Origin of the sequence: Pseudolactococcus chungangensis CAU 28 = DSM 22330 (assembly GCF_002441885.1) — a bacterium.
In the GTDB taxonomy this organism is placed as follows: domain Bacteria; phylum Bacillota; class Bacilli; order Lactobacillales; family Streptococcaceae; genus Pseudolactococcus; species Pseudolactococcus chungangensis.
On sequence record NZ_JXJT01000005.1, the window covers coordinates 1 to 57,671 of the forward strand.

At 38.8% G+C, this 57,671-nt stretch carries 55 protein-coding genes (1 of these 55 running past the window's edge); 43 read left to right on the forward strand and 12 right to left on the reverse strand.

All coding sequences use genetic code 11. The features are described from left to right. Window positions 1–310: 310 nt before the first annotated feature. A complete protein-coding gene (locus RR45_RS03370) occupies window positions 311–502 on the reverse strand; it encodes a YjzD family protein (protein WP_031365945.1) in 192 nt (63 codons plus the stop codon). Window positions 503–727: 225 nt separating this feature from the next. On the opposite strand from RR45_RS03370, the gene RR45_RS03375 reads away from it, so the two are divergent. Then, window positions 728–3,850 (forward strand): DNA polymerase III subunit alpha, encoded by a 3,123-nt coding sequence (locus RR45_RS03375; RefSeq protein WP_031365944.1) that lies wholly within the window; start codon window positions 728–730, stop codon window positions 3,848–3,850. A gap of 76 nt (window positions 3,851–3,926) precedes the next feature. Here RR45_RS03375 and trhA read toward each other — a convergent pair whose 3' ends face one another. Further along, window positions 3,927–4,568 (reverse strand): PAQR family membrane homeostasis protein TrhA, encoded by a 642-nt coding sequence (gene trhA, locus RR45_RS03380; protein WP_096823150.1) that lies wholly within the window; start codon window positions 4,566–4,568, stop codon window positions 3,927–3,929. Window positions 4,569–4,797: 229 nt separating this feature from the next. Between trhA and RR45_RS03385 the strand changes: the two genes are divergently transcribed. From RR45_RS03385 to RR45_RS03400, 4 genes are all read left to right on the forward strand, one after another. Beyond that, window positions 4,798–5,628 carry a DegV family protein gene (locus RR45_RS03385; RefSeq protein WP_031365942.1) on the forward strand — a complete coding sequence of 277 codons (831 nt, stop codon included), beginning with the start codon at window positions 4,798–4,800 and terminating at the stop codon, window positions 5,626–5,628. Between the two features lie 67 nt (window positions 5,629–5,695). Then, on the forward strand, window positions 5,696–6,559 hold the full coding sequence (locus RR45_RS03390) for an SGNH/GDSL hydrolase family protein (RefSeq protein ID WP_072353569.1): 864 nt from the start codon (window positions 5,696–5,698) through the stop codon (window positions 6,557–6,559). After that, window positions 6,549–7,121 carry a YpmS family protein gene (locus RR45_RS03395; protein ID WP_031365940.1) on the forward strand — a complete coding sequence of 191 codons (573 nt, stop codon included), beginning with the start codon at window positions 6,549–6,551 and terminating at the stop codon, window positions 7,119–7,121. The genes RR45_RS03390 and RR45_RS03395 overlap by 11 nt, the downstream gene beginning before the upstream one ends. A 134-nt stretch (window positions 7,122–7,255) precedes the next feature. Continuing rightward, window positions 7,256–7,531 carry an HU family DNA-binding protein gene (locus RR45_RS03400; RefSeq protein WP_003139300.1) on the forward strand — a complete coding sequence of 92 codons (276 nt, stop codon included), beginning with the start codon at window positions 7,256–7,258 and terminating at the stop codon, window positions 7,529–7,531. Window positions 7,532–7,982: 451 nt separating this feature from the next. On the opposite strand, the gene RR45_RS03405 is transcribed toward RR45_RS03400, so the two are convergent. The 3 genes from RR45_RS03405 to RR45_RS03410 all read right to left on the reverse strand — a co-directional run bounded on the left by RR45_RS03405 (window position 7,983) and on the right by RR45_RS03410 (window position 9,142). After that, on the reverse strand, window positions 7,983–8,126 hold the full coding sequence (locus RR45_RS03405) for a hypothetical protein (protein ID WP_179295322.1): 144 nt from the start codon (window positions 8,124–8,126) through the stop codon (window positions 7,983–7,985). A gap of 210 nt (window positions 8,127–8,336) precedes the next feature. Next, window positions 8,337–8,459, reverse strand: a complete 123-nt coding sequence (locus tag RR45_RS11510; protein ID WP_279625293.1) for a hypothetical protein — start codon at window positions 8,457–8,459, stop codon at window positions 8,337–8,339. 485 nt (window positions 8,460–8,944) lie between these two features. Continuing rightward, window positions 8,945–9,142: a hypothetical protein gene (locus RR45_RS03410; protein ID WP_031365939.1), complete on the reverse strand. Its 198-nt coding sequence runs from the start codon at window positions 9,140–9,142 to the stop codon at window positions 8,945–8,947. Window positions 9,143–9,210: 68 nt separating this feature from the next. On the opposite strand from RR45_RS03410, the gene RR45_RS11160 reads away from it, so the two are divergent. Both RR45_RS11160 and RR45_RS03425 read left to right on the forward strand, forming a co-directional pair. Further along, entirely contained in the window at window positions 9,211–9,369 is a 159-nt protein-coding gene (locus RR45_RS11160) for a hypothetical protein (RefSeq protein WP_167362584.1), read from the forward strand. Window positions 9,370–10,721: 1,352 nt separating this feature from the next. After that, complete coding sequence (locus RR45_RS03425) at window positions 10,722–11,150, forward strand: universal stress protein (protein WP_031365937.1); 429 nt, start codon at window positions 10,722–10,724, stop codon at window positions 11,148–11,150. Window positions 11,151–11,289: 139 nt separating this feature from the next. Here the strand turns inward: RR45_RS03425 and RR45_RS11600 are convergent, their stop codons facing one another. Beyond that, on the reverse strand, window positions 11,290–11,502 hold the full coding sequence (locus tag RR45_RS11600) for a helix-turn-helix domain-containing protein (RefSeq protein WP_072353571.1): 213 nt from the start codon (window positions 11,500–11,502) through the stop codon (window positions 11,290–11,292). Window positions 11,503–12,067: 565 nt separating this feature from the next. Beyond that, a complete protein-coding gene (locus tag RR45_RS11605) occupies window positions 12,068–12,265 on the reverse strand; it encodes a DUF4865 family protein (protein ID WP_143188733.1) in 198 nt (65 codons plus the stop codon). A 743-nt stretch (window positions 12,266–13,008) separates the two neighbouring features. On the opposite strand from RR45_RS11605, the gene RR45_RS03435 reads away from it, so the two are divergent. From RR45_RS03435 to alaS, 14 genes are all read left to right on the forward strand, one after another. Then, a complete protein-coding gene (locus RR45_RS03435) occupies window positions 13,009–13,665 on the forward strand; it encodes a hypothetical protein (RefSeq protein WP_072353572.1) in 657 nt (218 codons plus the stop codon). Between the two features lie 80 nt (window positions 13,666–13,745). Continuing rightward, a complete protein-coding gene (locus RR45_RS03440; protein ID WP_279625295.1) occupies window positions 13,746–14,027 on the forward strand; it encodes a MepB family protein in 282 nt (93 codons plus the stop codon). Between the two features lies 1 nt (window position 14,028). Next, window positions 14,029–14,163, forward strand: a complete 135-nt coding sequence (locus RR45_RS11515; protein WP_273101243.1) for a MepB family protein — start codon at window positions 14,029–14,031, stop codon at window positions 14,161–14,163. A 181-nt stretch (window positions 14,164–14,344) separates the two neighbouring features. After that, window positions 14,345–16,015, forward strand: a complete 1,671-nt coding sequence (locus tag RR45_RS03445; RefSeq protein WP_031365936.1) for a formate--tetrahydrofolate ligase — start codon at window positions 14,345–14,347, stop codon at window positions 16,013–16,015. 113 nt (window positions 16,016–16,128) lie between these two features. Then, window positions 16,129–16,749 carry a C40 family peptidase gene (locus RR45_RS03450; protein ID WP_031365935.1) on the forward strand — a complete coding sequence of 207 codons (621 nt, stop codon included), beginning with the start codon at window positions 16,129–16,131 and terminating at the stop codon, window positions 16,747–16,749. Window positions 16,750–16,893: 144 nt separating this feature from the next. Then, entirely contained in the window at window positions 16,894–17,853 is a 960-nt protein-coding gene (locus RR45_RS03455; protein ID WP_031365934.1) for a Gfo/Idh/MocA family protein, read from the forward strand. An 84-nt stretch (window positions 17,854–17,937) separates the two neighbouring features. After that, window positions 17,938–18,909: a competence protein CoiA gene (locus tag RR45_RS03460; protein ID WP_031365933.1), complete on the forward strand. Its 972-nt coding sequence runs from the start codon at window positions 17,938–17,940 to the stop codon at window positions 18,907–18,909. Between the two features lie 215 nt (window positions 18,910–19,124). Next, window positions 19,125–20,516, forward strand: coding sequence for an amino acid permease (locus RR45_RS03465; RefSeq protein ID WP_031365932.1), 1,392 nt, complete (start codon window positions 19,125–19,127; stop codon window positions 20,514–20,516). Continuing rightward, entirely contained in the window at window positions 20,494–21,411 is a 918-nt protein-coding gene (mmuM, locus tag RR45_RS03470) for a homocysteine S-methyltransferase (protein WP_031365931.1), read from the forward strand. The genes RR45_RS03465 and mmuM overlap by 23 nt, the downstream gene beginning before the upstream one ends. Before the next feature lie 148 nt (window positions 21,412–21,559). Next, on the forward strand, window positions 21,560–23,356 hold the full coding sequence (pepF, locus tag RR45_RS03475; RefSeq protein WP_031365930.1) for an oligoendopeptidase F: 1,797 nt from the start codon (window positions 21,560–21,562) through the stop codon (window positions 23,354–23,356). Further along, on the forward strand, window positions 23,349–24,053 hold the full coding sequence (locus RR45_RS03480) for an O-methyltransferase (RefSeq protein WP_031365929.1): 705 nt from the start codon (window positions 23,349–23,351) through the stop codon (window positions 24,051–24,053). Before pepF ends, RR45_RS03480 begins: the two co-directional genes overlap by 8 nt. 104 nt (window positions 24,054–24,157) lie before the next feature. Further along, window positions 24,158–25,075: a peptidylprolyl isomerase PrsA gene (locus tag RR45_RS03485; RefSeq protein WP_167362586.1), complete on the forward strand. Its 918-nt coding sequence runs from the start codon at window positions 24,158–24,160 to the stop codon at window positions 25,073–25,075. Window positions 25,076–25,308: 233 nt separating this feature from the next. Then, window positions 25,309–25,809 carry an LURP-one-related/scramblase family protein gene (locus RR45_RS03490; RefSeq protein WP_031365927.1) on the forward strand — a complete coding sequence of 167 codons (501 nt, stop codon included), beginning with the start codon at window positions 25,309–25,311 and terminating at the stop codon, window positions 25,807–25,809. A 25-nt stretch (window positions 25,810–25,834) separates the two neighbouring features. Continuing rightward, window positions 25,835–28,450: an alanine--tRNA ligase gene (alaS, locus tag RR45_RS03495; RefSeq protein ID WP_031365926.1), complete on the forward strand. Its 2,616-nt coding sequence runs from the start codon at window positions 25,835–25,837 to the stop codon at window positions 28,448–28,450. Window positions 28,451–29,171: 721 nt separating this feature from the next. Here the strand turns inward: alaS and RR45_RS03500 are convergent. Continuing rightward, window positions 29,172–29,957, reverse strand: coding sequence for an alpha/beta fold hydrolase (locus tag RR45_RS03500; protein ID WP_031365925.1), 786 nt, complete (start codon window positions 29,955–29,957; stop codon window positions 29,172–29,174). Between the two features lie 244 nt (window positions 29,958–30,201). Between RR45_RS03500 and lplA the strand changes: the two genes are divergently transcribed. The 5 genes from lplA (at window position 30,202) to lpdA (ending at window position 36,441) form a co-directional block, all read left to right on the forward strand. Next, the gene (gene lplA / locus RR45_RS03505; protein ID WP_031365924.1) at window positions 30,202–31,185 is read left to right on the forward strand and encodes a lipoate--protein ligase; all 984 of its coding nucleotides are present in this window, start codon (window positions 30,202–30,204) and stop codon (window positions 31,183–31,185) included. 197 nt (window positions 31,186–31,382) lie between these two features. Further along, window positions 31,383–32,495, forward strand: a complete 1,113-nt coding sequence (locus tag RR45_RS03510; protein WP_031365923.1) for a thiamine pyrophosphate-dependent enzyme — start codon at window positions 31,383–31,385, stop codon at window positions 32,493–32,495. Beyond that, window positions 32,496–33,476, forward strand: coding sequence for an alpha-ketoacid dehydrogenase subunit beta (locus RR45_RS03515; protein WP_031365922.1), 981 nt, complete (start codon window positions 32,496–32,498; stop codon window positions 33,474–33,476). 216 nt (window positions 33,477–33,692) lie between these two features. Further along, window positions 33,693–35,024, forward strand: a complete 1,332-nt coding sequence (locus RR45_RS03520; protein ID WP_031365921.1) for a dihydrolipoamide acetyltransferase family protein — start codon at window positions 33,693–33,695, stop codon at window positions 35,022–35,024. A gap of 4 nt (window positions 35,025–35,028) precedes the next feature. After that, window positions 35,029–36,441, forward strand: a complete 1,413-nt coding sequence (lpdA, locus tag RR45_RS03525) for a dihydrolipoyl dehydrogenase (protein WP_031365920.1) — start codon at window positions 35,029–35,031, stop codon at window positions 36,439–36,441. Window positions 36,442–36,556: 115 nt separating this feature from the next. On the opposite strand, the gene RR45_RS03530 is transcribed toward lpdA, so the two are convergent. Both RR45_RS03530 and RR45_RS03535 read right to left on the reverse strand, forming a co-directional pair. Continuing rightward, window positions 36,557–37,501, reverse strand: coding sequence for a dihydroorotate oxidase (locus RR45_RS03530; protein WP_031365919.1), 945 nt, complete (start codon window positions 37,499–37,501; stop codon window positions 36,557–36,559). 244 nt (window positions 37,502–37,745) lie between these two features. Next, window positions 37,746–38,843 carry an NAD(P)H-dependent flavin oxidoreductase gene (locus RR45_RS03535; RefSeq protein WP_031365918.1) on the reverse strand — a complete coding sequence of 366 codons (1,098 nt, stop codon included), beginning with the start codon at window positions 38,841–38,843 and terminating at the stop codon, window positions 37,746–37,748. A gap of 228 nt (window positions 38,844–39,071) precedes the next feature. Here RR45_RS03535 and fabT point away from each other — a divergent pair, with 228 nt between their 5' ends. The 16 genes from fabT to RR45_RS03615 all read left to right on the forward strand — a co-directional run bounded on the left by fabT (window position 39,072) and on the right by RR45_RS03615 (window position 55,476). Then, window positions 39,072–39,512: a fatty acid biosynthesis transcriptional regulator FabT gene (gene fabT / locus RR45_RS03540; protein ID WP_031365917.1), complete on the forward strand. Its 441-nt coding sequence runs from the start codon at window positions 39,072–39,074 to the stop codon at window positions 39,510–39,512. Continuing rightward, window positions 39,509–40,489 (forward strand): beta-ketoacyl-ACP synthase III, encoded by a 981-nt coding sequence (locus RR45_RS03545; RefSeq protein WP_031365916.1) that lies wholly within the window; start codon window positions 39,509–39,511, stop codon window positions 40,487–40,489. The genes fabT and RR45_RS03545 overlap by 4 nt, the downstream gene beginning before the upstream one ends. A 79-nt stretch (window positions 40,490–40,568) precedes the next feature. After that, the gene (locus RR45_RS03550) at window positions 40,569–40,796 is read left to right on the forward strand and encodes an acyl carrier protein (protein ID WP_004260973.1); all 228 of its coding nucleotides are present in this window, start codon (window positions 40,569–40,571) and stop codon (window positions 40,794–40,796) included. 98 nt (window positions 40,797–40,894) lie between these two features. Then, window positions 40,895–41,851 (forward strand): enoyl-[acyl-carrier-protein] reductase FabK, encoded by a 957-nt coding sequence (gene fabK / locus RR45_RS03555; RefSeq protein ID WP_031365915.1) that lies wholly within the window; start codon window positions 40,895–40,897, stop codon window positions 41,849–41,851. 84 nt (window positions 41,852–41,935) lie between these two features. Beyond that, window positions 41,936–42,856 (forward strand): ACP S-malonyltransferase, encoded by a 921-nt coding sequence (fabD, locus tag RR45_RS03560; RefSeq protein WP_031365914.1) that lies wholly within the window; start codon window positions 41,936–41,938, stop codon window positions 42,854–42,856. A 341-nt stretch (window positions 42,857–43,197) separates the two neighbouring features. Continuing rightward, window positions 43,198–43,932, forward strand: coding sequence for a 3-oxoacyl-[acyl-carrier-protein] reductase (gene fabG, locus RR45_RS03565; RefSeq protein WP_031365913.1), 735 nt, complete (start codon window positions 43,198–43,200; stop codon window positions 43,930–43,932). 87 nt (window positions 43,933–44,019) lie between these two features. Further along, on the forward strand, window positions 44,020–45,267 hold the full coding sequence (gene fabF, locus RR45_RS03570) for a beta-ketoacyl-ACP synthase II (protein ID WP_031365912.1): 1,248 nt from the start codon (window positions 44,020–44,022) through the stop codon (window positions 45,265–45,267). Between the two features lie 11 nt (window positions 45,268–45,278). Beyond that, window positions 45,279–45,746 carry an acetyl-CoA carboxylase biotin carboxyl carrier protein gene (accB, locus tag RR45_RS03575; RefSeq protein ID WP_031365911.1) on the forward strand — a complete coding sequence of 156 codons (468 nt, stop codon included), beginning with the start codon at window positions 45,279–45,281 and terminating at the stop codon, window positions 45,744–45,746. Beyond that, window positions 45,743–46,165: a 3-hydroxyacyl-ACP dehydratase FabZ gene (gene fabZ / locus RR45_RS03580; RefSeq protein WP_031365910.1), complete on the forward strand. Its 423-nt coding sequence runs from the start codon at window positions 45,743–45,745 to the stop codon at window positions 46,163–46,165. Before accB ends, fabZ begins: the two co-directional genes overlap by 4 nt. Before the next feature lie 63 nt (window positions 46,166–46,228). After that, window positions 46,229–47,599, forward strand: coding sequence for an acetyl-CoA carboxylase biotin carboxylase subunit (accC, locus tag RR45_RS03585; RefSeq protein ID WP_031365909.1), 1,371 nt, complete (start codon window positions 46,229–46,231; stop codon window positions 47,597–47,599). A gap of 9 nt (window positions 47,600–47,608) precedes the next feature. After that, window positions 47,609–48,490 (forward strand): acetyl-CoA carboxylase, carboxyltransferase subunit beta, encoded by an 882-nt coding sequence (gene accD / locus RR45_RS03590; RefSeq protein ID WP_031365908.1) that lies wholly within the window; start codon window positions 47,609–47,611, stop codon window positions 48,488–48,490. Further along, window positions 48,483–49,241: an acetyl-CoA carboxylase carboxyl transferase subunit alpha gene (locus RR45_RS03595; RefSeq protein ID WP_031365907.1), complete on the forward strand. Its 759-nt coding sequence runs from the start codon at window positions 48,483–48,485 to the stop codon at window positions 49,239–49,241. Before accD ends, RR45_RS03595 begins: the two co-directional genes overlap by 8 nt. Window positions 49,242–49,331: 90 nt before the next feature. Beyond that, window positions 49,332–50,360 carry an endonuclease/exonuclease/phosphatase family protein gene (locus tag RR45_RS03600; RefSeq protein ID WP_096823151.1) on the forward strand — a complete coding sequence of 343 codons (1,029 nt, stop codon included), beginning with the start codon at window positions 49,332–49,334 and terminating at the stop codon, window positions 50,358–50,360. A gap of 13 nt (window positions 50,361–50,373) precedes the next feature. Continuing rightward, complete coding sequence (locus RR45_RS03605) at window positions 50,374–51,972, forward strand: NAD(P)/FAD-dependent oxidoreductase (protein WP_031365905.1); 1,599 nt, start codon at window positions 50,374–50,376, stop codon at window positions 51,970–51,972. Window positions 51,973–52,184: 212 nt separating this feature from the next. Further along, entirely contained in the window at window positions 52,185–52,586 is a 402-nt protein-coding gene (locus RR45_RS03610; RefSeq protein ID WP_031365904.1) for a (deoxy)nucleoside triphosphate pyrophosphohydrolase, read from the forward strand. Window positions 52,587–52,602: 16 nt separating this feature from the next. Continuing rightward, entirely contained in the window at window positions 52,603–55,476 is a 2,874-nt protein-coding gene (locus RR45_RS03615) for a DEAD/DEAH box helicase (RefSeq protein WP_031365903.1), read from the forward strand. Between the two features lie 82 nt (window positions 55,477–55,558). Here RR45_RS03615 and RR45_RS11415 read toward each other — a convergent pair whose 3' ends face one another. Both RR45_RS11415 and RR45_RS03625 read right to left on the reverse strand, forming a co-directional pair. Continuing rightward, on the reverse strand, window positions 55,559–55,753 hold the full coding sequence (locus RR45_RS11415; protein WP_072353573.1) for a hypothetical protein: 195 nt from the start codon (window positions 55,751–55,753) through the stop codon (window positions 55,559–55,561). Between the two features lie 671 nt (window positions 55,754–56,424). Next, window positions 56,425–57,366, reverse strand: a complete 942-nt coding sequence (locus tag RR45_RS03625; RefSeq protein ID WP_031365901.1) for a UbiA family prenyltransferase — start codon at window positions 57,364–57,366, stop codon at window positions 56,425–56,427. A 238-nt stretch (window positions 57,367–57,604) separates the two neighbouring features. Between RR45_RS03625 and RR45_RS03630 the strand changes: the two genes are divergently transcribed. Beyond that, window positions 57,605–57,671, forward strand: the start of a protein-coding gene (locus tag RR45_RS03630; protein ID WP_031365900.1) for an ACT domain-containing protein. It continues 200 nt past the right edge of the window; the window shows 67 of its 267 coding nt (coding positions 1–67); its start codon is at window positions 57,605–57,607; its stop codon lies beyond the right edge, outside the window.

The window sequence follows — 57,671 nt, forward strand, 5'->3', positions numbered from 1 at the left end:
AGATGTGGGAGGCTGAGAGAATTGCCAATAAGTTGGACGATATTCCGATTGGGTCGAATGCGGCAAATCATTACCTTAATGAACAAATCCGTTTGGAGAACGAAGAAAAAGATAGAAATAGTTTTGGATTTTAAATTGTTTAAATTATTAGTCTCTGAGAAAAAAACAGGCTATGATAAAAATCAATCATAGCCTGTTTTTTGTTCACTTTTTTGAAAAAGTGTCAATAACTCTGCTTAATCGTCAGGAACGATACTAAGTTGTTGACATGTTTGAAATGCTAGAAATTACAAAAAAATAAACCCAAGGTTTATTTTGATACTTTAGCTTGTGGATCTTTTGGAATTGCGATTTTGTCTAAAATGAAAATGAATATTGCGAAGGTAACGGCAATGATAGCAACCAGATTAGGTTGGAAACTTGTATCATTGAGTCTGCCGATAACAAAGCCAGCAATTTCACTTAAAATTAATGACCAAAATAGAACAACGAAGAATTTCATAACACCATCTGCTTTCTAAAGGGCTATCTAAAATAGAGAATGATAATTTTAGATATGCCCCGATATGTTTCTTCTCTCAAAATAAAGTATAATAGAAATAAGGAAATTTTGCAAGAAAAAATATCAAAAATAATTGGCTAGGTGTAACTCATGAGAGTATCTAACTTATCAAGCCACCGAATCAAGTTGGTTATATAGAAATAAAAGACCATGAAAGGAGCTCAGATGTACGCCCAACTTAATACGAAAACCGTTTTTAGCTTTATGGATGCGACAGTCAAACTCACCGACTATATCACAGCAGCAAAAGCACTCGGCTATCAATCGCTCGGCATTTCGGATAGCGATAATCTGCATGCTGCCCACCATTTCATCATGCAAGCTCAAGCAGCAGACATTCAGCCAGTCATTGGCTATGAAACGACACTTTTGTTGAATAGTCTTGCTATCAATTTCACTTTCATTGCCAAAACAAATACCGGGCTTAAAAATCTTTACAGTATTTCGAGTAAGAAAAATTTTGGCTTTAACGATTTTTCAGACATGCAAAGTCACTTGAGTGATGTTGCCCTCATCATTCCCGCTGACTCAGCCATTGATAGTATCCTTTCCCAATTGCCCCAAAATGATGTTTATGTTGGTTTGGCGCAGCCAATGACACAAGGCTTTTTGCGACCGAAAATTCCATTTTTAACGGTAAGATATCTAAACGCCGGGGATGCAGAGACGCTAGCAATTTTACATCACATCAAAAATGGCACCAAGTATGATGATAGCTTGACCAGCAACCACTTCGAAAATTTACGGGCAGAAAGTGATGTTCGCGCTTTATTTGATGCGGAGAGTTTAAAAAATCTAAACCGGCTGGTTTCAGAAATCAGCTATGATATCGCGCTTGACACACTCGCCCTACCACGCTTTAATCCTGAAAAACCAGCAGCAGATGAATTGCGTGAAATTGCTGAAAACTTCTTAAAGGCTAGACAGTTAACTTCAGCTAATTATCAACAGCGACTCGATCATGAACTAGGTGTCATTCATGAAATGGGCTTTGATGATTACTTCTTGATTGTCGCAGATGTCATTCGCTATGCACGGTCACAACATATTTATACAGGGATGGGGCGTGGGTCTGCGTTAGGGTCTCTCGTGGCTTATGCGTTGCAAATTACTGGTGTAGATCCTGTTGCGAATAACTTGCTCTTTGAGCGTTTCCTCAATCCTGAGCGAGCTAGTCTTCCCGATATTGATATCGACATGCCGGATAATCAGCGTGCTGAAATTCTGACCTATGTCAAAAATCGTTACGGTAGTAGTCATGTTGCGCAGATTATGACCTTCTCAACTTTTGGTATGAAACAGAGTTTTCGTGATGTTGCCAAGGTCTTTGGCATGACAGAAGTTGAAATTTCACACGTTTCAAGTATGATTGGTCGCTCGGATAATCTCGCCCAAGAATATGAGAAAAATAACCGGTTTAGAGCTGAAATCATTAACGATTCACGCCTACAAAAAATCTTTGCCTATGCACAAAAAATAGAAGGGATGCCACGTCAGAAATCAGTTCATGCTTCAGGTGTTGTTCTTGCGGCTCATGATTTGACAGATTACCTGCCTTTAGCACCCGGTGAAATCTTACCCATTACTCAGTTTGAGGCACATGATGTTGAAGCAATTGGTCTGATTAAGTTTGACTTTCTAAGTATCAAAAATCTGACTTTCATCAATGACATGCGGGATTTAGTTGCGAAAAGGTATGAAAAACAAATCGACATCAGTCAAATCGATCTCAATGATGATGCAACGTTAGAAATATTCAGAAAAGGACAGACTTTGGGGATTTTCCAGTTTGAAAACCCTCAGATGATGAATTTTTTGCGTCAATTAAAGCCGACAGAATTTGCGGATGTTGTCGCAGCAACCTCAATTTTCAGACCGGGACCATCAGCCTTTATTCCTGAATTTATCAGACGGCGTCATGGTGAGGAGACGGTTATTTATCCGGATGATTCAATTGCTGATATTTTATCACCAACCTATGGGATTATGATTTATCAGGAACAAATCATGCAGGTTGCCCAGATTTTTGCAGGTTTTTCACTAGGTCGTGCAGATCTACTCAGACGTGCTATTTCTAAAAAACAAGGTAGTGAATTTGAGCAGTTAAAAGCTGAATTTATTGCAGGTAGTTTGAAAAAAGGACATACGACAGAAAAAGCGACTGAGATTTATGAACTGATTGAACGATTTGCAAACTATGGTTTTAATAGGTCTCACGCCTTTGGTTATGGTGCTCTAGCAGTTCAGATGACCTACTTCAAAGCACACTATCCAGATGTTTTTTATGAAATTATGTTGCGGGATAGTAAGCGTATCGCTCTACTTAATGATGCACAAAATCTAGGCTTTAAACTGGGACAACCGACAATTAATCGCATGCCATACTATGATAAATTATCTAAAGGTGAAATTTTCTTAGGCATGCGCGCGATTAAGAGTTTGCCGCGCGATTTAGCGCTTTGGATCATTGAACATCGGGAATTTTCAAGTTTACAGGATTTCATTCAAAAATTACCAGAAAATTATCGTAAGGAAACTGTCATCAGACCCTTGATTGAAGTTGGTGCATTTGATAACTTTGATCCGAATCGTCGAAAGTTAGTTGAAAATCTCAAGAAACTACTGGACTTTAATTCAGTATTTCAAACAGACCTCTTTTCCGAAACGTCGACAAATTTAAAATTTGCCTATGATGATTATGAAGATTATAGCAATGCTGAAAAATATCAGATGGAATTTGATTTGATGGGTGTTGCAGTGACTGAACATCCTCTAATGCGTATTGCAAGAACACGCCATGGTAATTTTACTGAGGTGAGTCAGCTCACGGCGGGTCAAAAAGCAACGATTTTGGTTCAATTGACACATTTGAAGACACATCGAACGAAGAATGGTGCGACGATGGCTTTCTTGAATGTGACGGATACTAAGGATGAGCTTGATGTGACCATGTTTCCGGAAAGTTATCATCATTTTCTGCCAGAGATTGAGGTGAATGATTTTTATCTGATTACGGGCAAGGTTTCAGAGCGTAATGACCGCTTACAGTTGGTAGCTGAAGGCTTGGTTAAGGTTGTGGAAACGGATAAAAAACTTTGGTTAGCGATTTTGGAGACGAGTAAAAATTCGCGCATTGCTCAAATTTTAAAAGAATTCCCAGGCAATTCACCTGTGATTTTGTATAATGAAACCACAAAGACGACGCAAATGACTGGCATTTACGTGGACGAGTCTGAAATTTTATTGAAACGCTTGACGGGATATGTGGATAAAGCGGTCTATAGGTGATTTTTTCTCAATTTATCATTGCTAAAATAAAGTCAAAAAAATACGCCTTTTGTCAGACGACTTGAGGCGTATCTTTTTAGATAAATTTATAAACTGAAACCCACATGAGGACAGCGGCTGCCATGACAAATAAATGCCAAACAACGTGTGCATAAGGAAATTTTAAGGAGTAGAAGTAGGCGCCACAAGTATAAAGCACCCCGCCAACAAAGAGGAGCCAGACACCAGTATGTGGTAAGGCATGCCAGAGTGGTTTTAAGGCAAAGACAATCAACCAACCCATGATGATATACAAGACTGTTGATAGCCGTGGGACATGGTCCCACTTGGGTAGAAAGACAGATTTAAGCACAACACCTGTGATAGCACATGCCCAAACAATCGCAAACAAGGTCCAACCTAACCAACCGTTGAGTGTAATCAAACAATAAGGGGTATAGGTACCCGCAATCAATAGATAAATTGAGGAGTGGTCAAAAACTTGGAAAACTTGATTGGCCTTGGTGAAAATGAGGCTATGAAATAAGGTAGAGAAGAGAAAGAGTAGGACGAGGGTTGAGCCATAGATGGTATAGCTGACGACTTGTAGTGTGGCATGATGTGCAACACCTTTTAGGATAAGTAGAATCAGCCCTGCAACTGCAAAGCCAAACCCAATGCCATGTGTAACGGCATTAAAGACTTCGTTAGTAATGATATAAGCTTTAGAATTTTTCAAAAGAGACCTTTTTTCTATTTTTCTCGCTAATCAGAGACTAGCACTTAAAATGCTACATGATGAATTGAGAAATTTCATTCAAAATTTGATATAATAATTTAGAAAGCAATTCAAAATTCACTATCTAGTTTTGATAACTACTTCATCTCAAGTATAACATAAATTTTGAGATTACTAGAGAATAATTTTTTATTTTTTAGTCATTTCCGACAGAAAAGAGTTTTTTAGCATGACGATTAAAATTGTGACGGATTCGACAATTACAGTTGAACCAGAACTGATTGAAAAATATGGGATTACAATTGTCCCTTTATCGATATTGATTGACGGTGTCCTTTATCAAGATACGGATTTATCAGCTGACCAATTTATGACAAAAATGAAGGTCAGCAAGAATCTGCCTAAGACTTCTCAACCACCAGTTGGGGTGTTCTCGGAAACTTACGATAAATTAGCAGAAGACGGTAGCCAAATCATCAGCATCCATTTGACCAAGGCTTTATCAGGTACAGTAGAGGCTGCGCATCAAGGTGCTATGCTATCAAATGCAGATGTGACAGTTATTGATAGTGATTTCATTGACCAAGGTTTGAAGTTTCAAGTTCTTGAGGCAGCGAAATTGGCAGCGAGTGGTGCGACAAAAGAAGAAATTTTAGCAGCAATTAAAAAAACTAAAGAGAATACGGCGCTTTTTATCGGAATTTCTAACCTTGATAATTTGGTTAAAGGAGGTCGTGTCAATCGTGTAACGGGTGTTCTGAGTGGTCTTTTGAACATTAAAGTGGTCATGTCCTTAGTTGATACATCACTAGACCCAATCTTAAAAGGTCGTGGTAATAAGACCTTCCAAAAATGGTTAGATGAGTTTGTAGACAAAATCAAAAATCGGAAAATCAAAGAGATTGGGATTTCTCATGCAGAAAACATGACTTTCTCTGAGCAGATGAGAGAGACATTGCAACCTTTTGTCGATAAAAAAATTTCAATCCTAGATACCAATTCAACGGTTGCGACTCATACTGGTCCAGGTGCTTGGGCGCTCATGATTGAGTTTGAATAAGGTGGTCGTTTGTTATTTGAAAGTCTCAGTTAACAACTAATGCATGAACGATGTAATAGGAAAGATTATGAAAAAAAATAAATACAAAGGGCGTGTGCGCCGTTGGCTGATTGAAATTGTCGTCTTTGTGGTGGCAATTTTTGCGATATTTACCGTCATCGGCCATTTTTTAATTCGACCTGCAGGTTCAGAGCTTTCTAACAAGAATTTGAAAGCGGCTCTGACTCAGAAACGCTTGGATTATATGGCAATTGGAGATTCATTGACAGAGGGCATTGGTGACCAAACCAACCAAGGAGGCTTTGTCCCTCTGTTAGCCAACACCATCGGTGATATCTCAGATGTGAATGTTGTGTCTCAAAATTTCGGCGTTGCCGGCAATACTTCGACACAAATTTACAAACGCATGACCAAAGAGAAGAAAATTCAGACAGCGATAAAAAAGGCTGATGTCATCACAATTACTGTTGGCGGAAATGATGTCATGAAAGTGATTAGAACACAGCTCATGAATTTGACGGAGCGATCATTTGATAAACCCGCGCAAGCCTATCAGAAACAACTGACTGAAATCTTTGATTTTATCCGAAAGTATAATCCAGATGCACAGGTCTATGTTCTGGGAATCTATAATCCCTTTTATCTCAACTTCCCTGATATCACGGAGATGCAAGATGTCATTGACCATTGGAACCAAGCGACACAGGAGATGGTTATGGAGCAAAAGAAGATGTACTTTGTACCAATCAATGATTTGCTCTACCAAGGGGTGGATGGTAATCGTGGCGTGACAAGTAGTAATGGTGACATTCAAACAATTACGAATGATGCGCTATTTGAAGAAGATCATTTTCATCCCAATAATATTGGCTATCAAATCATGAGTGATGCAGTAGCCGTGGCTTATAAGGAGCATTATAATGAAAAATAGTTACTGGAAATATCTCTTCTTGCTAATACTAGCAATTAATATCTCACTTGCTGCTGTTGTCGGATTTCAAGTGACCAAACATCGCGATCAAGAAGTTCTGAATCAAGTGAGCACTATTAAGGGCGTGAATAAAGTTGCAGAAATCTCAACCAATACTGAGCAATTGAATACAGCTATCAACAAATACTTAGGAGACTTTCAGGATAACAAAATGAACTATAAGTTCTACCTATCAGATAAGGCAGTACTTGAAGGAGCCTATAAAATATTTGGAAAAGATATTCCTTTGTATGTTTATTTTGAACCCTACGCTTTAAATGATGGTTCGGTGAATTTAAAAGTGACGAGTATTTCAATTGGTACTTTGAGCTTACCTGCTAAAACAGTTTTGAATTATATCAAAGGCGCATACGATTTACCTAAATTTGTCACGATTAAATCTGAAAAGCAAGAAGTTGTCATTGATTTACCGCAAATTGCTATCACCAAGGATACTTTCTTACAGGCTAATAAACTTGATATGAAAAATTATAAATTTGTCTTTAACCTCATGCAAAAATAGGTAAAAGGTAATTTTTATGTAAAAAAACCTTTAAAAAGCGCTAGAAGTAGCGTTTTTACTTGCTTTAATAGCCGTTACTTGCTATAATAAAGTTTGCCTAAGGGTAAAAATAATTATTGGAGGACATTTTTAAAATGGCTAACAAACAAGAATTGATCGCAAAAGTTGCAGAATCTGCTGATTTGACTAAAAAAGACGCTGAAAAAGCAGTAAACGCTGTTTTCGCATCAGTTTCTGAATTCCTTGCAAAAGGTGAAAAAGTTCAACTTATCGGTTTCGGTACTTTCGAAACTCGTGAACGTGCAGCTCGTGAAGGTCGTAACCCACAAACTGGAGACTCAATCAAAATCGCAGCAACAACTGTTCCTGCATTCAAAGCTGGTAAAGCTTTGAAAGACGCTGTTAAATAATTTAAGCGCCAGAATATGACAACCACAGGCTTCTGAGGTTGTTTTTGTTTTTAAAAAATACAAAAGGGGCACAGAAGGGGCATAGATATAAAAAACGACTTTAAAGTTTAAAGTCGTTTAGTACATCTGTGATATTAGTCTTCATTTGTTCGGTTACGTGGGTATAAATTGATTCTGTTGTTTTACTTCAATGGTCGTGCCCTACTCTTTCTTTTATTGCTTTAAAAGATACATTGTTTTCTGCAGCATAATCAAATGCTAGATTTAACACGGATTTGATACGTCCGATTTTATTTCTGCTCGATTCCTTATTTGAAATTAGTCTATCCTGTATACTTTTCGTGGTTATGTTTCTAACCTAAGTTTCTTTAGGAGACATAGTTATAATATAGTTGGGCTCGTCAGGGTACTGATAGAACTCTGTTTGATGGAATGCGTATAAAAATACCCATCAGTCTGTCATAAACGTTGGAAACAGCATGTCTGACGTTGTATGAGCTGAAAGTGCATTGACAATCTTCTCTGATAATTCAGTTTGTGCAACTTTTTGAGTCCGTGGTATTTTTTGTCTAGTGTGCCAGATTCTCTTTTCCATTTTTTTGTTGATGGACTTTTATATCTTTCGAAATATTTGAATCCCCCATTCGATAAATCTTCGATCCACATTGGCATTTATCCTTTTCTGTGGTAAAATAAACAGAGTAGTATCCTCTTATTTGGGTATTTGATTCTATAGCGTTGCTCACAAACTTTTTGCGGAGGGAGTGAGTGGCGCTTTTTTGTTTTACAGTTTTATTGATTGTTGCTATTCAAAGGCATCGACATTTTCAGTTAATTCAACAGCAAGTTCATCATGTTCTTCAAGTATATTTTTAATGACTGAGAACGGTGCTTTGAAATATTCTTTTCGACTATTGACCTTGCTCATTCTGTATTTAAACAGCTTGGTGTGAAGTTCTGTTTCAATACTTTAAGTCAATAGAAAATATAAAAAAACGATAACTTTTCCTTATACAAAATCTTAATAAAATAATATAGCTATTTCTTGGACATGATAATGACTACTCAATACGAGATGCCAAGAGGTTGACAATAGCCGTGAAAGTGTTCACACCTAGCAAAGTTGAGAAATAAAAAAGCCCTGATGGGCTGGAAATGAGGCATATTATGACAGTAGATGAGCATGGTTTGACCTTAGTTAATAAGTTCATCCCCATGAATGAAATTGAAAAAAATGAGTTTAGTGCGAAGTATGATGGTCATGCTTGATACCTTTGCGGAAGACTACGCACGCCACAAGTTCATAAAATCATCTTGAAAACCATTGATGATTTCAAGTTATGTTAAGTATTGTAACCGATATTTTAAAAAAGTAAAACCCATCAACAGATTGTTGATGGGTTAATTGAAAGGTTATCCAAAGTCTTTAGCAACTGCAATTAATGCCTCTTTATAAGAGTTGAAGTATAGATTGTAAATATCCAACTCAACATCTTTACTTTCAGAATTGAGCTGAGAAATCAGGTTTCGATTGATCTCTGCTTGTACAGCAAGTAAAGCCAGATCATGAGCACGTTGCTCGTTTGATAAATCATTTTCAGTATCGAACATATCAATACCTCCTTTCAAGGTTTATTATACCAAAAAAATGAAGGTATTATGCAATATAGAAAGGAGGAGTGGAATGGATTGTAAAGAAAAAGCAATTGTCTAACGATAAAGTGCTTGTAAATTTAGAAATCACAGTTACAAAAAATGGTGAACTGATCATGTCATTGGTTGGTGATGAAGTGATTTTAAAAAATGGTTATGAAATTAGTATCAATAGCTTAACTTAGATGACTATCACTAGAGCTATCAGGTGAAAAATCCTCTGCCATATAAAAAATAACTTATTTGCCAATCGTTTTTCCTAAAAAAGCAGAATGATGTGATAAAGAATATCTAAATGCAAAAGTGGGAGGGGTTATCAAAGCTAACACTGATTTCGGGTTAAAAGTGATGCTAGAACACCCTGAATTTAAAAAAGGTGTTCTAAATCCTACACATAAAATTGTGTTTATCAATAAAGAAGTGATTCTTGAATTTGTTTCATGGAAAGAAGAAACCCGATATAAAAGCTACAAGAAAGTGATCAAATGACACAACTTGAAGTTGAAAATGCACGACTTAAAAAAACTAGTGGCACGGTACGAGATGTTTGAAACAGCTACACATGTTTGGAGGTATTGATAGATGTTAAAAGGCAAAGAAGATTTGATCAAGGACTTTGGTTTTGAATAGGTAGCCCTTCTCTAAATACATGAGGTAAGGGAGCTATAGGATATGCAGTTAAGGCTTACCATTATATTTTAGATACTATTAAAAATGGGAGCCGTTAAAGTGGGGCTAAAAGAATGACAGAATTATATTGTGACCCACGAAAAGGAAAGAGATATAAAGTAGCCTTTGGATATTATTTTCCAGCAGAATATGGATTACTGAATAATTGAAGTTATTTGGAATGCCTTAGAATGGTATTTTAAAACTTTATCTGAAATAAAAATATTTTTGGCAAAGCACGACAATTCTGGGAAACTAAAAATGAAAATGGGTGAAGTTAAATTAATTGAAACAGATGGAACAGTCGAGTTGTGGCACTTTGATACAGATGCTGAGTTGGGTCAGTTGGTTTTTAAGGAGAGTAGGACTGAGTAGACAATATAATTTAAAGGCTATCGAGAAAAAATTGTTGAGGTATCAAAAAATTGATAGTGTGATACAGTATCGAAATTATGAATTGGAAATGAAAATCACTGATAGTTATATTGGAGGCAAAAGGGCCAATAAGGTCTCAAAGCCAACAGAAGATATCATAAGAAGTGGGATGCAGATTGAAAGTTACAAAATCTCCATGAATTCAAAAGACGTATATCCGAGGCTCAAAAAAAGTGCTCTGATGATGAAGAACTAAATTTAATATTTTCATATCGTTGGGCTATCAGAAAATATGACAAAATATGTGATGGTTTTTGGTAAATTTTAAATTTTGTCAGCTTTTGAGCAAAAACTGACAAGGAAAATGTGTTATATGAGTATCATGGAATTCAAAAGAAAAGCAATTAGTGTGAAATCAGGGGTTGCTGTTATGTTATTGGTTTATTTTTGACTTATTTAGTTTTATAATGGAGTTAGAAAGTGAGGTACCTATATGAAAAAAGAATACAAGAACATCCTTGTTGCAGTAGATGGATCAGAACAAGCCTATAACGCAGTTTCTGAAGCGGTTGAAATCACGAAGAGAAATAAAGCGAAACTTCAAGTTTTGACTGTTAAAGAGACCAGCAGATACTATAATGCTTTTGATATGTCTGTAATTGAGACTGCTTCAATGGATAAAATGGCTATAGATATTCTTAAAAGGGTATCAGAAATAGTAGATGAACAAGTCGAATGTGAAGAAATAAATCTTTATGACAACAATGCAAAGAGACAAATTGTTCAATATGCGAAAGAAAATAAGATTGATCTTATTGTAATAGGGTCGACTGGTACTGGTGTGATAGATAAATTTTTTGTAGGCTCTACCACTCAATATGTTGTCAATCATGCACCATGTAATGTTATGGTTGTAAAATAGAAAATTGAAAGTCTTGATAAAAATCAGGGCTTTTTTGTATAGAGTTGCAGAAACTATTGGTGCTGCATATTCAACTTTCAGAGATTGGATTAAACAATTTCCGGTACTTTCGCCCCCCTAAAAAGGGGCAAAGAAATTATTAACTGTCAAGTTGAGAATGCTTTATTGAAGCGTGCTTTAGGCTATGAATTAGTTGAAGTCCTAAAGTTCCAAACTCTTTATAAGTGTTCTTCCAAACTGCCACTTGCCTGGGTGTGATGCCATACTTTTTAGCTAAGAACCTCTTCCTTCCAATTCCTGAGTAATAATCTTGCACAACTTGGAGTTTGAAATCGAATGAATACTTTGGCATAAGAAAAGACCTTTCATTGTTTTGAAAAGTCTATATTCTTGGGTGCACATCAATATGACCGTGGGTGTTTTTTTTTGTATAAGGAACAATTGAATATTTGATGCTTTTTTTACATAATGTGGACACTTTTTTTAAGAACAATTTATTAATCACACGGACCTTCAAATCTGCGGTTTTCGAAATTATTAAAGTTTCGGCCCATATCATATCTGTCAAAGTTTCTATTCATATCAGTTCCGTAAAAACTGTTTTTAGGGCTAGAAGTAAAGCAAGTATGATATGAAGGTGCAGTTTTAATATTCAGCACTAGAAAGATGAAAAATTTCAAAGCATCTAGGTTCGGTCTGAGGTTTTGTCGGATAGAATACCAAGAATACTTTCTGCCGTTTATCAGGAATATAGATACTATTTTTTCCATTTTTATTATCAGTTGTTTTTTCATGAATATCAATTTTTTTAAGTGTCAGTTGGCAGAATATCTTGATTTTCTTCGATATATAAATTTACTTTGGGTAAAATCATCGCTAAGCACAATGGAAGAAATCACACTGATTTCAATATGTTGTCAACCAGATGAGCTTAATATATTATCAAAATATCCGTCAAAGATAAATTGAGATATATTGTCAGAATTTTTCCAGATATAAAGTGGGTTGTAACTATTATTGAATTCATTATTTTGCTTTTCTGAAATCAAGAAGAGTTTAAAGTAGAGTTTTGGGGAACCGTCCAATAAGTGCCTAGTTTTCAGTCCACTAATCATGATGTACTCATAACAAAAAGTGACAGGTAGAAGTAAGACAATATGAATTTCAATGACTTAAAAATTTTTATTGATATTTGTTAAACTGGTTCTCTGAATCAAAGTGCTATGAATCTTGGTTGTGCACAATACAATTTAACTGCTCGATTGAAAAGATTAGAAAGTGATCAGGCAACTTTTTTATCAGGAGATATGATGGGATTGTCCCAACAAAAAATCCTGAGCATCCTGAAACGCAATACTTTTGTTAATTGTGATAAAACTTGTCTTTTTAGATAAGAGACACTTCATGATTTTCAAACACAAAAAATAATGGAACTTGATTCATTTGAAAATATTATCAACTATATTGAAATCTGTAATGATCTTGTTTTACTTCCTGAATATTTATTAAAAACAAAAAAATTACAAAAATAGGATGAAAAAAATAGAAAAATATGCTATTATAAGTATGGATAAAAAGAGGAATTACAATATTTTTAAGATTGTTAATGGCAAAATAGCGATTCAGTGAGTGTATACTGTCATTCATTTATCTATCTATAAAACACCCTATATCCTTGACATACTAACGTTTTAGGAGAGTAGAGAAATAAGTAAAAGCTTGTAAAATAAGTGCGAATTTAATTAAGCGTAAGATTATAAAACGTTTTTTAAAACTCATATAATCGACATAAAAAGTCGATCGTGTTATGATAAACATAGTTTAGTATGAAAACATTTAAATAACAAAGGATAAGGATATGAATCAAACACTTAAACAAAATAAAGAAAAGCATGATCGTTATATAGTTTTAACTGTCCTGACAATCATTATCGGTATTATGTTGATTGCAGGTTATGAAACCTCACTTGGTAGATGTATCAAAAAAGAAGATACGAATAGTCAATCTGAAACTTTGACAACAAAAGCAGAAGAAAATCTAATGCCTGCAGAACTTAATTTGACGAGTACGCAAAATTGTCGTGAGATTAAACTGACAAAATTTATGGCTACAAAAAAGAATTTTATCTTTGAGTATCAATTTAAGCTTGATGATGAGCGCTTGAAAGAATTGTTAACGAAACAGCTTGCTGCAGGGTCAAACTATCAAAATATTCATTTTTCTCTTTTTGCTGATAACGATATGTCATACGACCTTGTTGGTGGCGGTATCTCATCTTCAACATTTCAGATTGAAGGCGATATATTTTACGGTAAGGTCAACTTCACCTATGATTCAAAAAAACTGCCAGATGATACTGACTTGATGTTGCAAATTTCGCAGTTATCATGGGAAGATCGGGATGAGCGTCGCACAGCAGAGGCAGAAACTAATCTATCGGAAACGGGTAGTTCATTTACAGTGCCGACGGCATTACAATATGACGGTGAATGGCGCTTTGATATTACCTATTAGCCATTTACTTAAACAAGTAAGTCACAGATTACAAAAGTGAACAATATTTAGGACATTAAAGTTGATTCAGTATCTCAAAAATAAAAGTAGAGTACCAAAACGCAGCCTATGAAGGGGCTTATTTTGAACTAAATGGTCATCAATATAGAAGTAGACTAGCAAAAATGACACCTAAGAAAAAAGGTTATTTTGTCGTTTTTTGGGAGAAAGACAATAAAAATCAGAATCAGCCTTACGAGTTTGCCGCTAGTCCAGATAAACTTATCATCTCTGTAATTGACGGACATCTACAAGAGCAGTTTATTTTTCCGAAGTCTATTCTTTTTAAAAAGGTATACTTAGTGGCCCTAATCAGACGGTAAAATGGCAACCAGAGTTTATCCAATTTGGGTCAAATCCTTAACTCCCTCAGCTCAAAAAAATTGGCAAACCCCTTATTTTATTGACTTGAGTTCTGAACTTGACTGTCATGTGTTAAAAACTTTATATTTTGCTTGATTTGTCATTTTGGAAAGATAGTTTTGGATAATCAAAGTTAGAAAAATCGATAAAGCGATAAAAGTCAGAACAAAAGCCGAACATTGAAGCCGACATTTTAAGTAAATATCAGTAAACAAAAGGCAATCTGAGTGTTTTTTGATATAATATAAGGTAATAATGAAGAAATTGGAGATGCATCGTGGTAAAATCTGATATCGAAATCGCTCAAGCCTCACCTATGAAAGCCATTACGGACATTGCTGCTAAAGCTGGTATTTCAAGTGATGATATTGAGCAATACGGCAAATACAAGGCAAAAATTACTTTTGAAGCACTCAATAAGTTACAAAAAAATGATAATGGCAAACTGATTCTAGTTACAGCCATCAATCCAACTCCTGCTGGTGAAGGTAAATCAACTGTTACGATTGGTCTGGGTGATGCCCTCAATCAACTTGGTCAGAAAGCTATGATTGCCTTGCGAGAACCTTCTCTTGGACCTGTCATGGGTATCAAAGGAGGAGCAGCTGGTGGTGGCTATGCTCAAGTTTTACCGATGGAAGATATTAACCTCCATTTTACAGGTGATTTGCACGCCATTACAACAGCTAATAATGCGATTGCTGCACTATTAGATAATCATATCCATCAAGGTAATGAGCTCAATATTGACCCACGTCGTGTCATCTGGAAACGTGTTGTTGACCTCAACGATCGTGAATTGCGTCAGATTATTGCTGGACTTGGCTCACCAATGAATGGTGTCCCACGTGAAGATGGTTTTGATATTACCGTAGCCAGTGAAATTATGGCTGTTTTCTGCTTGGCGACCTCTATAGACAATCTTAAAGCACGATTGGCTAAAATCGTTGTTGCCTACACTTATGACCGCAAACCGGTGACAGTCGGAGACCTCGAAATTCAAGGTGCGATTACGGTTTTACTTAAAGACGCCCTTAAACCCAATCTCGTGCAAACGATTGAGGGGACACCGGCCTTTGTTCACGGTGGACCGTTTGCCAATATCGCCCACGGCTGTAACAGTGTGCTTGCAACGACAGCCGCTATGAAAGCAGCTGATTTCACTGTCACAGAAGCAGGTTTTGGGGCTGACCTCGGTGGCGAGAAGTTTCTCGACATTAAAACACGTGAACTTCCTAAAAATCCTGATGCCGTCGTCATTGTCGCAACTGTTCGTGCTTTAAAAATGAATGGTGGCGTAGCTAAGAATGATTTGTCCATGGCAAATACGTCTGCACTACGTGAAGGATTTGCAAATCTCAATCGACATATTGATAATATCCAAGGTTATGGTTTGCCTGTAGTTGTCGCGATTAACGAGTTTGTGACAGATACGGCAGAAGAAATCTCAGTTCTTTCTGAGCTTTTAGCTGCTAAAAATGTTGATTTTTCACTCACACAAGTCTGGTCTAAAGGTGGTGTTGGTGGTCTAGATTTAGCTGAAAAAGTTGTTAAAGCAACTGAAAAAATGTCTGATTTCCATTACTTATATGATTTAGAAAGTTCAATTCCTGAAAAAATTGAAACGATTGTGACCAAAATTTATGGTGGTGCATCTGTTACCATGACCAAGAAAGCACAAACACAAATCGCTACTTTTGAACGTAATGGCTGGGATAATTTACCGATTTGTATGGCAAAAACCCAGTATAGTTTTTCAGATGACCAAAACAGTTTAGGCGCACCAGAAGGGTTTGATATTACGATTCGGGAACTTGTTCCCAAGCTCGGTGCTGGCTTTATTGTCGCATTGACAGGGGATATCATGACCATGCCTGGCTTGCCGAAAAAGCCTGCGGCTCTTAATATGGATGTTGACAATGCAGGTCATATTTCAGGTTTGTTCTAATTCAATATGACAAATCAATAACAGGTTTGTCAGTAACATGACAATTTGACAAGTCGGTTAAGAGATGATGAAAAACGCCTTTTGGGGCGTTTTTTTATGGTACAATGCTACTTATGTTAAAAAAAAGAAATAACAAAATTAAATTTATCGTAGCAACTTTTATACTTATATCAACCGGATTCAGTGTCTCTACTAAAGCAGAAGAGATAACAAAACCACATTTAAAAATCCAAGATGAGGTAATAAATCATCGCACAGGACTTAATCTAGACTATTTTACAGGACTTGTTCGTGATACAGTTAAGTCTGTTGAACAAGAACAGGCAACTGTTCAAAAGCAAGTTCACGAAACTGAAAAAGCAGCTGTTCCACCATCACCACCAGTTAAAACACGAGAAGAAAAATTAATAGAAACAGCGAATCGTTATCAGGGTGTCCCTTATGTTTATGGCGGCACGACGCCTGATGGCTTTGACTGTTCTGGTTTTACATCGTATGTCTATCGGGAGGCACTGGGGCAAGAAATCGGTCGCACGACTTGGGCTCAAATGTCTGCTGGTCAGCAAGTTTCGGTTGAAGAGGCCAAAGTCGGCGATGTTCTCGTATTTTTCGGTGGTAACCATGTAGGTATCTATCTGGGGAATGGTCAGTTTATCCATGCGCCACAACCGGGGGATGTTGTAAGTGTTTCGCCACTTTCAACGATGCCAGCAGATTTTGCCCTGCATCTTTGAGACTATCATTGAGACTTTACTTTTTTAAAAGTCAATGGCGCATCTGCTAGAGCAGGTGCTTTTGATGTTATATCAAATAAAATTTTTCAAAAAATTGTAACTTTTTATTATAATGTTTACGTTTTTTTATGATACAATAAAATCATGAAAAAAGTAAAATATGGTATCGTATCTACAGCACAAGTTGTACCTAGATTTATAGAAGGTGTTCGTTTAACAGATAACGGCGAAGTTGCTGCGATTTCAAGTCGTAGTCTTGAAACAGCGCAAGCATTTGCGACGGCATATAACATCCCGAAAGCCTATGGTAGTCACGCTGAACTTTATGCAGATTCAGAGCTGGATGTTATCTATATTGCGACTTATAATAAAGGACATTTTCCAGAAGCCAAGCAAGCCTTGTTGGCAGGCAAAAATGTCTTGCTAGAAAAACCGTTTACGTTGACTTTAGCTGAGGCAGAAGAACTTTTTGAGCTAGCGCGTGAGAAAAATTTATTTTTAATGGAGGCACAAAAATCAGTCTTTTTACCTGTCACACAGCTCGTCAAAGAAGTCATACAATCAAATGAAATCGGTGATATTTTATCAGTTGATAGTGTAACGGCCTATGCTAGTATTGACCACATCAGTTGGTTCAATGACCTTAAAGCTGGTGGAGGTACAGTTCATTTCATGTTGCCTTATGCGATAAGTTATTTGCAATATATTTTCGATGCCCAAATCACAGATTTTTCAGGCATTGCCGATATGGTAAATGGTGAATCAGACACACAAGCCAAAGTCTTGTTAAAACTTGACAACGGCGTTCTAGTAAACATCTTTTTGACGACTAAAGTAGCCTTGGATAAAGTCATGACGATTCAGGGAACAAAAGGAAGACTCATTATTCCGGAATTTTGGCGTGCTAAAACAGCAACCGTTAGATTTGCGGATGGTGGTATCAAACGGCAACTTAATGCTGATTTTGAAAGTGATTTTGTCTATGAAGTTCAGCATGTGAATGAGCTCATCCTTTCAGGGGAACTTCTTAGTTCTAAAATGACAGCAGACATGACCTTGACTGGTGTGAAGATTATGGATAGTCTCTATCAATCTTGGCAGTGAGACAACATGACCTCGACACAATTATGTTTAAAGATCTGTGAGCACTCACAGATCTTTTTCGTATAAGTATAGTAAGAGGTGAGTATGTTAGTCGCACTAAACGAAACAGAAAAAGTCGTTAATTTATTAGAACTCAGCACAACAGATTTAGCAGACCTAGCAAAACAATTTTTGCGTTGTCCTGCCTGTAAAAGTCAGGTACGTTTCAAAAATGGTCGCATTAAAATACCTCATTTTGCTCATGTGAGTTTGGCAACTTGTCAGTATTATTCAGAAAATGAAAGTCTGCAACACCTAACCCTGAAAAAACGTTTATATCACTGGTTTAAGCAGACCGAACAAGTTGAAATTGAACATTTTTTACCAGAATTACAGCAAACACCTGACTTGCTGGTCAATAAAACTCTTGCGATTGAAATTCAATGTAGTCACTTATCTATTCAACGGTTACGCGAGCGGACAGAAATGTATCGGGCACATGGTTATACTGTCCTCTGGCTCATGGGGAAAGATTTATGGCTAGATGAGAATGTGACGGAACTCAAGCGACAATTACTCTATCTAACGCAAAATGCTGGTTTTTATTATTGGGAGTTGGACTTGCAGCGTGAGAAGCTGCGCCTAAAATATTTATGCCATGAAGACTTGACAGGACGTTTGCATCATTTGCAACGTGAATTTGACTTTGATTCAGGAAGATTACTTCAAATGCTTCGAACACCATTTGCGTCAACATCAGAAAAAATGACAGTCCAGTTATCACAAGATATTCGAACATTTATTACACGGCAATTGTATTATCAGAGTCCCAAGTGGTTAAAAATTCAGGAAAAGTATTACCAGAATGGTCAAAATTTAATGACAGTCAAAGATTTCCCGATTAAGGTTTATCCGATTGGCTTAAATGTCTTAACTCGCCAATTCGATGGCGTTATCAAGCCTGAGTTTTGTCAAGTGACAAATGATGTTAGTGTTTATTACAACCATTTCATAGCTTATCAGCAGGATGAAACGGTCTATCCGCCTGGATTTTATGCTAAAGTTGCGAAAGAATGAGAGACGTGAAGTGAGGGTTAGAGGGTTTTGAGTTTGTAAAAGGTAAAGGCCGTTATAGTTTTTTGATAAGGCGAGCAGGTATTGTTTGATGTTATACTAGGAAAATGCAATGCTTGTCATGAGTGGACGAATCAGATTACTTTTAATTTGCATCATGATAAAGTGTTATTTAATAAACTTAGCGTGGCTATCAAACAAAAAAGGAGACCTCATTAATGAAGAACGAAAACCATTTTATGAGAAAAATGAGTAGCAAGCATTTGGTGACACTTTCATTAGGTGGAGTCATTGGCACTGGGATTTTTCTGAGTTCTGGCTATTTAATTCAGGAAGCAGGTGCAATTGGCACGATTATTGCTTATATGGTGGGTGGCGCTCTTGCGACGCTTGTCATGATGTGCTTAGGTGAGCTATCTGTACAGCATCCTGATACATCTTCACTGCATATGTATGCATCAAAGTATATTCATCCTAGCATTGGTTTTACCGTAGCTTGGTTATATTGGTTGACTTGGACGGTGGCATTAGGATCGCAATTTATCACCATGGGGATTACGCTGCAAAAATGGTTTCCACAGATTCCAATTTGGATTTGGTGTGCAATTTTTTCTGGTATAATTTTGCTATTAAATGTTTTAGATGTCAAGATTTTCTCTGTCAGTGAGTTTTGGTTATCCTTAATTAAAGTTGCCGCACTTGGTATATTTGTCATTCTAGGTATAACAGCTATTACAGGTATACTACCTGTTCATGCGAGCAGTGCCCCTCTATTTCACAATTTAACAACTAATGGTCTGTTTCCGCATGGCTTTGGCGCTGTTTTTATTGTGTTATTATCTGCAAATTTTGCCTTTAGTGGGACTGAGTTGATAGGGGTTGCTGCTGGTGAGACTAGCGATCCTGAGAAAAACATTCCCAAAGCCATTAAAAGAACTTTATTTTTATTAGTGACCTTATTCATCGGGACAATTGTTGTCATTGGTGCCTTGATTCCAGCTAACTCGAAGGCCCTGACTGAAAGTCCTTTTGTTATCATCTTACAAAACTTAGGGATTCCTTTTGCTAGTGATATTATGAATTTTATTATTTTCATTGCCATTCTTTCAGGTGCTAATTCTGGGCTCTATGCTGCCAGCCGGATGCTTTGGTCACTCGCAGAAGATGGTACCTTACCCAAAACATTTTCCCGGCTGTCTAAGCACGGCCTACCAGTCAATGGACTTATCCTAACACTTGCGGGTGGTTTACTGTCTTTATTCTCAAGTATTTACGCTGAGGATACAGTTTATTTAGCTCTTGTATCTATATCTGGTTTTGCTGTGGTAGCCGTATGGTTGTCCATTGGTGTCAGTCAATTGCGTTTTAGACAAGTATTTGTTAAGCAACATCAATTGACTGAACTTAAATATCGGACACCAGGTTATCCGCTTGTCCCTTGGTTGGTGATTATACTATGCTCTATTTCATTGATTGGTATTTATTTTGACCCCAATCAACGGATTGCCTTATATTTTGGCATCCCTTTTACAGTTTTAACAACTCTCGTTTATCAATTATTTTATCGGAAACAAAAAAGGAGTAGCTATGACATTTCAACAGTGGATTAATGAACAAGATATCGTTATTCTTGATGGTTCCATGTCTCGTCTACTTGAAGAACAAGGACTTGAGATAAACCACCGCTTGTGGACTGCTTTGGCTCTAGTTGAACAACCAGAGGCTATCTACCAAGTCCACAAGCAATATTTTGATGCAGGCGCTAATGTTGCTATTACTGCCAGCTATCAGGCAACTGTGAAAAGTTTTGAAGATGTCGGTTATTCAGAAAAACAGGCGATTGCCTACATTGAACGAAGTGTTACCTTGGCTAAAAAAGCCAAGCAAGATTCGAAAGGCGGGCAAGCTAAATGGATTGCGGGCTCTATCGGTCCCTATGGTGCTTACCTATCTGATGGGTCGGAGTATACAGGTGCTTATCAAATCTCAGACTATGAGTTGAAAGACTTTCATGAGGAGAGAATTAAGGCCTTAATCGCTTCTGGAGTGGATGTTCTAGCTATTGAGACTATTCCGAGACTGGACGAGTTGCGCGTGATTTTAAACATCATTGCGGTTATTAACTTTCCTGTTTGGGTGAGCATCTCCTTAAAAGACACCGCGCATTTGGCAAATGGTGATAGCTTGGCGGATTTTCAGCAGCTTGTTGAGCAAGATCAGAATGTCATTGCCTATGGGATTAATTGCGTCAGCCCTCAGCTAGTGGCACCAGTCATTGAAAATTTGTCTGTGGCAGCGACTAAACCACTAGTCGCCTACCCAAATTCAGGTGCCATCTTTGATGCTGTTACTAAAACTTGGTCAGAAGAAATTAGTGTTGAACAGGTCTTCTCCACAGACGCTAGGTGCTGGCACCAAAAGGGTGCTAAGTTAATTGGTGGTTGCTGTTGTTCGACAGAACATGACATTGCGAGATTAGCAAGAACATTTGATCAAGCCAAATAATATGAACTCACAGTGTCCAATTGGGCGCTGTTTTTTGTTAGCGCACTAAAAAAAGCTGTGACGGTGAATCTCATACTATTTTATGATAAAATAGTATGGAATATGCGTCTGATATGAGGTCGCTAGATAAGACAAGATAGGAGTTAAAATGGTAAAAAAACGTGAGGCAATCGCAGAAAACTATAAATGGGATTTGACCACAATTTTCGCGACAGATGAGGCTTTTGAGTTGGAACTCGCAGATGCTTCAACTGCACTAGATGATGCTAGGGCATTAGCGGGGACTTTGACAGATTCTGCTGAAAATTTATTAGCAGTCACTGAAACAGAATTGGCGCTCATGCAACGGGTAGAAAAGCTTTATGTCTATGCATCAATGAAGAATGACCAAGATACAATGGTTAGCCTTTATCAAGAATATCAAGCTAAAGTGACGGCACTATATGCTAAATTCAATGAAGTTTTTGCCTTTTATGAACCTGAATTCATGACTTTGTCGCAGGAAACATTTGCCCAGTTTGTTATTGACCAACCTAAATTACAGACCTATGGTCATTTTTTTGAGCAGTTATTTGACAGAAAAGCACATGTTTTGTCAAGTGCGGAAGAGGCTTTGTTGGCAGGAGCATCAGAGATTTTTGGGGCGGGGGCTGAGACTTTTGAAATCTTAGATAATGCGGATATTGTTTTTCCAACGATTACAGATATGCAAGGTCAGGAAGTTCAGCTATCACACGGTAACTACATTTCATTTATGGAATCATCGAACCGTGACGTTAGAAAAGCAGCCTACCAAGCGCTTTATAGCATTTACGAACAATATCAGCATACCTATGCTAAGACTTTACAAACTAATGTTAAAGTCCATAATTTTACGGCGAAAACGCGTCATTATCAATCAGCGCGTGAGGCGGCACTGTCGAGCAATCATATCCCGGAATCAGTTTATGATACCTTAGTTCAAGCAGTCAATGAACATCTACCTTTACTTCATCGTTATATTAACCTGCGTGCTGATATCCTTAAAATTGATGACCTTAAAATGTATGATGTCTACGCACCCTTGTCAACGACAAATTATAAATTTACCTATGAAGAAGCAGTTGTTAAAACTCAGGAAACGCTTGCGATTTTTGGAACAGATTATTTGGAAAAGGTTAAACGCAGCTTTAAAGAAAATTGGATTGATGTCCAAGAGAATAAAGGTAAACGCTCGGGGGCATATTCTGGCGGTTCATACGACACCAATCCCTTCATGCTACTTAATTGGCAAGATACACTAGATAATCTTTTTACCTTGGTGCATGAGATGGGTCACAGCATGCACAGTAGCTTTACCCGTGAAAGTCAACCCTATGTCTACGGTGATTATAGCATTTTTCTTGCTGAAATTGCGTCGACAACTAATGAAAACATCCTCACAGAAACTTTGCTCAATGACGTTGAAGATGAAGAGACGCGTTTCGCGGTGCTCAACCACTTTTTGGATGGTTTTAGAGGCACTGTCTTTAGACAAACGCAGTTCGCTGAGTTCGAGCATGCCATTCATGAGGCGGATGCTGCGGGAACGGTCTTAACCAGCGAGTTCTTGAATCAACTGTATGCTGAATTGAACGAAAAATATTATGGTTTAGTAGCAAGTAACAATCCAGAAATTCAGTATGAGTGGGCAAGAATTCCGCATTTCTATTATAATTACTATGTTTTCCAATATGCGACAGGCTTTGCAGCTGCGTCTGCTTTAGCAGATAAAATCGTGAATGGTACTGAGCAAGATAAGACAGACTATTTAAATTACTTGCGTGCGGGTTCATCAGACTATCCGCTAGATGTCATCGCAAAAGCAGGTGTTGATATGACGTCATCTGATTATCTTAATGCTGCCTTTGCAGTTTTTGAAAAACGATTGACAGAGTTAGAAGTATTGGTGGCGAAACATGGTTAAGAGTTACAACGAATATTCCAATCATAATATGCGCAGACCTATCGTCAAGCCTGAAATTGTTGCCTTGATGCGAGGGGAGCAAAAAGCTTTGACAGGCTTTTTAGCAGATGTTGAGGCTTTTGCGCACGCTGAAAATATTCCTGTTATTCCGCATGAAACGGTGGTTTACTTTCAATTTTTGTTACAGACGCTGCAACCGAAAAAAATCCTAGAAATTGGGACAGCGATTGGATTTTCTGCACTGTTAATGGCGCAAGCATCACCTGATGCTTCTATTACGACCATTGAGCGCAATCCTGAGATGGCAACTCTGGCACGAGAAAACTTAGCTAAATATGATTTGGCTCAGCAAATTGAGGTAATTGAGGGCGATGCGATTGATGTGTTGACGAATTTGCCAGGTGGTTATGATTTTGCTTTTATGGACTCGGCTAAGTCGAAATATATTGTTTTCTTACCTGAGATTTTGAACCGCTTGTCTGTCGGTGGTATTGTCGTGATTGATGATGTTTTTCAAGGTGGTGATGTGGCAAAGCCTATTGAAGAGGTCAAGCGTAATCAGCGCGGGATCTATCGTGGGCTGCATCGGCTATTTGATGCGACCTTGACACATCCAGATTTGACAGCTACTCTTGTGCCATTAGGTGATGGCCTATTGATGATTCGAAAGCATGCTGAAAAGATCAATTTAGTTTAATTTAAGGTTTCTATCAGAAATTGTGGTATAATGATGGAGGTTGTTAAGGTTTGATCCTTAACAAAATGAAACAGTATCACCAGGATATGAAAGGTAAAATTATTTTGAATTTAAAGAAAATTGGTTTGATCGCTGTAACAGGAGTTGCTGCTGTGACACTTGCAGCTTGTGGTCAAGATGGTGCAAATTCTGATATCGTAACGATGAAAGGTGACACGATTCGTGTGTCTGACCTTTATAAAGAGGCAAAACAATATCCATCGACCGGCACAGCAACTTTGTTGCAAAACATGACATTTAACAAAATTTTTGAAAAAGAATTTGGTAAGAAAGTCTCTGAAAAAGATGTGAACAAAGAGTTTGATACTCAAAAAACATCACTTGGTTCAAATTTTGCAAGTGCTTTACAACAAGCTGGTTATACGGAAGCGTCTTATAAAGATTCTATCCGCTCACAACTTTTGTTAAAAGAAGTCGTCACAAGCAAAATTAAGTTCACAGATGCTGAATACAAGGCAGCATTTGAAACGTATCATCCAACCGTTGAAACTTACATTTTACCAGAAACGACAGAAGATGCTGCTAAAAAATTAGTTGAAGATGCTAAAAATGATGCAGGTGCATTTGATAAGTCTGCGAAAGAGAAGAAAGCTGAGATGAAATTTGATTCATCTAATGCGCAAATTCCAGAAGAAGTTAAAACTGCAGCATTCAAGTTAAAAGATGGCGAAGTATCTGCAGAACCAATCTCTGTTACGAATGCCCAAACAGGTACAAAGTCTTTTTATGTTGTTAAAATGATTAAAAACGCTGATAAAGGGACTGACTGGAAAAAATATAAGAAAGAACTCAAACAAATCATCACAACAAATAAGCAAAACGACGCAACATTTGTTAATGGTATCATTGCTAGTTATTTGAAAGACTATAACGTTAAGGTAAAACCAACTGAGTTTTCAAATATCTTTTCATCTTATGAGGCTGCTGTGACTGGTAGCTCATCATCTTCTAAATCAAAATAAAATAATCAAGTGATACAGAGAGACAGCGGTGGTGAGAGCTGTCATACTTGGTAAGTGCTTATTATCCTTTTGTCCGCAGGATAGAGGACAGCAGAGACTCCTGCTCTATCAAACAACTTGAGACGATACTTTATCGTGAATGAGGGTGGTACCGCGTTTAAGCGCCCCTTGCTTACGGTGGAGTATTTTCTTGATTTATTGTTAAAAAAATCACAATATTTGGGAGGTGTTGAATGTCTCAGTATCAAATCAAACAAAAATTTTGGTCGCTTGGTGGTAAATTTAAGATTAAGGATAATGCAGGTAACTTGGCTTATCATGTCCAAGGGAGCTTTATGAAAATTCCAAAACAGTTTACGATTACAAAACCTGATGGGACGCTAGTATCTCACATCAAAAAAGTGATGTTTCAAATTTTGCCAAAATTTGATGTGACCTTAGCAGATGGCTCTCGTTTCCAGATTAGGAAAGAGTTTACGATTTTTAAACCCCGTTATCGAATTGAACATTTTGGTTTGGAAATTCAAGGAAATTTCTGGGATATGGATTTTGAACTGCAACATAACGGTGTGCCAGTGGCACACATTTCGCAAGAGTGGTTTAAAATTAATTCAACTTATCATATTGATGTCTATGATGATCAGTATGCGGATGCTGTTATTTCCTTAGTTATCGCTATTGATTATGTTAAAGCACAGCAAGCTGTAGCCTCATCGGCATCTTCCAGCAATTAAAAATAGAAAGAAAATATAACCTCACATGAAAAAAATGACCTCACAAGAAGTACGTCAAATGTTCCTTGATTTCTTTAAGTCTAAAGGACATACAATTGAACCGTCTGTTAGTTTAGTACCTGTTAATGATCCAACCTTGCTTTGGATTAACTCAGGTGTTGCGACACTTAAAAAATATTTCGATGGTTCAGTCATTCCTGAAAATCCGCGTATTACCAATGCGCAAAAAGCCATTCGTACCAACGATATTGAAAATGTTGGTAAGACTGCGCGTCACCACACTATGTTTGAAATGTTAGGTAATTTCTCAATCGGTGACTATTTCCGTAAAGAGGCGATTGAATGGGGCTTTGAATTATTGACGAGTCCTGAGTGGTACGGTTTCCCAGTTGATAAACTTTACATGACTTATTATCCAGCAGACCAAGATTCTTATAACCGTTGGATTGAAGTTGGTGTATCACCTGACCACTTGATTCCAATCGAAGATAACTTCTGGGAAATTGGTGCTGGCCCAAGCGGTCCGGATACTGAGATTTTCTTCGACCGTGGTGAATACTTTGACCCTGAAAATATCGGGATTAAATTACTGGCTGAAGACATCGAAAATGATCGCTATATTGAAATATGGAATATTGTTCTGAGCCAATTTAACGCAGACCCAAGTGTGCCACGTAGCGAATACAAAGAATTACCACATAAAAATATTGATACGGGTATGGGACTTGAGCGTATGGTTGCTGTCATCCAGGGGGCGCATACTAACTTTGAAACAGATTTGTTCATGCCGATTATCCGTCAAATCGAGCAGTTGTCTGGTAAAACTTATGACCCTTACGGAAACAATATGAGCTTTAAAGTCATCGCTGACCATATTCGCTCGCTTTCATTTGCAATCGGTGATGGCGCATTACCAGGTAATGAAGGACGTGGTTATGTCTTGCGTCGTCTCCTGCGTCGTGCTGTCATGCATGGTCGCAAACTCGGCATTGCGGATACTTTCTTGTATCAACTCGTTAAAATCGTTGGTGAAATCATGCAATCTTACTATCCAGAAGTTTTGGAAAAACGCGAATTCATCGAAAAAATTGTCAAACGCGAAGAAGAAACTTTTGCGCGGACGATTGATGCGGGTAGCAAACTCTTTGACGAAGTCATCAGCAAACTTAAGGTGGCAAACAAAACAACACTTGACGGTGCTGATATTTTCAAACTTTACGATACTTATGGTTTCCCAGTTGAATTGACTGAGGAATTGGCAGAAGATGCTGGTTTTACAATTGATCATGCTGGTTTCGAAGCAGCTATGAAAGCCCAACAAGACCGTGCGCGTGCCGCAGTCGTTAAAGGTGGCTCGATGAATAAACAGTCAGAAGTTCTAACTGCCCTAGAGGATGCATCAATTTTCTCTTATACAGAAAAAAAACTTTCGTCAAGACTGACTGCCATTGTTCAAGGTGATAAGCGTGTGAAAACGGCTAAAGATACAGCTCAAGTGGTCTTTGCCGAAACACCGTTTTACGCTGAAATGGGTGGTCAAGTTGCTGACCACGGTGTGATTATGGATGCCGCAGGTGATGTGGTCGCAAACGTGACGGATGTGCAGAAAGCGCCTAACGGTCAGCCTTTGCATACGGTTGAGATTTTGACTGAACTCTTTGAAGGGGAAGTTTACAGACTTGCTATCGACCAAAAACGTCGCAACGGTGTGATTAAAAATCATACAGCTACTCACTTGCTCCATGCTGCCTTGCACAATATCTTGGGAGAGCATGCGACACAGGCTGGTTCGCTTAATGAAGTCGACTTTTTGCGATTTGACTTTACGCATTTCGCAGCAGTGACAGCTGATGAATTGGCAGAAATTGAACGTCAAGTGAATGAAGAAATCTGGAATGCCATTGATGTCTTGACCGTTGAGACGGATGTTGCAACGGCTAAAGAAATGGGTGCTATGGCGCTCTTTGGCGAAAAATATGGTAAGGTTGTCCGTGTGGTAACGATTGGTGACTATTCAGTTGAGCTTTGTGGCGGTACACACGTTGCTAACACGAGTGAGATTGGCCTATTCAAGATTGTCAAAGAAGAAGGTATTGGGTCAGGGACACGTCGTATTATTGCTGTCACTGGTCAACAAGCCTTTGAAGCTTTCAAAGCACAAGAAGCAATCCTGAAAGATGTGCAAGTTTTGGTGAAATCGCCACAGGTAAGTCAAGTCGTTGCTAAAGTTGAAAACTTGCAAGCTGAACTCAAGTTAGCTCAAAAAGAAGTTGAGAGTCTTTCAGCTAAAATCGCCTCAGCACAGTCTGATGAAATCTTCCAAAATGTTCAAACGGTTAACGGCACAAGCTTTATCGCAGCTAAAGTCACAGCAACAGACGCAGGCGCTTTGCGTAATCTAGCAGATATTTGGAAACAAAAAAATAGTTCAGATGTTTTGGTGCTTGCGGCTCAAATTGGTGAGAAAGCTAATCTTTTAGTTGCAAGCCAAGCAAGCGATATTAAAGCAGGCAATGTGGTTAAAGCACTTGCACCATTTATTGATGGCCGCGGTGGCGGTAAACCAGATATGGCAATGGCTGGTGGAACAAAACCCGCTGGTATTGCTGAGTTACTTGAAAATGTTGGGGTTAATTTGTAAGTTATTCTTATATTTTATTGGCTCGGTGAATATACAAAAAATCATCTCAATTTAAATTATGAGATGACTTTTTGTATAAAATGATCCGAGTAGCTTCGCCAAGTGCTTTAATTTTCCAACATAGTTCTCAATAATCTGAATTGAAAGATTGAAATTCTAGGGTATCTATTTTAATTGTATTTAATTTGACCTAGATGATAATTCGATTTCTGGGTGAGTCAATATTAATTTTTTTGAATAAAACATCATGATAGTTTTTTAATTGCTCAACTGGCATTGCTGCTGTAAAAGTAAAAGTCACTTTAGCATCCTCATTATCTCATCTTTTTAATTTGAAACTTTTCTAGCTTGATATTAGTATGTCATATATACATGCGTTATAAAAAATGTGTTTTGTCTTTATCGTGTATATAAACGTTTTCTTTTTGAGGGGGACTATGAAACAATATTTGTTGTCACATTCATACTGTTAGCTAATTTTTCAGTAAAGAGAGGCTTATGTTTTGTGGGATTATTGGCTGGAGGGTCTAATAAAATATCAAGATATAATCAACCTGGAACGAAACATAGTGTACAAGTTGCGTATGCGGATATCCAATGGAATAATTAAGCACTAGGTATTATTCTAATATAAAAATGTTAGCGTCTAGTTTTCTTTTGAGTCTTTGGTTAATTTGTTTTCCATGTCTGTTTTGTAATTGTTGACAAGCTTTAAAAATCATCAGCAACCATTTTCCTGCAAGAAGGTCAAGAGGACGTGGTTCGTTTCATCTGGGCTTTCAGCATAAGGTAAGTGGCCTGCGCCTTTAACTAGAAAGCTTTGCGCGTGTTGGGCGGTCTCGACATAATAGGTCGTTAATTGCGTTGGGAAAAGTGGCGATAGCTCACCTGAAACAAATAAAATAGGTCGTGTGGTTTGCTTGAGCACATCTCGGTAATCCTTGGTTAGTAGGTCAAGCAATAAAGGCTCGGTTTGCTCAAATTTAAAAACTTGATTGCCCCGCATCATCTTGCGCAATAAATCTGTGTTGATTTTCTTTTTAATCAATGAGAGACTCGCCAAAATCGTATTGGCCTCAGTGATGGTCTGCCAAGTCAAGCCGTACATACCAAGCTGCCATTCAGATGTATTAATCGGTTTCGGGCTACTATCTATAAAAGTAACGCTTTTGACATCATGCTCACCAAATAAACTGATGTACTCAAAAGCAACCCCACACCCCATCGAGTGGCTGATGATATGGTAGCTTTTAAGGCCTAGTAAGTTAACCATTTCTTTAATATCTTTTGCCAAACGACTCATGCGTAGCCCAGAAATAACATCGGCATTTTTTCCGTGACCACGTTTATCAAGATGAAGACACCTAAAACCACTTTGACTCAAAAAATCCGTTTGTGCAGACCAACTGTATTCATGCCCAGAATAGCCTGCGATAAAAATAATCGGTGTCCCCTCGCCAACGCTTGAAAACTCTAGTGTTACACCGTCACTTGTCTTAAAATTCAATTCGATTTCCACCTTATATTTAGTCGTATATTCATTATAAACAAAAAGGTTGATTAATTTCCAGTCAAATTAGTTGAAAAATTAATGAAAACATTGAATAATAGAACATGGAAAGCGATTTCAAGTCATCGTTTGGTATCATGCTGAAAAGCTCCGATAGAGCGAAGTTATTAACTCATATATGAGAAGATGACAGATGCTCTGCAAATGTATTTGAAGTCAAAATAAATAGGGGGATTAGTTAATGCGATATTTTGTAAATAAAAACAGGACTGCACCATTCAACATCGCGATGGATGAATGGTTACTGACTCATTTAAAACCGGAGGCACCTGTTTTTACTTTATGGCAAAATAACAATGCGGTCATCGTCGGTAAACATCAAAATACCTATGAAGAAGTCAACGAAGCCGTTGTCAAAGAAAAAGACATTGAAGTTATCCGCCGTGTTACAGGTGGAGGTGCTGTTTACCATGATTTGGGAAATTTAAATTTCACCTTTATCATTCCGGTTGCAAGACCTGAAGATGTGGACTGGAAAGTTTTCGTCCAGCCTGTTGTGGATGCCCTTCATAAATTAGGCATTCCAGTAGAAATTACCGGTCGTAACGACTTAATCTTAGACGGTAAAAAAATCAGTGGTAACGCGCAACGTTATCAAGACGGCTACTTAATGCATCATGGCACACTCATGTTTGATGTGGATGTTGAAACCATGGTGCGTGTCTTGAACGTGAGCGATGAAAAATTCATTTCGAAAGCTGTTAAAAGTGTCAGAAGTCGTGTCGGCAGTATCAAACAATACGCGCTAGACTTAACATTAGAAGATTTTCAAGCAGCATTGACTGATGAATTGAGTCGCAATGGTCAAGACCAACCGATTCAATTAACTGAAACACAATTAAACGAAATCAAAACGCTAGAAAAAGAAAAATTCTCAACTTGGGAATGGAACTACGGTGAAAGTCCTGCCTTTAACTACCATGCACATGAAAAATTTGCAGGTGGTATCTTAGATATTAAAGCAGACATTGTCCAAGGAGTCATTCAAGACATCCACTTTGGTGGTGATTTCTTGGGTGTGGAAGATATCGAGAGATTGGTCCCACAACTCATCGGTGTGCCATTTGAAGAAGCAACCATTCGGGATATTTTGGTTCAAAATCAAGATAAAAAATATTTCGGTACGATTTCAAATGACGAAGTGCTGTCACTCATCAACGACTGATAGCTACAACACGCAAGTACGATACTCAGGTACCTAAAAAAGGAAACACAACTTTTGAGCTGATTTTTGTCAGTTTTAGGCAATAAGTTGAAAGCATACTGGGGTACAGTAAGACTTATTAACGACAAAATGGCGAAAATCAGCCAAAAGTGTTTTCATTTTTTAGGTATTTGGGTATATATTAGAGGAGGCAAAGAATGACGAGCCAAGCATTAGAAATTTTAAATTTCGAACAACAATTGCAAGTACAAGATGATAGCTTTAAAGCATTAAGCGTCTTGGATAAAGATGGAAACATCATCGACGAAGCTGGATTTGAAGCAGCTGAATTATCAGATGACAAATTGGTTGAACTTATGAAACGCATGATCAAACAATTGGTCCTCAATGAACGTAGTGTCAAGTTAGCCAAACAAGGTCGACTTGGTTTTGTAGCACCTACACGTGGACAAGAAGCCAGTCAAACAGCGACAAGTTTCGCCTTTAACGATGCAGATTACTTGATGCCAGGTTACCGTGATATTCCCCAAATGATCCACAAGGGTTTCCCAATCTACAAAGCCTTTCTCTGGAGTCGTGGACATCACGAAGGTAACTTGATGGAAGGCATCAACACTTGGTTCCCACAAATCATTATCGGCGCACAATTTGTCGAAGCAGCTGGTATTGGTCTTGGCATGAAAAAACGTCAACTGGATGCTTGTGCTTATACGTACACAGGTGATGGTGGGTCATCACAAGGCGATACTTATGAAGGGATGAATATTGCTGGTGCTTTTAAAGCAAATGCTGTCTTCATCATCCAAAATAATGGCTATGCCATTTCAACACCACGTAAAGTTCAAACAGCAGCAACACACTTAGCCTCTAAAGGTTGGGGTGCAGGTATTCCAAGTATCGTCGTTGACGGGATGGATGCCATCGCTTGTTACCTCGCGGCTAAAAAAGCGCGTGAATGGACAGTAGCTGGAAATGGTCCCGTTCTTATTGAGACCTTGACAGACCGCCTTGAACCACATTCAATGAGTGGTGACGATCCATTACGTTACCGAACAAAAGAATCTATTGAAGAATGGCAAAAACTTGAGCCGCTCATCCGCATGCGTATCTTCCTAGAAAACAAAAATCTCTGGAGCGAAGCGATTGAATCAGAGTACAAAGAGGAAGTGAATGCAGAAATCGACGACGCTGTGAAAAAAGCTGATAACGTTCAAAAACAAAAAGTGTCGGAATTTATTGAAACGACTTTTGAGCAACCAGGTTTTGTACAAGCAGAACAAATCGAAAAATTTAGAGAGGCGGGCAAATAAATGGCAGTCAAAACATATATCGCAGCGATAACAGAAGCGTTAGACTTGGCACTTGAAAAAGACGAAAATGTCCTCATTTTCGGCGAAGATGTCGGTAAAAATGGTGGTGTTTTCCGAGCGACAGAAGGTTTAAACCAAAAATATGGAGACGAACGTGTCTTTGATACACCCTTAGCAGAAAGTGCTATCGGTGGTTTAGCAATCGGTTTGACAACACAAAACTTCCGCCCAATTATGGAAATCCAATTTTTTGGTTTCATCTTTGAAGTGATGGACTCACTTTCAGGTCAAATGGCACGGAATCGTTTCCGTTTCCACGGCACTCGTGAATTTCCAATTGTTGTTCGTGCACCTTACGGTGGTGGCACACATACACCAGAAATGCACGCGGATAACTTGGAAGGTTTGATGGCTCAAACACCAGGTTTGCGTGTTGTGATGCCAAGTAACCCAGCAGATGCTAAAGGTCTCTTACTATCAGCAATTGAATCCAATGATCCAGTCGTTTACCTAGAAAACCTCAAACTATATCGTTCAATCAAAGGTGAAGTGCCAGAGGGCTACTACACAACACCTTTAGATAAAGCAGCAGTTGCTAAAGCAGGTGAAGACATCTCCATTATTACCTATGGTGGTTTGGTACCGGTTTGTTTGAAGGCAGCAGAAATGCTTGAAAAAGAAGGAATTAATGCTGAAGTTATCGACTTACGAACAGTGAGCCCATTGGACATTGAAACAATCGGTAAATCAGTTGAAAAAACTGGTCGTGTTGTTGTGGCTCAAGAAGCACAACGTCAAGCAGGGATTGGCAGTGCTGTCATGGCAGAAATTTCTGAGCGTTTCATCATGAGCTTGGAAGCGCCAATTGGTCGTGTTTCTGCACCAGATAGTGTTTACCCATTCGGTGCAGCTGAAAATGACTGGTTGCCACAAGTTGATGACGTGATTAACTCAGTTAAAAATGTTTTATCTTTTGAATAAATAAAAAGGATTAAACTGCGCTTAACGCCTTATGAAAATAGGCAATCACACAGTTCGGAGTTTATGCCAGTTCTGTGATTAATCTTTTTCACTATAGCATTATAGTTGCCACTTCAGTGGCTTATGGAAAAGCTATTGACAACGTGCCTTGGCGATTTATCGCTTAGACGTTGACAGGCGTTGCGGTTTATAAACTAAACTAGAGGGAGTAGTAAAATGACAGAAATTTTTCGGATGCCAGACGTTGGTGAGGGCATGCACGAAGGAGAGATTGCTAGCTGGTTAGTAAAAGTTGGTGATACGATTAAAGTAGATGATGCCATAGCAGAAATTCAAAATGATAAATTGCTACAAGAAATTTTATCACCTTACAGCGGTAAAATTACAAAATTATTCGTTGAAGCGGGAACAGTCGTTGAAGTTGGCGCACCGCTGATCGAATTTGATGGTGATGGCTCGGGCTCTAGTGCAGGCGATGCAATACCTGCACCAGCAGCAAGTGAACCCATAGCAGAAGCAGCGCCAGCTGCACCTGCACCAATTGCGGCAATCAACGAAGCTGTTGCTCAAGAGGCAACAGTGCTAGTTGAAGGTAAGACAGCACCAGTCATTGCTGGTAAAGTCCGTGCTATGCCAACAGTTCGTCGTTTTGCACGTCAAAATAACATTGATTTGACAACCGTCACGGCAACAGGTCGTCACGGTAACTTGACTTTAGACGATGTGAAGAATGCCTTGAACGGCACAGGTGTGGTACCAACACCAGTAGAAGTTGAAGTAGCACCAGTTACTGAGCCAGCAGCGGTTGCCTCTACTTCGGCAGTCCCAGCCAACACACCAGCTGAAAAAGCAGGTCGGGTTCCAATGACACCAATCAGAAAAGCGATTGCGCGTAACATGACAAGTCAAAAACAAAATGTCCCACATGTGACTTTGTTTGAGCAAGTTGAAGTCTCTAAATTGATGGCACACCGTGCGACATTTAAAGATATAGCTTTGCAACAAGATGTGAAATTGACATACATGGCATATGTTGCCAAAGCCTTGGCAGCATTAGTGAAACGTTTCCCTGATTTGAATGCGCATGTAGATATGGCAAAATCAGAAATCGTTTACCCAGAAGCCATCCATGTTGGAATTGCAGTTGATACACCAAACGGTTTATTTGTACCAGTTGTTAAACATGCAGATCAAAAATCAATCCTTGCGATTGCTAAAGAAATCGCAGATTTAGCAGTCCGTGCGCGTGATGGTAAATTAACACCGGATGTAGCTTCAGGTTCAACAATCACCATTTCAAACATTGGTAGCGCAAGAGGTAACTGGTTTACCCCTGTTATCAACGTCAATGAAGCGGCAATACTAGGTTTGGGCACCATTGCCAAAGAGCCAATCGTTAATGAAGCAGGTGAAATCGTCGTAGGCAACATGATGAAATTATCATTATCATTCGACCACCGTCTCATCGATGGGATGTTGGCACAAAGCGCCATGAATGATTTGAAAAAAATGCTTAATGATCCAGCATATATGCTGATGGAGGTTTAATGTAATGGTTGTAGGAAGTCAAGCGAAAAGTGTTGAAACAATCGTTATCGGAAGTGGACCTGGCGGTTATGTCGCAGCCATCCGTGCTGCTGAATTGGGTCAAAAAGTAACGATTATTGAACGTGATGCTATCGGTGGTGTCTGTCTCAATATCGGATGTATTCCATCTAAAGCGTTGATCAATGCAGGTCATGCTTATTATAGTCAAAACCATCAAATGGATAGCATCATGGGTGTGCAGTCTAAAGGCGCAACTTTGGACTGGGCAGCAACACAAAAATGGAAAAACGAAAAAGTTGTCAATACCTTAACAGGTGGTGTTGCCATGCTTTTGAAAAAACATAAAATTGATATTGTCCGCGGTGAAGCACGTTTCAATGACAATCAAGTCGTGAATGTCATTTCTGAAGATGAAAGCCATCTTTTGGAATTTGAAAAATGTATCATTGCAACAGGTAGCCGTCCAATTGAAATTCCAGGCTTTGCTTTTAAAGGACGCGTTGTGAATTCGACAGGAGCACTTAGCTTGCCTGTAGTACCCAAACATCTTGTTGTCATCGGTGGCGGTGTTATTGGTAGCGAGTTAGCAGGTGCTTATGCAAATCTTGGCTCAAAAGTAACGATTTTAGAAGGTCTGCCGCATATCTTAAATGGTTTTGACAAAGAAATGTATAGCTTTGTTGTTGACGACTTTAAAGAAAAAGGCGTAGAAATCATTACCAATGCTAAAGCTAAAGCAGCGGTTCAAGATGACAGCTCTGTGAAAGTCACTTACGAAGTTGACGGTAAAGAAGTTGAAATTGAAGCAGACTACTGTCTCGTTTCAGTTGGCAGAAAACCCAATACAGATGAACTTGGTCTGAATACAACTGATGTAAAATTGACAGATCGTGGACAAATCATTGTCAATGACCGTCAACAAACAAGCGTACCACACATTTATGCCATCGGTGATATTGTTGAAGGTCCAATGCTTGCGCACAAAGCTAGCTATGAAGCTAAAGTCGCTGCGGCAAACGTTGCTGGCGAAGACATGAGAAATTGTGCGATTTCAATTCCTGCAGTTGCTTATTGTGATCCAGAACTTGCGACAATGGGTGAAACCATTGACACAGCTAAGGAGAAAAACTTGGATTTCATGGTCAGTAAATTCCCATTTGCAGCCAATGGTCGTGCCATTACCATGAATGCGACGAAAGGCTTTATCCGAATTTTGAGTGATAAAGCAACGCATATTGTTATCGGCGCTCAAATCGCTGGTCCTGGTGCTAGTGACTTGATCAGTGAATTCGCCCTTGCCATTGAAAATGGTCTAACAACAGAAGACATCTCAATGACAGTCCATCCTCACCCAACACTTGGTGAAGCAATCATGGATACCAGTGAACTTGCTGATGGTGTGCCGATTCATATTTAATCTATAGCAGAAAATAGCTCTGAAATTTAAAGTTCGGACAAAAAATAAGTTCCTCCCATCTGATTAGCAAAAGGCTAATAGATGGGAGGAACTTATTTTTTTGTATGCATTATTTTTAATCCAAAGTCCCAAGTTTACCCTTAAACTCAGCAATCGACGCATAGCCTTTCGATTCTAAAATCTCTAGTAACTCAGCAGTTAAACGCTCAAAGACCCCAAGTCCTTCCTTTTCAAGCTGCGTTCCAACTTGAAGCATAGAAGCCCCACAAAGCAAATGTTCGTAGGCATCACGCCCAGTTAAGATCCCTCCAGTACCAATGATTTCGATACTTGGATTCAAGCGTTGTTTTAAAGCACGGACATTGGCAAGGGCAGTAGGTTTGACATATTCACCACCGATACCGCCAAAACCACCCTTAGGCTTAATGACAACTGTGTCAGTGACTTCATCAATATACAAACCGTTACCTATAGAATTGATACAGTTGACAAATTTGAGGTCAAATTGATTGAGGACAGCCGCAATTTTATCAAAGTGCATGATATCAAAATAAGGCGGTAATTTCACCCCAAAAGGTTTTGTATAGAAGGCAAAGATTTCAGTCAAAAGTCTGTCTGTATCTTCAAAATCATAGGCCATCTGTGGCTTGCCAGGGACGTTAGGGCAAGATAGATTCAACTCAACCAATCCAGTATAGTCACTTTCTTGAATTTTACGCATGTTGGCCACATATTCATCAAAGCCTTGATAAGAAGCGACACTCATCACAAAAGGTTGGTCTGGATGACTGGCTTGGCGCTTAATCGCATAGTCAAGGTAGTAATCCAAACCTAGATTTGGTAGTCCCATAGAATTAATACTCCCTAGATCAACATTGACATAGCGTGGCTCAGGGTTACCCTCGCGCGCTTCTGCCGTCGCAGACTTGGTTACAAATGAACCAGCTGCAGAATCTGCGAGTGCATCGAGTTCTGTCGTCGTCATACAATGCACGCCAGAAGCGTTCATAAACGGATTATCATAAGTGTGACCGTAGAAATTGGCTTGTAAAGTTGTCATGAGCATCTCCATATATTCTTCTATTTTGTAGATTAGTGTCAGTCTTATTTTAGCAAATTTTAAAGATTTAGACAAAGGGTAAAAAAAGACAAGTTTGCGAACAAACCTGTCAGATTTTCAATTAAGGATATCTATAAAAATTGCTTGTGATGACTTTTGAGCTAAATTTTTCTAGTGCAATGCAATAACGATGCAATAGGAAAATTTAACCAAAAGTGGCAAATCTGGGTTCTTAGAGATGTCCTTATACCGTAATCTCATCAAAAATCGCTTTAACTGTCGTGATTTCATTAATACGATAACCATTGGTTCCAGAGAAAATCAAGCCCATATCCGTATTATGCTCCACAGAGTTCAGTAAAGCTTCACTGATACAGTATGGAATCGTCTTGCGGTCACAGAGTTTATGCTGCAAGCAGTTCAAACATTTAGCAATCGGAATAATTGGCGTTTTAGGCGCTGCTTGCGCCTTATAGGCTGCGACACCGTTGGTAATGGTTTCAGTAAATTTATTGTCAATAGCACGACCTGGTAAACCAACAGGGGATGTCGTCAAATGAATATCATCTTTGGTTGCTTTTAAGAAACGGTCTTTAAAGTCATCTGGTGCATCACATTCCTTTGTTCCAATGAAACGAGTTGCCATTTGAACACCAGAACAACCAAGCCCCATATAATGGTCGATGTCAGAACGATCCCAAACCCCACCAGCGAAAATCACAGGAATTTTCATATTGAATTTTTCTTCGTATTCTTTAACATGTGCGATGATTTTAACGACCTCATCGTCCATGCCTAGAATAGCTTCATCGATTTGATCCGCTTTAAAACCGAGGTGACCACCAGCTTTAGGGCCTTCAATCACGATGAAGTCAGCAGTTCGGTTATATTTTTTAGCCCAATTTCGTAAAATAAGTTTGGCAGCTTTAACAGATGATACAATTGGTGCAATCTTTGTCTTAGCATCACCAACTAAATCAGGTAAGTTCATTGGTAGACCAGCACCAGAGATAATCACATCAGCACCAGCTTCGACTGTCGCTCTGACAACATCATCATAACGGAAACTTGCCACCATAACGTTGAAACCGAGAATACCGCCTTTAGCAAAACTACGAGCTTTGTCTAATTGTTTTTTGATTGTTTGCAGGTTAGTTCTAACAGAAGCACGTTGAAAATTTTCTTCTTGGAAACCGATTTGGGCGGTTGATAAAATACCAATCCCACCCTCAGCAGCAACAGTACCTGCCAGTCTATTTAGGGAAATGCCAATCCCCATACCACCTTGGATGACAGGGATTTTTGCTGTCAAGTCGCCTATTTTAAGTTCTGGTAGTTTCATTATTCTTCCTCTTATAGATATAATCATTTAGATATAATCATTATTAATTTTTTTCATGGTTTTGATAACTAGATAACCTAAACCATATAACTTATTTTAACAAAACTTGCTTGATTGTCAAACTATTTATTTTAAAAAAATTTATCTTGACAGTCAAAACATATCCTGATATAATTTGATAGTCAAACAACTTGAAAATCAAAACGATATTCGTGAAAGGGACTATGGTTGGTGGTAGATTATACAAAAATAAATAAATATCTCACTCATATTTTTAACAATGTTTTGATTATTGAGGAGGCAACCTTACGGACATCTCGTTTTTCAGATGTGTCTATTAAGGAGATGCATACGATTGACAGCATTGGTGAAGCTAAAATGACGACACCAAGTGATATTGCTAAAGACTTAATGTTGACGGTGGGTACGGTGACCGTGTCGCTTAATCGACTGGAGAAGAAAGGCTACGTTAAACGTTACCGCAGTGAGCATGACAGGCGCGTTGTTAATGTGTCTTTGTCTAGACGAGGTCGTCTGCTCTATCGCTTACATCGTAAGTTTCACCGTGAAATGGTCAAGCGCTTTGTTGCAGACCTACCAGATGATTCAGTGAAAATTTTACAAACAGGTCTGGAAAATCTTCACACATTTTTGGAGGAAATTAAATGACTTTTGCCAAATTAACGGCAACTGCACACTATGCACCAGAGCAAGTCGTGACAAATGATGATTTAAGTCAAATCATGGAGACATCTGATGAATGGATTTCATCCCGAACAGGGATTAGAAGACGTCATATCGTTCGAGATGAAAATACATCCGATTTAGCCAGTAATGTTGCGCAACAATTGCTTAAAAAAGCATCATTAGCAGCTGAAGATCTTGACTTTATTATCGTCGCAACGGTTTCACCTGATGGTAATATGCCTAGTACTGCTAGCCTTGTTCAGGCTAAAATAGGAGCAAGTAAAGCCTTTGCTTTTGATTTAACAGCAGCTTGTAGTGGCTTTGTCTATGCCTTATCGGTTGCTGATAAATTGATTGCAAGTGGTGCCTACCACAATGGTATCGTTATCGGTGCTGAAGTCTTGTCAAAAATCGTCGACTGGTCAGACCGCTCGACAAGTGTTTTGTTCGGTGATGGTGCAGGGGGTGTTTTACTCCAGGCATCATCAGATACGCCGTTAATTTTAGCAGAGTCATTGAAATCTGACGGCAATCGTGGCATGAGTTTGACCAGTAATCTGACACATGCTAATTCGCCCTTTTCAAAATCTGAGTCAGAAGATGACCTGTTTTTGAAAATGGATGGTCGTGCGATTTTTGATTTTGCTGTCCGAGATGTGCCAAAAAATATTTTAGAAAGTCTCGAAAAAGCTGAACTAAGTCCAGATGATATTGATTATCTACTTTTACATCAAGCTAATTCAAGAATTTTAGATAAAATGGCACGCAAAATCAAAACTGAGCGCCATAAATTCCTGCAAAATATGCAGGAATACGGTAATACAAGTGCAGCTAGTATTCCAATTCTTCTATCTGAAGCGGTTGATGCGGGTACCTTTAAATTAGACGGTTCACAAAAACTTGTTTTAACTGGTTTTGGTGGTGGCTTGACATGGGGCACACTTGTTGTTAAAATTTAAGTAATCTTATTGCAAGGACAACTCTCGCTATATGCGTGACTTGTCCCACATCTATATATAGAAAAACGGAGATTTAATCATGGCAGTATTTGAAAAAGTTCAAGAAATTATCGTTGAAGAACTCGGTAAAGACGCAAGCGAAATCACGCTTGAAACATCATTTGAATCACTTGATGCTGATTCACTTGACATCTTCCAAATCATCAACGAAATTGAAGATGAATACGATATCGCAATCGAAACTGAAGATGGCCTTAACACTGTTGGTGACTTGGTCAAATTCGTAGATGCTAAAATTGCTGAATAATCCATAAAAATTCTGAGAGCGTGTCACACGTTCTCAAAATTTTTATCCCTATAGTTTGATTATCAAACTATTTTAAAAAAACAAAAAATAAATAAAAGATGAAAACTAAAATTACTGAACTATTGAACATTGAATATCCAATCTTCCAAGGTGGTATGGCCTGGATTGCTGATGGTGACTTAGCTGGTGCTGTTTCAAAAGCAGGGGGCTTTGGCATCATCGGTGGTGGTAATGCACCTAAAGACGTGATTAAAGGCCATATCCAACGTATCCGAGAAATTACGGACAAACCTTTTGCTGTGAACATCATGCTGCACTCACCTTTTGTTGAAGAAATCGTTGATCTTGTCATTGAAGAAGGGGTCAAAGTCGTAACGACTGGCGCAGGCTCTCCTAAAAAATATATGGAGCGCTTCAAAGCAGCAGGTATGATTGTCATTCCAGTTGTCGCAAGTGTTGCTCAAGCTAAATCAATGGCGCGAATTGGCGTAGATGCTATTGTTGCTGAAGGCATGGAAGCAGGCGGTCATATCGGTCAATTAACGACGATGACGCTTGTTCGTCAGGTCTCTGATGCTGTTGATTTACCTGTTATTGCAGCAGGTGGTATCGCTGATGGAAAAGGTATGGCAGCCGGTTTTATGTTGGGTGCTGAGGCAGTCCAAGTCGGTACACGTTTTATCGTAGCCAAAGAATCAAATGCACATCAAAACTATAAAGACAAAGTTTTGAAAGCAAAAGATATTTCGACGGTCATTTCGGCTAGTCATTTTGGTCATGCCGTTCGCGCCATTAAAAATCAATTGACAAAAGACTTTGATGCTGCAGAAATGGCTGCCTTCAAACAAGTTGATCCTGATTTAAGTATCTTTGAGGAAATGGGCGCTGGTAAATTACCAGCCTCAGTCATTCACGGTGACGTTGACAATGGTTCGGTCATGGCAGGTCAAATTGCCGGTCTTGTTCGTAAAGAAGAAACCGTTGAAGAGATTATCTTAGACTTGTACCATGGTTTCCAAGCAGAAATTAGAGCCTCTGCGAAATGGTTGGATTAAAAATATAATATAGACCGACTGTTGATGATAGTCATGATTATGACATCAACAGTTAGCAAAACACAGTAATTATTGGAGTATAGCATGACAAAAACGGGTCTTTTATTTGCGGGTCAAGGTGCCCAAAAATTAGGTATGGCACGCGATTTATATGACAATTTCGACATTGTCAAAGCAACTTATGATGAAGCATCTGATATTCTTGGCTACGATTTACGTGAGCTGATTGATCATGATGCTGATAAATTAGGTGAAACAAAATATACACAGCCAGCGATTTTGACGACATCTGTTGCCATTTTACGTTTGCTTGATGCCCACCATATCACTTATGATGTGGTCGCAGGCCTTTCATTAGGCGAGTATTCAGCACTTGTCGCAAGTGGCAGCTTACCATTTGCCGATGCCGTGAAACTTATCGCCAAACGCGGTCAGTACATGGCCGAAGCAGCACCGACCGGTTCGGGTAAAATGGTTGCAGTCATGAATACAGCGGCTGACGTGATTGAGATGGCTTGCCAACAAGCCTCATTTAAGGTCAAGGGAATTGTGAGCCCTGCTAACTATAACACGCCAGGACAAATTGTCATCGGTGGAGAAGTAGCTGCTGTTGATGCTGCTGTTGAACTTTTAACAGCAGCAGGTGTGAAACGGATGATTCCTTTGAAGGTTTCAGGCCCTTTCCATACAGCCTTGCTTAAACCAGCATCTGAAAAATTAGCAGTTGAACTAGAAACAGTGGCATTCAAACCTTTTGAAAAACCATTGATTTCTAACACAACTGCACAAGTAATGGCATTTGATGACATCAAGGCTCTGTTAACGCGTCAAGTCATGGAACCTGTTAAGTTTTACGACTCTGTCGAAATGATGATTAGCATGGGCGTGACAGAGTTTATCGAAATCGGACCAGGTAAAATTTTATCAGGTTTTGTGAAGAAAATTGATAAAACGGTTAGTATCACACATGTCGAAGATGTGACGACGTTACACGCAATTAAGTAAATAAAGCGAACGTTTTTGGCTATTTTCCGTCACTTCTTCGTTTGGCTTATGGCAATTAATGTTGCCTCTATTGGTCAATTGAAAGCATTGCTTTCAACTATCTTTGCGCTTTAACGCTTAGATAAGTAGCCATGTACTACGTGCTTTGGTGGTTCTATCACTTAGACTTGTCGCCTCTGGTATTGAAGTTGTCGCGTCAGCGACTTACGGAAAAGCTATGGATAACGTGGCTTAGTGGTTTTACCGCTAGTCGTTGACCGAATTGACAAAAAAACATCTCAAAAACGTTGCACACTTTCTTTACTTAAATGAGTATACAGACAATTTTGGAGAAATAAATAATGGAAATTACAAATAAAAATGTCTTTATCACAGGCTCAACACGTGGGATTGGTCTTGCTATCGCCCATCACTTTGCTGCAAATGGTGCAAATCTTGTGCTTAATGGTCGTTCTGATATTACTTCAGAACTGATTGGCGAATTTGACCAGTACGATGTGCAAGTCATAGGTATTTCTGGTGATGTCAGTGATGCTGAAGATGCTAAGCGCATGATTCAAGAAGCGACTGAAGCGCTTGGTAGTGTTGATGTTTTGATTAATAATGCGGGTATCACAGCAGATAAACTGATGTTGAAAATGACAATGGATGATTTTGAGCGTGTGCTTAAGATTAACCTGACGGGTGCTTTTAACATGACACAAGCTGTCTTGAAACCAATGACAAAAGCACGCCAAGGTGCGATTATCAACATGACCTCTGTTGTTGGTTTAATGGGTAATGTAGGACAAGCTAACTACGCAGCATCTAAAGCTGGGTTAATCGGTCTGACTAAATCTGTTGCACGCGAAGTCGCAAGTCGTAACATTCGAGTCAATGCCATTGCGCCAGGTTTTATCGAAAGTGATATGACCGCTGTCTTATCCGATAAAGTGAAAGACGCCATGAAAGCACAAATTCCGATGAAACGTTTTGGTAGCGTAGAGGAAATCGCAACGGCTGCTTTGTTTGTTGCAACTCAAGAATACATCACAGGTCAAACCATTGCCATTGACGGTGGCATGGTCATGCAATAAATTTAAGAATAAAATGGGCTTTGAAATGCGTTAATTTAATACCAGCATTCTGAGCGCTTATCTATATATAAATGAGGAGTAAGTCACATGACAAATCGTGTCGTTATTACAGGTTATGGCATTACATCGCCGATTGGTAACACCCCTGAAGAATTTTGGACAAATCTTGAAGCTGGCAACAGCGGAATTGATACCATCAAAAAATTTGATGCGACAGCGACTGGGATTAGCGTTGCTGGTGAGGTTAAAGATTTTCCTTTTGATAAATATTTCGTGCACAAAGATAAAAAACGCATGGATACTTTTAGTCTCTATGCTGTTTATACAGCGCTTGAAGCTTTGAGTATGGCTGGTATTAATCCAGAAGATACAGATTTCAACCATGATCGCTTTGGTGCAATCATCGGTTCTGGTATCGGTGGTTTACCGGTGATTCAAGAACAGGGTGGACGCCTTGCGACACGTGGTCCTAAACGTGTGGCACCGCTTTTCGTGCCGCTTTCAATCGCTAATATGGCGACAGGTAATGTGGCCTTGCGTGTTAAAGCAAACGGTGTGAGCCGTGCTGAAGTGACTGCCTGTGCGGCAGGTACAAATGCCATAGGATCAGCCTTCCGTGAAATCAAACATGGTTATGCTGATGTGATGTTAGCTGGTGGTACTGAAGCGGCGATTTGTGAATTCGGTGTGGCTGGTTTTGCAAACTTGACTGCCTTGACAACTGAAACTGACCCGAAACGTGCCTCAATTCCTTTTGACAAAGACCGTTCTGGCTTTGTTTTGGGTGAAGGTTCTGGTATTTTGGTACTTGAGAGCTTAGAACACGCACAATCGCGTGGTGCTAACATCTTGGCTGAAATCGTCGGTTACGGCTCAACAAATGATGCCCACCATATGACGACACCACTTCCTGACGGTTATGGTGCGGCTAAAGCCATGCAACTTGCCCTTGAAGAAGCAGGCATTCAACCTAGCGACGTTGGCTACATCAATGCACATGGCACATCAACGCAAGCCAATGAAAAAGGTGAAGCACTTGCCATTCATACTGTCTTCGGCGATGATGAAAATGTCCTTGTTTCTTCAACTAAAGCCTTGACAGGTCACGCCCTTGGGGGCGCTGGCGGTATCGAAGCCGTTGCGACCCTGCAAGCCATCCTCAATCAATATGCACCAGTGAACGCTGGTACAACTGAATTGGATGAAAATACGTCAGTCATCAACGTTGTATTGGGTCAAGGAAAACAACACGACATCAAATATGCCATCTCAAATTCACTCGGTTTTGGTGGTCATAATGCTGTCATTGCCCTTAAAAAATGGGAGGGTGAATAAAACATATGTCTATTCAAATAAACGAAGTAAAAGATTTAATCAGCCAATTCGATGGCTCATCATTACGTGAATTTTCTTACACAACAAATGAGTTTACTCTGGCATTTTCTAAAAATAATGGAACAGTAACACCATCATCAGCTATGCCACTTGTTACAACAGAAAATACACCAGCTCTGAGTGCTGAAGTGTCTGTACCAGCTAAAGTTTCAGAACCTGAAGCAGCACCTGCAGCCATTGCAGAAGGGGATGTTGTGACGAGTCCCTTAGTGGGTGTGGCTTATCTCAAGCCAGCGCCTGATAAATCAGACTTTATCGCTGTTGGCGATGCGGTTAAAAAAGGTCAGACTTTGCTGATTATTGAAGCTATGAAAGTTATGAATGAGATTCCTGCACCGCGTGACGGTATCGTGACTGAAATTTTGGTCCAAGCTGAGGCCATGGTCGAATACGGAGAGGAACTGGTACGCATCAAATGATTGATATTAATCAGATTAAAGAAGCGTTGCCACATCGTTATCCCATGTTACTCGTTGACCGTGTCATCTCACATGATGAAAATGAGATTACAGCGCTTAAAAATGTGACCATTAATGAACCTTTTTTTAACGGTCATTTTCCTGACTATCCAGTCATGCCAGGTGTCCTGATTATGGAAGCTTTGGCACAAGCTGCTGGTGTTTTGGAATTATCTAAACCTGAAAACAAAGGTAAATTGGTCTTTTACGCTGGCATGGATGGCGTGAAATTTAAGAAACAAGTGGTCCCTGGTGATCAGTTGATTTTAAATGCGAAATTCATTAAACGTCGTGGTCCAATCGCAGTTGTTGAAGCCAAAGCAACGGTTGATGGGAAGTTAGCAGCTAAAGGCACTTTGACATTCGCGATTGGTGAGTAAAGGTTACAAACAAGTAAAAAAGAAATAAATAAGCCATCATGGCGTTAATAAAAGAGAAATGATATGTTTAAAAAAATATTAATCGCCAATCGTGGTGAAATTGCGGTACGGATTATTCGTGCGGCACGCGAATTAGGCATTCAAACTGTTGCTGTTTATTCTGAGGCTGACCGTGAAGCTTTGCATACTTTGTTAGCAGATGAAGCGGTTTGTATTGGCCCTGCTAAAGCGACTGATTCATACCTGAACATGCACCAAATTATTTCAGCTGCTGTCACCTTACAGGCAGAGGCTATTCATCCGGGCTTTGGTTTTTTGAGTGAAAACTCAAAATTCGCCAATCTTTGTGAAGAAGTTGGTGTCAAATTTATCGGACCTTCCGCTAAAGTTATGGATACAATGGGCGATAAAATCAATGCCCGCGCGCAAATGATTGCTGCTAATGTGCCAGTCATTCCAGGTTCTGATGGTGAAGTTTATGATGCCACGCAAGCTCTGGAAGTCGCACAAAAAATTGGCTATCCGGTGATGCTTAAAGCATCGGCTGGTGGTGGTGGTAAAGGCATTCGTAAAGTTAATTCACAAGAAGAATTACTTCCGAATTTCTCTTCTGCTCAAGCTGAGGCGCAAGCTGCTTTTGGTAATGGTGCCATGTATATGGAACGTGTGATTTATCCTGCACGCCATATTGAGGTTCAAATTTTAGCTGATGAGCAAGGTCATGTTGTCCATTTAGGTGAACGTGATTGTTCCTTGCAGCGTAATAATCAAAAAGTGCTTGAAGAAGCGCCATCAATTGCAATTGGTCATACTTTACGTGAAAAAATTGGTGCAGCAGCAGTTGCTGCGGCTAAACATGTTGGCTATGAAAACGCTGGGACGATTGAGTTCTTATTGGACGAATCAACTGGTAATTTCTATTTCATGGAAATGAATACACGTATTCAGGTGGAACATCCAGTTACTGAATTTGTGACTAATGTTGATATCGTTAAGAACCAAATCAAGATTGCAGCAGGTGAGGCACTTGATATCACGCAAGATGATATCAAAATCAGAGGTCATGCCATCGAATGTCGGATTAACGCTGAAAATCCTAAGTTCAATTTTGCGCCAAGTCCAGGTAAAATTACGGACTTGTATTTGCCCTCTGGTGGTGTTGGCTTAAGGGTTGATTCGGCTATGTATCAAGGTTATACGATTCCACCTTTCTATGATAGTATGATTGCTAAAATCATCGTTCATGGTGAAAACCGTTTCGAAGCTTTGATGAAAATGCAACGTGCACTTTTTGAACTTGAAGTTGAAGGCGTTAAGACCAATGCTGAATTCCAACTCGATTTGATTTCTGACCGTCATGTCATCGCAGGTGATTATGACACAGCCTTTTTGGGTGAAACATTTTTACCTAATTACTTAAAAAAAGAGGATTGATAGAAGACTATGGCTTTATTTAAGAAAAAAAGTAAATACATTCGCATCAATCCTAACCGTTCGCGTCACAATGAGCAAAATCCTACACCAGAAGTACCAGATGAACTCTTCGCAAAATGTCCAAGCTGTAAACATACGATTTATACAAAAGATTTAGGGCAAGAGAAAGTCTGTCCGTTTTGTTGTTATAACTTTAGAATTTCAGCGCAGGAACGTTTGAACCTTACAGCAGATGCAGATACATTTTCTGAATTGTTTACAGGTATTGAGACGACTGACCCGCTTAATTTTCCAGGTTATCTGGATAAATTAGCAGCTGTTAAAGCTAAAACAGGTCTTGATGAAGCCGTCTTGACTGGTACTGCTAAGATTAAAGGTCAAAAAATAGCTCTTGCTATCATGGATTCAAACTTTATCATGGCATCGATGGGTATGGTTGTTGGCGAGAAAATTACTCGCTTGTTTGAGTACGCGACAACTGAAAAATTGCCCGTTGTCGTTTTTACAGCCTCTGGTGGCGCACGCATGCAAGAGGGGATCATGAGCCTGATGCAAATGGCTAAGATATCTGCAGCCGTTAAGCGCCATTCTAATGCGGGGTTGTTATACCTAACAGTATTAACAGACCCAACAACGGGTGGTGTGACAGCATCATTTGCCATGCTAGGTGATATTATCTTGGCTGAGCCTCAGACCCTTATCGGTTTCGCAGGACGACGTGTGATTGAGCAAACAGTGCGTGAAAACTTACCAGACGATTTCCAAAAGGCTGAATTTTTGCAAGCACATGGGTTTGTTGATAAGATTGTCAAACGCACAGAACTTGCGACGACAATCGGTCAAATTTTGAAATTGCATACACGTGAAATAGGAGGACAATCAAATGGCTGATAGTGCAAATAAAATTGTCCAGTTGGCACGGAGTCAAGACCGTTTGACGACGCTTGACTATGCGACACAGATTTTCGATGACTTTATCGAATTTCACGGTGACCGCAATTTCAGAGATGATGGGGCTATTCTTGGTGGTATTGCTAGTCTTGCTGGACGTCCAGTGACCATTGTCGGGATTCAAAAGGGCAAGGGCTTGCAAGATAACCTTGACCGTAATTTTGGTCAACCGCATCCGGAAGGTTATCGCAAGGCTTTGCGTTTGATGAAGCAGGCTGAAAAATTCGGTCGGCCAATCATCACCTTCATTAATACGGCAGGTGCTTTTCCTGGCTCTGGTGCGGAAGAACGTGGTCAAGGTGAAGCGATTGCGCGCAATTTGCTAGAGATGAGTGACCTTAAAGTGCCGATTATTGCCATTATCAATGGTGAGGGCGGCTCTGGTGGGGCGTTGGCTTTAGCAGTTGCTGACCGTGTTTGGATGCTAGAAAATGCTATGTATAGCATTTTATCGCCAGAAGGTTTTGCGACGATTCTTTGGAAAGATTCATCACGTGCATCTGAAGCGGCTGAACTTTTGAAAATCACGTCTAAAGATTTACTGAAAAATGGCGTAATTGACAAGATTATCTCAGAAGAAAACACAATTGACATCTTGAAAGCAGCTTTAATCACAGAGCTCGATACCTTGTCTCATTTGACACTTGACGAGCTAGTTGAAGCCCGCTATCAACGATTTAGAAAATATTAAAAAGAAGCGCTTGAAGCGTTTTTTTGTGCTATGATATAAAGCAATCACGCATAATCACTGATTTTTTAGTATAATAAAGGGATGAGAAACATGATAAAAATTATTTTAAGTTTGCTTGTACTGCTGATTTTGATTGTAGGTATTTACATTGCCTACGTCTACCTGCAGTATAACCGTCTACCTGACAAGCAGACCTTGTCTATTAAAAAGGTAGAGCACTCAAAACAAATTTCAGCCAATCAAGCCTATAAAATCATGACCTTTAACATTGGTTATGGTGCCTATCCTGCTGACTACACCTTCTTTATGGATGGTGGCAAGGAAGTCCGTGCGCGCTCAAAGGCAGATGTCCTAGCAAATTTAACAGAGGATCATCGTCTTTTAACGTCTGAAAATCCTGACTTTATTAATCTACAAGAAGTTGACTACGAAGGTGATCGATCATTTAAAGTAGACCAGCCAAACTTCTTCAGGACTAAAAATCCTGAATACAATAGTAGTTTTGCTAGCAACTATCATTCTGCCTATTTGTTTTATCCTGTCACTCAGCCGATTGGTAAAGCCAAATCAGGTCTGCTGACATTATCCAAAGGTCAGATGACCCAAGCCACACGTTATAGCTTACCGATAGAGACGAATTTCAATAAGTTTTTCGACCTTGACCGTGCCTTTAGTGTGAGTGAAGTAGCTGTCGACAATGGTAAGAAACTCTTCATATATAATGTCCATTTATCTGCTTTTATCAAAGATGAAGTGATTCAGGCTGCGCAGTTAACCAAGCTTTTCGATAACATGAAAGCACATGCTGATGCTGGAGATTATGTGATTTGTGGTGGGGATTATAACCATGTGTTATCGGGTGAGGCGCATCCTGAACTGACCTGGATGAAACCATTTCCGACGGCTAAATTATCTCATAAGATGCGGATCGTTGCACCGACGAATGCGCCTTCAGTCCGTAGCAATGGGACGGCTTATGGTGACCATTCTACATTGGGCGTGATTGATGGCTTTTTGGTATCAGAAAATATCAAGAGCTTGAACATCCAGACCGTTCAAAATGATTTTAAATCAAGTGACCACAATCCAGTCGTCATGACGTTCGAATTAACTGATTAATGAAAAGAGACCTATGCTAAGAATCACACAAATCAAAATTTCAATCCATGACGAGATGTCAGCGGTCAAAAATCAAGTAGCTAAAAAATTGAAAATTCGCCCGACTGATATTCTGGATTTCAGAATTTACAAGGAATCCATTGATGCCAGAAAACGTGGTGAAATCAACTTTATTTATACGGTAGATGTAAAGCTCAAAGACGAAAGCAAATTTTTGACCGGCAAGTATAAAAATGTGGCACCCTCACCGGATTTGACTTACAAAAATCTCAAAATTGGGACTAAGAAAATGTCACACCGACCAGTCGTTATCGGTTTTGGACCGGCTGGCATGTATGCTGCACTCCTCCTTGCGCAAATGGGGTACAAGCCACTCGTTCTGGAACGCGGCGAAGCCGTCGATGACCGTGTTAAATCCATAGACGCATTTTGGACCAAAGGAGAGTTGAATCCTCAGTCGAACGTGCAGTTTGGCGAGGGTGGCGCAGGGACGTTTTCGGATGGGAAGTTGACCAGCCGTGTCAAAGATTTGCGTGGTCGAAAGGTGCTGACGGAGTTCGTCAATGCTGGCGCGCCGGAGGAAATTCTCTACAAGGCGCATCCGCATGTCGGAACGGATTTGTTGCGTGATATCGTGAAAAATATCCGCAAGGAAATCATCGCGCTGGGTGGCGAGGTGCGGTTTAAGACGCAGGTTAAAAATTTCAAGATTTCGGATGGTCAGCTGCAAGGCTTGGTTCTGACGACAGGTGAAAAAATTGCGACGGAACAGGCGATTTTAGCGATTGGTCATAGCGCGCGTGATACGTTTAGCGAGCTCTATGCAGACGGCGTGAAGATGACGGCTAAGCCTTTTGCAGTTGGTGTTCGCGTGGAACACCCGCAAGAAGTCGTCAATCGTGCCCAGTATAAGGAGTTCGCCGGGCATCCCAGACTTGGTGCTGCGGAATATCGCTTGACCTACAAGGCCAGCAACGGCCGAGGCGTTTACACCTTTTGCATGTGCCCAGGTGGTCTTGTCGTCGCATCAGCATCAGAGGCAGGACATCTCGTGACCAATGGCATGAGTGAACACGCAAGGAATCAAAACAATGCCAACAGCGGGCTTTTAGTCCAAGTCTTCCCGGAAGATTTTGGTAGCGATCATCCTCTAGCAGGTATTGCCTTTCAACGAGCGTTAGAGCAGAAAGCCTTTGAGTTAGGTGGTAGCACCTATCAAGCACCAGCCCAACTAGTCGGAGATTTCCTCAAAAAACAACCATCAACTGCAATGGCAAGTGTGACACCAAGCTATTCTTTAGGCGTTAAGCCAACTGATTTGTCGGCACTATTTCCTGGCTATGTCACAGAAGCTTTAAGAGAAGCCCTGACGGGATTGGATAAAAAACTACATGGCTTTGCTATGGCAGATGCCGTGATGACAGGCGTTGAATCGCGTTCGTCGTCGCCGTTACGGATTAATCGAGATGAAGACAGTTTTCAATCTGTCTCAACTAAAGGTATCTATCCAAGTGGTGAAGGTGCTGGCTTTGCAGGTGGAATTGTTTCAGCTGCCATTGATGGCTTGAAATGTGCCGAGGCTTTGATTGGGGAGTTTGCGCCTGTTGTGTGAATTTAAAAAAGTTTATCCTTTTGTTGGATAAACTTTTTAGTATGGTCATAAAAATCATGTTAGGGGATATCTTATGAGCATTTTTTATAATAGCAAATCTAAACATTATTTTGAGGTGTATTTCATGATATAATAATTTTAAGTATCAGGATGTATTAAAATTACATGATAAAATGAGTACTAAAAATATGTCGCAAAGGATATCGTATTTAATGAAAAAACAGATCAATGTTGTTGGTGCAATTATTGTAAAAAATGGTAAAATTTTATGTGCACAACGTGGCTATGATAAAAGTTTGGCAGGCTTTTGGGAATTTCCAGGCGGCAAGATTGAAAGCGGTGAAACGCCTATTCAAGCATTAAAAAGAGAAATTCAGGAGGAACTTTTATTTGATATCTCTGATAATCTGGAAGAGTTTGTTTCGACGAGCTATGAATATGAATTTGGAGTCGTCAATCTAACAACCTTTATTTGCCATATTAAAAAAGGGGAGCCAACTTTAACAGAGCATATTGCAATTAAATGGTTGAAGCAAGATGAATTAGAACAAATTGAATGGGCAGCAGCAGATATGCCAACAGTATCTAAACTCAGACTAATGGAAAGTCTATAATTAGGAAGGTTTCATTGTGAAATTGATAGAGAGTGCAATAAAAAAGGCATTTATTGACTATAAACTAGAAACATCTCAGTCACATCAACATAGATTAATTACAAATAATCAAGAACAGCATTTATTTGCTCAAAATGCTTTGCAAGATGAGCTTGATACATGTACAGATTTTTTTATTTCAGTTGCCTTCGTAACGCAATCGGGATTATGTTTTTTGAAAACTCATTTTGCTGACTTGGCGAGTAAGGGCATACGTGGTCGATTAATTACGAGTGATTATCTGGGGTTTAATCATCCAGATGTTTTTCGTAGTTTACTAGAGATTAGAAATATTGATGTCAGGATTGTTGAAAAAGAAGGTTTTCATGTTAAGGGGTACTTATTTGAGCAAAAAGGCTATCATTCCCTAATAATTGGGAGTTCCAATTTGACTGCAAACGCATTAAAGAAAAATATTGAATGGAACGTTCGATTAACAAGCCTTGAAAATGGCGAAGTGTTACGTGAATCAAAGAAAGAGCTAGAAAAGCTATGGAACGAGTCTTTACCACTAACTGAAAATTGGGTAGAAAGATACGCTAAAAGTTGGCAAGAACCCAATAGAGAAAAAATTGTTCCAAATATAGAGGATGAGGGGGCAATTTACTCGATAGCACGTCCAAATACGATGCAGGAAAAAGCTCTTGAAAATTTGGCAAAGCTAAGAAGTGATGGGAAGGGGAAAGGGTTAGTCATTTCAGCTACCGGAACAGGAAAGACCTATTTATCAGCTTTTGATGTGCAGCAGGTCAATCCTTCAAAGATGCTTTTTATTGTGCACAGGGAACAGATTTTAAAATCAGCACTTAAAACCTTTAAGAAAGTTTTAGGCGGAGCTGGCGAAGATTTTGGTATATTATCAGGAAATTCAAAAGATATTTCTGCAAAATATTTATTTGCGACGGTTCAAACGATTTCAAAACCAGAAATACTTGAGTTGTTTTCAAAAAATGCTTTTGATTATATATTGATTGATGAAGTTCACAAAGCTGGCGCAGTCAGCTATCATAAGGTAATTGACTATTTTACGCCAAAATTTTTGATGGGTATGACAGCGACACCTGAGCGAACTGATAATTTCAATATATTTGAATTATTTGATTATAATATTGCTTATGAAATTCGGTTACAAGAAGCTTTGCAAGAAGATTTGCTTTGTCCATTTCATTATTTTGGTGTCACTGACTATGAAAAGGATGGTGTTGTAATTGAGGAAACGACAAATTTTGAAAATTTGGTAGCTGAGGAGCGCGTCAATTTTATCATTGAAAAAATTCAATATTATGGTGTATCTCGTTATAAAATCAGAGGGTTAGTTTTTTGTTCAAGAAAAGAAGAAGCAAAGCAGCTTTCTGAGATATTCAATAATCGTGGTTTTTATACTGCCTATCTTTCTGGTGAAGATTCAATCATAAAAAGAGAACAAGTGGTTGAAGCACTGGAAAATGGTGAGTTAGATTATATATTCACAGTTGATATATTTAACGAAGGAATTGATATTCCATCAGTCAATCAAATTATTATGCTAAGAAGTACTCAATCAAGCATTATTTTTGTTCAGCAACTTGGTCGTGGTCTGCGTAAACATGATTCAAAGGATTATGTGACAATTATTGATTTTATAGGGAATTATAAAAATAATTATATGATTCCGATGGCTTTATCGGGAGATATGAGCTACAATAAAGATTCATTAAGAAAAGATACTTTTGATACAAATTATATTACAGGTATTTCGTCTATTAATTTTGAAGCGATTGCTAAAGAACGTATATTTAAGGCGATTGATGATGTCAAATTAGATAGTATGAAATCTATTAAAGATGCATATTCTAAACTTAAAAATCGTTTAAATCGTGTGCCATTATTAGTGGATTTTATAGAACAAAAATCTATTGATCCCTATCTCATTGTTAGCGGAAAAGTTTCTAATATAAAGACCTATTATGATTTTTTAGTGAAAAATAGGGATGCTCAAGGAGAAATTTCAGAACTAGAGAATAAATATTTGATGTTTATTTCTAGAGAGCTTTTAACAGGAATTCGTAAGCAAGATATATTATTGTTATCGGAAATGGTTAAGGGAAGAGAGTTTACTAGAAAAGAAATTAAAGATTTATTCCAAAATAATGGCTTGGATGCGCAAGAAAAAACAATTGATTCTGTTTTAAATACACTGGATCTGGACTTCTTTTCAGGTGAAACTTCTAAAACTTACAGTGGGGCTGAATTGATTGAAGTTGGTGAAAATATAAGATTGTCAGTAGGTATGAAAAAAGCGCTTTTGAATAATTCATATTTCAAAATACTGTTAGGAGATTTGTTATCTGCAAGCTTTATTAAAAGTGAAACTTTTGATAAAAGTAGAGTTTTTACATTGTATCAAAAGTATCGTAGAGGAGATGTCATTCGACTTTTGAATTGGGATAAACAGCAAATTGCTCAAAATATTGGTGGGTATATACGAAAAGATAATGAATTTCCTATTTTTATCACTTTGGAAAAAGGGGAAGCGTTCAGTGGTGCTATGATGGCATATGAAGATGAACTTCTTTCCACAAATTTATTGAAGTGGTACACTAAAGCGCCTAGAAACATGCGCTCTCCCGAAGTGAAAGCGATTTTAAATTATGATAATGCGGATTTAAATATGCATATCTTTATCAAAAAATCGGATGACGAAGGAACTGATTTTTATTATCTTGGTGAAGTAGAACCACTGCTAGACTCAATAAAAGAACTTCATAAACCAACAAATGATGGTAAAACGAAATCAGTTGTTGAAATGCACCTAAAATTTATAGAGGCGATTGATTATAAGTTGTATAAGTATTTGATTAGCAGTAAATAACTTGAAATAGCTCAACGTTTTTTGTTGAGCCATTTTTTATATTATTTATCATTTTTATAGAAATAGTATGACATTTTTTAACTTAATTCTCTATCCCCAAAATCCAGTCCACCAAACTCAAATGCCGAATCCCCTTATCATTCCCCCGCTGCAAAGGGTCAAGCGTCAAGACAAGTTTAGGAAAACTATCATTAACAGACTCTAAAGAGGCAAACTCACGCTTAGCAGTTTCAGCACTGCTAAGCAAATAGCTGACCCGAATATAGATTTTTTCCAACTGATGATTGACAACTTTCTCAGCTATAAAGTCAATTTCTAGGTCATTTGTACTACCAACAGTGACAGTATAGCTACGTGATTTCAGCTCTAGCAGGACGATATTTTCTAGGATAAGCTCAATATCTTGCGCATTTCTCCCTAGGAGCGCTTGCCTTAGTCCATGATCAACGGCGTAGATTTTTTCTTGTGTTTTAAGTAACTTCTTGCCTTGCAGATCATATCTACGAACAGGGATATAAAATTAAGCATCAATCTCAGCATCAATATAGTTTTTTACGGTTGTAGTAGAAGTACTAAGCATGGTAATCTAGAAGTGGTTCAAATTTTAGCTTTCCAAAGTTGATTTCAATTGGTATGGTTATCCTTATTTTGAGCAAGGATATAGTCACGAATGGCTTCAAGTAAAAAAGATTTTCCAGATCTTCGAACGCCAGGGATGACTTTTATCAACTCAGTATCAATAAAAGGTAAAATTCTTTTTAGATATTTAGGACGAGAAATCAGATTAAGCACCTCAATTTCATTTGTAAATTAATTATAGCTGATTTCAATCTAAAATTTACTTACAAATGAAATTTGATAGCGTACGACTTAAAATTTAATCTACAAATGAAATGCAAACCAAAATAAAAAGCATGTCACCAAACAAATGCTTTTCACTAAAATATTTTATCCCCAAATCAATCCCAAAGCAATCGTAACAGCCAGAGCACCATTATAAATCATCAAATTATGAACAGACAGGATGAAAGTTTGACTTTTATCCTGTTTTTTCAGGAATTGATTGACATTTCGGATAATGAAAGGTGAGACCAAACTCATGAGCAGCGTCGTTTTAGGTAGTACACCCGTAATCACGGCTACCAAAACAATGAAACAAGCCAAGCCATACATGCTAACAAATAATTTTAAAGCGTTATGAACACCAATAAAATGTGGCAAGGTCAAACGACCATTTTTTTCATCTTGCGCCAAGTCGCAGATATTATCAGCGAGCATGACATTAAAATTCATACAGAAACACATCATCCCCACTAGGCCAATGGGTATGAGCGTCGCGAAATCGATGTTAAAAGTCAGCAACCATTGATGAAAATGGGCGGTGAAGAATTTAGCGTCGAAAGCATTAATGTAGATGCCGAAGAAGAAACCACAAAGTCCTTCAGCAAAACCAGCTAGCACCTCACCTAGTGGAAACCGAGAGAATGCGAAGGGACCAAATGTATAGAAAATAGCAATGATAAAGCAAAGCGCGCCAATGGGTAAAATGGCGATGTTGGTTGTCAGTACGACAGCAATTCCGACAATTAGGTCAATAGCAAGTAGCGTTAAACAAATTTTGAGTGCCAGACTAGGCGAGATGTTACGTGTTGATAAGATGTTTTCGCGAGTTTTATATTCTGGGTCGAGTGCTTTTTTGTAATCCATTAGATTATTCCAAGCACTGACAAATAGATTAATCGCGATAAGTCCGATGAAAAATAGAAGAGTTGGTAGAAAATGAAAGCTATTGAAGGTATATAGTGCGAAAATGACACCGGCAATCGGTGATAGAAGCGCAGCAGGTAAGGTCTGAATGCGCGTGAAATTAAGAAATGTTTTGAAGGTCATTGTTTTCCTCTATCCTAAAAGCCTAAAAGACAAAATTTTCTAAAAATTATGGCGTTTTTTGTGATATAATATTACTAACTATTATATCAAAAAATAGATAGGGACAGAGTATTGACTACCGAATTCCTAAGAAATAGCTGATTTATCCGTATGAAACATGTCGTTTTGGTGAATCAAACATTTTCTGGGTTTCAAAATAGTCGTCTCAATAGCTTGAAGTACAAATAAGGAGAATCAAATGCGCGCAATTGTGACAGTTATCGGACAAGACAGAACAGGTATTGTAGCAGGAGTGTCAACACGTT

Excerpts from the sequence above, each read along its gene's own strand:
- RR45_RS03370 (WP_031365945.1), bottom strand. The coding sequence starts at position 502 with ATGAAATTCTTCGTTGTTCTATTTTGGTCATTAATTTTAAGTGAAATT.
- RR45_RS03375 (WP_031365944.1), top strand. The coding sequence starts at position 728 with ATGTACGCCCAACTTAATACGAAAACCGTTTTTAGCTTTATGGATGCG.
- RR45_RS03385 (WP_031365942.1), top strand. The coding sequence starts at position 4,798 with ATGACGATTAAAATTGTGACGGATTCGACAATTACAGTTGAACCAGAA.
- RR45_RS03390 (WP_072353569.1), top strand. The coding sequence starts at position 5,696 with ATGAAAAAAAATAAATACAAAGGGCGTGTGCGCCGTTGGCTGATTGAA.
- RR45_RS03395 (WP_031365940.1), top strand. The coding sequence starts at position 6,549 with ATGAAAAATAGTTACTGGAAATATCTCTTCTTGCTAATACTAGCAATT.
- RR45_RS03400 (WP_003139300.1), top strand. The coding sequence starts at position 7,256 with ATGGCTAACAAACAAGAATTGATCGCAAAAGTTGCAGAATCTGCTGAT.
- RR45_RS03405 (WP_179295322.1), bottom strand. The coding sequence starts at position 8,126 with ATGGAAAAGAGAATCTGGCACACTAGACAAAAAATACCACGGACTCAA.
- RR45_RS11510 (WP_279625293.1), bottom strand. The coding sequence starts at position 8,459 with ATGAGCAAGGTCAATAGTCGAAAAGAATATTTCAAAGCACCGTTCTCA.
- RR45_RS03410 (WP_031365939.1), bottom strand. The coding sequence starts at position 9,142 with ATGTTCGATACTGAAAATGATTTATCAAACGAGCAACGTGCTCATGAT.
- RR45_RS03425 (WP_031365937.1), top strand. The coding sequence starts at position 10,722 with ATGAAAAAAGAATACAAGAACATCCTTGTTGCAGTAGATGGATCAGAA.
- RR45_RS11600 (WP_072353571.1), bottom strand. The coding sequence starts at position 11,502 with ATGCCAAAGTATTCATTCGATTTCAAACTCCAAGTTGTGCAAGATTAT.
- RR45_RS11605 (WP_143188733.1), bottom strand. The coding sequence starts at position 12,265 with ATGATTAGTGGACTGAAAACTAGGCACTTATTGGACGGTTCCCCAAAA.
- RR45_RS03435 (WP_072353572.1), top strand. The coding sequence starts at position 13,009 with ATGAATCAAACACTTAAACAAAATAAAGAAAAGCATGATCGTTATATA.
- RR45_RS11515 (WP_273101243.1), top strand. The coding sequence starts at position 14,029 with ATGGCAACCAGAGTTTATCCAATTTGGGTCAAATCCTTAACTCCCTCA.
- RR45_RS03450 (WP_031365935.1), top strand. The coding sequence starts at position 16,129 with ATGTTAAAAAAAAGAAATAACAAAATTAAATTTATCGTAGCAACTTTT.
- RR45_RS03455 (WP_031365934.1), top strand. The coding sequence starts at position 16,894 with ATGAAAAAAGTAAAATATGGTATCGTATCTACAGCACAAGTTGTACCT.
- RR45_RS03460 (WP_031365933.1), top strand. The coding sequence starts at position 17,938 with ATGTTAGTCGCACTAAACGAAACAGAAAAAGTCGTTAATTTATTAGAA.
- RR45_RS03465 (WP_031365932.1), top strand. The coding sequence starts at position 19,125 with ATGAAGAACGAAAACCATTTTATGAGAAAAATGAGTAGCAAGCATTTG.
- mmuM (WP_031365931.1), top strand. The coding sequence starts at position 20,494 with ATGACATTTCAACAGTGGATTAATGAACAAGATATCGTTATTCTTGAT.
- pepF (WP_031365930.1), top strand. The coding sequence starts at position 21,560 with ATGGTAAAAAAACGTGAGGCAATCGCAGAAAACTATAAATGGGATTTG.
- RR45_RS03480 (WP_031365929.1), top strand. The coding sequence starts at position 23,349 with ATGGTTAAGAGTTACAACGAATATTCCAATCATAATATGCGCAGACCT.
- RR45_RS03490 (WP_031365927.1), top strand. The coding sequence starts at position 25,309 with ATGTCTCAGTATCAAATCAAACAAAAATTTTGGTCGCTTGGTGGTAAA.
- alaS (WP_031365926.1), top strand. The coding sequence starts at position 25,835 with ATGAAAAAAATGACCTCACAAGAAGTACGTCAAATGTTCCTTGATTTC.
- lplA (WP_031365924.1), top strand. The coding sequence starts at position 30,202 with ATGCGATATTTTGTAAATAAAAACAGGACTGCACCATTCAACATCGCG.
- RR45_RS03510 (WP_031365923.1), top strand. The coding sequence starts at position 31,383 with ATGACGAGCCAAGCATTAGAAATTTTAAATTTCGAACAACAATTGCAA.
- RR45_RS03515 (WP_031365922.1), top strand. The coding sequence starts at position 32,496 with ATGGCAGTCAAAACATATATCGCAGCGATAACAGAAGCGTTAGACTTG.
- RR45_RS03520 (WP_031365921.1), top strand. The coding sequence starts at position 33,693 with ATGACAGAAATTTTTCGGATGCCAGACGTTGGTGAGGGCATGCACGAA.
- lpdA (WP_031365920.1), top strand. The coding sequence starts at position 35,029 with ATGGTTGTAGGAAGTCAAGCGAAAAGTGTTGAAACAATCGTTATCGGA.
- RR45_RS03530 (WP_031365919.1), bottom strand. The coding sequence starts at position 37,501 with ATGACAACTTTACAAGCCAATTTCTACGGTCACACTTATGATAATCCG.
- RR45_RS03535 (WP_031365918.1), bottom strand. The coding sequence starts at position 38,843 with ATGAAACTACCAGAACTTAAAATAGGCGACTTGACAGCAAAAATCCCT.
- RR45_RS03545 (WP_031365916.1), top strand. The coding sequence starts at position 39,509 with ATGACTTTTGCCAAATTAACGGCAACTGCACACTATGCACCAGAGCAA.
- RR45_RS03550 (WP_004260973.1), top strand. The coding sequence starts at position 40,569 with ATGGCAGTATTTGAAAAAGTTCAAGAAATTATCGTTGAAGAACTCGGT.
- fabK (WP_031365915.1), top strand. The coding sequence starts at position 40,895 with ATGAAAACTAAAATTACTGAACTATTGAACATTGAATATCCAATCTTC.
- fabD (WP_031365914.1), top strand. The coding sequence starts at position 41,936 with ATGACAAAAACGGGTCTTTTATTTGCGGGTCAAGGTGCCCAAAAATTA.
- fabG (WP_031365913.1), top strand. The coding sequence starts at position 43,198 with ATGGAAATTACAAATAAAAATGTCTTTATCACAGGCTCAACACGTGGG.
- fabF (WP_031365912.1), top strand. The coding sequence starts at position 44,020 with ATGACAAATCGTGTCGTTATTACAGGTTATGGCATTACATCGCCGATT.
- fabZ (WP_031365910.1), top strand. The coding sequence starts at position 45,743 with ATGATTGATATTAATCAGATTAAAGAAGCGTTGCCACATCGTTATCCC.
- accC (WP_031365909.1), top strand. The coding sequence starts at position 46,229 with ATGTTTAAAAAAATATTAATCGCCAATCGTGGTGAAATTGCGGTACGG.
- accD (WP_031365908.1), top strand. The coding sequence starts at position 47,609 with ATGGCTTTATTTAAGAAAAAAAGTAAATACATTCGCATCAATCCTAAC.
- RR45_RS03595 (WP_031365907.1), top strand. The coding sequence starts at position 48,483 with ATGGCTGATAGTGCAAATAAAATTGTCCAGTTGGCACGGAGTCAAGAC.
- RR45_RS03600 (WP_096823151.1), top strand. The coding sequence starts at position 49,332 with ATGATAAAAATTATTTTAAGTTTGCTTGTACTGCTGATTTTGATTGTA.
- RR45_RS03605 (WP_031365905.1), top strand. The coding sequence starts at position 50,374 with ATGCTAAGAATCACACAAATCAAAATTTCAATCCATGACGAGATGTCA.
- RR45_RS03610 (WP_031365904.1), top strand. The coding sequence starts at position 52,185 with ATGAAAAAACAGATCAATGTTGTTGGTGCAATTATTGTAAAAAATGGT.
- RR45_RS03625 (WP_031365901.1), bottom strand. The coding sequence starts at position 57,366 with ATGACCTTCAAAACATTTCTTAATTTCACGCGCATTCAGACCTTACCT.